41 protein-coding genes (2 of these 41 running past the window's edge) are annotated in these 57,671 nt (G+C 38.6%); 17 read left to right on the top strand and 24 right to left on the bottom strand.

Annotated features, from left to right (window positions below; all coding sequences use genetic code 11):
* A protein-coding gene (locus H6G59_RS01040; protein WP_190711320.1) for a glycosyltransferase crosses the window boundary here: on the bottom strand, positions 1-1,803 show its 5' portion. 231 nt of this gene lie to the left of the window's left edge; the window shows 1,803 of its 2,034 coding nt (coding positions 1-1,803); it begins with the start codon at positions 1,801-1,803; the stop codon falls past the left edge of the window.
* A gap of 31 nt (positions 1,804-1,834) precedes the next feature.
* Complete coding sequence (locus tag H6G59_RS01035; RefSeq protein WP_199331877.1) at positions 1,835-3,259, bottom strand: DUF3131 domain-containing protein; 1,425 nt, start codon at positions 3,257-3,259, stop codon at positions 1,835-1,837.
* Positions 3,260-3,892: 633 nt separating this feature from the next.
* Here H6G59_RS01035 and H6G59_RS01030 point away from each other — a divergent pair.
* From H6G59_RS01030 to H6G59_RS01020, 3 genes are all read left to right on the top strand, one after another.
* A complete protein-coding gene (locus H6G59_RS01030) occupies positions 3,893-5,110 on the top strand; it encodes a hypothetical protein (RefSeq protein WP_190711319.1) in 1,218 nt (405 codons plus the stop codon).
* 81 nt (positions 5,111-5,191) lie between these two features.
* Positions 5,192-6,640: a DUF3131 domain-containing protein gene (locus tag H6G59_RS01025; RefSeq protein ID WP_190711318.1), complete on the top strand. Its 1,449-nt coding sequence runs from the start codon at positions 5,192-5,194 to the stop codon at positions 6,638-6,640.
* Positions 6,616-9,501 carry a DUF3131 domain-containing protein gene (locus tag H6G59_RS01020; protein WP_242038748.1) on the top strand — a complete coding sequence of 962 codons (2,886 nt, stop codon included), beginning with the start codon at positions 6,616-6,618 and terminating at the stop codon, positions 9,499-9,501. Before H6G59_RS01025 ends, H6G59_RS01020 begins: the two co-directional genes overlap by 25 nt.
* Before the next feature lie 154 nt (positions 9,502-9,655).
* Here the strand turns inward: H6G59_RS01020 and pgmB are convergent, their stop codons facing one another.
* Both pgmB and H6G59_RS01010 read right to left on the bottom strand, forming a co-directional pair.
* Complete coding sequence (pgmB, locus tag H6G59_RS01015) at positions 9,656-12,517, bottom strand: beta-phosphoglucomutase (protein WP_422601601.1); 2,862 nt, start codon at positions 12,515-12,517, stop codon at positions 9,656-9,658.
* Between the two features lie 112 nt (positions 12,518-12,629).
* A complete protein-coding gene (locus tag H6G59_RS01010; protein ID WP_190711316.1) occupies positions 12,630-15,059 on the bottom strand; it encodes a sucrose synthase in 2,430 nt (809 codons plus the stop codon).
* Between the two features lie 1,217 nt (positions 15,060-16,276).
* On the opposite strand from H6G59_RS01010, the gene H6G59_RS01005 reads away from it, so the two are divergent.
* Positions 16,277-16,582: a HetP family heterocyst commitment protein gene (locus tag H6G59_RS01005; protein WP_190711315.1), complete on the top strand. Its 306-nt coding sequence runs from the start codon at positions 16,277-16,279 to the stop codon at positions 16,580-16,582.
* A gap of 305 nt (positions 16,583-16,887) precedes the next feature.
* Here H6G59_RS01005 and H6G59_RS01000 read toward each other — a convergent pair whose 3' ends face one another.
* Both H6G59_RS01000 and H6G59_RS00995 read right to left on the bottom strand, forming a co-directional pair.
* Positions 16,888-17,277 (bottom strand): protein tyrosine phosphatase family protein, encoded by a 390-nt coding sequence (locus H6G59_RS01000; RefSeq protein WP_190711314.1) that lies wholly within the window; start codon positions 17,275-17,277, stop codon positions 16,888-16,890.
* A gap of 663 nt (positions 17,278-17,940) precedes the next feature.
* A complete protein-coding gene (locus H6G59_RS00995; protein WP_199331876.1) occupies positions 17,941-19,170 on the bottom strand; it encodes an aspartate aminotransferase family protein in 1,230 nt (409 codons plus the stop codon).
* Between the two features lie 241 nt (positions 19,171-19,411).
* Here H6G59_RS00995 and H6G59_RS00990 point away from each other — a divergent pair, with 241 nt between their 5' ends.
* Both H6G59_RS00990 and H6G59_RS00985 read left to right on the top strand, forming a co-directional pair.
* Positions 19,412-20,476 carry a potassium channel family protein gene (locus H6G59_RS00990; protein WP_339327909.1) on the top strand — a complete coding sequence of 355 codons (1,065 nt, stop codon included), beginning with the start codon at positions 19,412-19,414 and terminating at the stop codon, positions 20,474-20,476.
* A gap of 392 nt (positions 20,477-20,868) precedes the next feature.
* Complete coding sequence (locus tag H6G59_RS00985; protein WP_190711312.1) at positions 20,869-26,151, top strand: AAA family ATPase; 5,283 nt, start codon at positions 20,869-20,871, stop codon at positions 26,149-26,151.
* A gap of 92 nt (positions 26,152-26,243) precedes the next feature.
* Here H6G59_RS00985 and H6G59_RS00980 read toward each other — a convergent pair whose 3' ends face one another.
* From H6G59_RS00980 to H6G59_RS00970, 3 genes are all read right to left on the bottom strand, one after another.
* Entirely contained in the window at positions 26,244-26,807 is a 564-nt protein-coding gene (locus tag H6G59_RS00980) for a methylmalonic aciduria and homocystinuria type D protein (RefSeq protein ID WP_190711311.1), read from the bottom strand.
* A 668-nt stretch (positions 26,808-27,475) separates the two neighbouring features.
* On the bottom strand, positions 27,476-27,682 hold the full coding sequence (locus H6G59_RS00975; RefSeq protein WP_190711310.1) for a glycogen debranching protein: 207 nt from the start codon (positions 27,680-27,682) through the stop codon (positions 27,476-27,478).
* Positions 27,683-27,800: 118 nt separating this feature from the next.
* Positions 27,801-28,436 (bottom strand): MotA/TolQ/ExbB proton channel family protein, encoded by a 636-nt coding sequence (locus H6G59_RS00970; RefSeq protein ID WP_190711309.1) that lies wholly within the window; start codon positions 28,434-28,436, stop codon positions 27,801-27,803.
* Positions 28,437-28,711: 275 nt separating this feature from the next.
* Here H6G59_RS00970 and H6G59_RS00965 point away from each other — a divergent pair, with 275 nt between their 5' ends.
* Positions 28,712-29,149, top strand: a complete 438-nt coding sequence (locus H6G59_RS00965; RefSeq protein ID WP_190711308.1) for a helix-turn-helix transcriptional regulator — start codon at positions 28,712-28,714, stop codon at positions 29,147-29,149.
* Positions 29,150-29,156: 7 nt separating this feature from the next.
* On the opposite strand, the gene H6G59_RS00960 is transcribed toward H6G59_RS00965, so the two are convergent.
* The 5 genes from H6G59_RS00960 to H6G59_RS00940 form a co-directional block, all read right to left on the bottom strand.
* Positions 29,157-29,894: a DevA family ABC transporter ATP-binding protein gene (locus H6G59_RS00960; RefSeq protein WP_190711307.1), complete on the bottom strand. Its 738-nt coding sequence runs from the start codon at positions 29,892-29,894 to the stop codon at positions 29,157-29,159.
* Between the two features lie 78 nt (positions 29,895-29,972).
* Positions 29,973-31,154, bottom strand: coding sequence for an ABC transporter permease DevC (gene devC, locus H6G59_RS00955; RefSeq protein WP_190711306.1), 1,182 nt, complete (start codon positions 31,152-31,154; stop codon positions 29,973-29,975).
* A gap of 26 nt (positions 31,155-31,180) precedes the next feature.
* Positions 31,181-31,504 (bottom strand): DUF2834 domain-containing protein, encoded by a 324-nt coding sequence (locus tag H6G59_RS00950; protein WP_190711305.1) that lies wholly within the window; start codon positions 31,502-31,504, stop codon positions 31,181-31,183.
* Between the two features lie 96 nt (positions 31,505-31,600).
* Complete coding sequence (locus H6G59_RS00945) at positions 31,601-32,890, bottom strand: ABC exporter membrane fusion protein (protein ID WP_190711304.1); 1,290 nt, start codon at positions 32,888-32,890, stop codon at positions 31,601-31,603.
* A 37-nt stretch (positions 32,891-32,927) separates the two neighbouring features.
* Positions 32,928-33,527, bottom strand: a complete 600-nt coding sequence (locus H6G59_RS00940; protein WP_190711303.1) for a TetR/AcrR family transcriptional regulator — start codon at positions 33,525-33,527, stop codon at positions 32,928-32,930.
* 401 nt (positions 33,528-33,928) lie between these two features.
* Between H6G59_RS00940 and H6G59_RS00935 the strand changes: the two genes are divergently transcribed.
* Positions 33,929-35,194, top strand: a complete 1,266-nt coding sequence (locus H6G59_RS00935) for an HhoA/HhoB/HtrA family serine endopeptidase (RefSeq protein ID WP_190711302.1) — start codon at positions 33,929-33,931, stop codon at positions 35,192-35,194.
* A 1,786-nt stretch (positions 35,195-36,980) separates the two neighbouring features.
* On the opposite strand, the gene H6G59_RS00930 is transcribed toward H6G59_RS00935, so the two are convergent.
* Positions 36,981-37,667, bottom strand: a complete 687-nt coding sequence (locus H6G59_RS00930) for a LabA-like NYN domain-containing protein (RefSeq protein ID WP_190711301.1) — start codon at positions 37,665-37,667, stop codon at positions 36,981-36,983.
* A gap of 168 nt (positions 37,668-37,835) precedes the next feature.
* Positions 37,836-38,363, bottom strand: a complete 528-nt coding sequence (locus tag H6G59_RS00925; protein WP_190711300.1) for a universal stress protein — start codon at positions 38,361-38,363, stop codon at positions 37,836-37,838.
* Positions 38,364-38,694: 331 nt separating this feature from the next.
* Here H6G59_RS00925 and H6G59_RS00920 point away from each other — a divergent pair, with 331 nt between their 5' ends.
* Positions 38,695-39,372 (top strand): phosphoribosyltransferase, encoded by a 678-nt coding sequence (locus H6G59_RS00920; protein WP_190711299.1) that lies wholly within the window; start codon positions 38,695-38,697, stop codon positions 39,370-39,372.
* A 6-nt stretch (positions 39,373-39,378) separates the two neighbouring features.
* Here the strand turns inward: H6G59_RS00920 and H6G59_RS00915 are convergent, their stop codons facing one another.
* The 3 genes from H6G59_RS00915 to H6G59_RS00905 all read right to left on the bottom strand — a co-directional run bounded on the left by H6G59_RS00915 (position 39,379) and on the right by H6G59_RS00905 (position 44,391).
* A complete protein-coding gene (locus tag H6G59_RS00915; RefSeq protein ID WP_190711298.1) occupies positions 39,379-39,924 on the bottom strand; it encodes a DUF1622 domain-containing protein in 546 nt (181 codons plus the stop codon).
* Positions 39,925-40,311: a response regulator gene (locus H6G59_RS00910; protein ID WP_127055328.1), complete on the bottom strand. Its 387-nt coding sequence runs from the start codon at positions 40,309-40,311 to the stop codon at positions 39,925-39,927.
* A gap of 216 nt (positions 40,312-40,527) precedes the next feature.
* Complete coding sequence (locus H6G59_RS00905) at positions 40,528-44,391, bottom strand: response regulator (RefSeq protein WP_190711297.1); 3,864 nt, start codon at positions 44,389-44,391, stop codon at positions 40,528-40,530.
* Positions 44,392-44,824: 433 nt separating this feature from the next.
* Between H6G59_RS00905 and H6G59_RS00900 the strand changes: the two genes are divergently transcribed.
* A complete protein-coding gene (locus tag H6G59_RS00900; RefSeq protein ID WP_190711296.1) occupies positions 44,825-45,355 on the top strand; it encodes a universal stress protein in 531 nt (176 codons plus the stop codon).
* A gap of 254 nt (positions 45,356-45,609) precedes the next feature.
* Here H6G59_RS00900 and H6G59_RS00895 read toward each other — a convergent pair whose 3' ends face one another.
* From H6G59_RS00895 to H6G59_RS00885, 3 genes are all read right to left on the bottom strand, one after another.
* Complete coding sequence (locus H6G59_RS00895; protein WP_190711295.1) at positions 45,610-46,176, bottom strand: hypothetical protein; 567 nt, start codon at positions 46,174-46,176, stop codon at positions 45,610-45,612.
* An 84-nt stretch (positions 46,177-46,260) separates the two neighbouring features.
* On the bottom strand, positions 46,261-46,920 hold the full coding sequence (tsaB, locus tag H6G59_RS00890) for a tRNA (adenosine(37)-N6)-threonylcarbamoyltransferase complex dimerization subunit type 1 TsaB (protein ID WP_190711294.1): 660 nt from the start codon (positions 46,918-46,920) through the stop codon (positions 46,261-46,263).
* Between the two features lie 306 nt (positions 46,921-47,226).
* Positions 47,227-47,475 (bottom strand): Ycf34 family protein, encoded by a 249-nt coding sequence (locus H6G59_RS00885; protein WP_016952413.1) that lies wholly within the window; start codon positions 47,473-47,475, stop codon positions 47,227-47,229.
* 86 nt (positions 47,476-47,561) lie between these two features.
* Here H6G59_RS00885 and H6G59_RS00880 point away from each other — a divergent pair, with 86 nt between their 5' ends.
* The 3 genes from H6G59_RS00880 to H6G59_RS00870 all read left to right on the top strand — a co-directional run bounded on the left by H6G59_RS00880 (position 47,562) and on the right by H6G59_RS00870 (position 52,469).
* Positions 47,562-48,833: a tRNA nucleotidyltransferase/poly(A) polymerase-related protein gene (locus H6G59_RS00880; RefSeq protein ID WP_190711293.1), complete on the top strand. Its 1,272-nt coding sequence runs from the start codon at positions 47,562-47,564 to the stop codon at positions 48,831-48,833.
* A 595-nt stretch (positions 48,834-49,428) separates the two neighbouring features.
* Positions 49,429-52,044, top strand: a complete 2,616-nt coding sequence (locus H6G59_RS00875; RefSeq protein ID WP_190711292.1) for a PAS domain S-box protein — start codon at positions 49,429-49,431, stop codon at positions 52,042-52,044.
* A gap of 143 nt (positions 52,045-52,187) precedes the next feature.
* Positions 52,188-52,469, top strand: a complete 282-nt coding sequence (locus tag H6G59_RS00870; protein WP_190711291.1) for a hypothetical protein — start codon at positions 52,188-52,190, stop codon at positions 52,467-52,469.
* Between the two features lie 88 nt (positions 52,470-52,557).
* Here the strand turns inward: H6G59_RS00870 and H6G59_RS00865 are convergent, their stop codons facing one another.
* A complete protein-coding gene (locus H6G59_RS00865; protein ID WP_277924611.1) occupies positions 52,558-53,085 on the bottom strand; it encodes a cytochrome b in 528 nt (175 codons plus the stop codon).
* Positions 53,086-53,279: 194 nt separating this feature from the next.
* Here H6G59_RS00865 and H6G59_RS00860 point away from each other — a divergent pair, with 194 nt between their 5' ends.
* The 4 genes from H6G59_RS00860 to H6G59_RS00845 all read left to right on the top strand — a co-directional run bounded on the left by H6G59_RS00860 (position 53,280) and on the right by H6G59_RS00845 (position 55,748).
* Positions 53,280-53,903 (top strand): hypothetical protein, encoded by a 624-nt coding sequence (locus H6G59_RS00860; RefSeq protein ID WP_190711289.1) that lies wholly within the window; start codon positions 53,280-53,282, stop codon positions 53,901-53,903.
* Positions 53,881-54,291 carry a type II toxin-antitoxin system death-on-curing family toxin gene (locus tag H6G59_RS00855; RefSeq protein WP_190711288.1) on the top strand — a complete coding sequence of 137 codons (411 nt, stop codon included), beginning with the start codon at positions 53,881-53,883 and terminating at the stop codon, positions 54,289-54,291. The genes H6G59_RS00860 and H6G59_RS00855 overlap by 23 nt, the downstream gene beginning before the upstream one ends.
* A 217-nt stretch (positions 54,292-54,508) precedes the next feature.
* Positions 54,509-55,252 (top strand): hypothetical protein, encoded by a 744-nt coding sequence (locus H6G59_RS00850; RefSeq protein ID WP_190711287.1) that lies wholly within the window; start codon positions 54,509-54,511, stop codon positions 55,250-55,252.
* A 7-nt stretch (positions 55,253-55,259) separates the two neighbouring features.
* The gene (locus H6G59_RS00845) at positions 55,260-55,748 is read left to right on the top strand and encodes a PIN domain-containing protein (RefSeq protein ID WP_190711286.1); all 489 of its coding nucleotides are present in this window, start codon (positions 55,260-55,262) and stop codon (positions 55,746-55,748) included.
* 101 nt (positions 55,749-55,849) lie between these two features.
* Here H6G59_RS00845 and bchH read toward each other — a convergent pair whose 3' ends face one another.
* A protein-coding gene (bchH, locus tag H6G59_RS00840) for a magnesium chelatase subunit H (RefSeq protein WP_190711285.1) crosses the window boundary here: on the bottom strand, positions 55,850-57,671 show its final stretch. 1,916 nt of this gene lie beyond the right edge of the window; only the last 1,822 of its 3,738 coding nucleotides appear in the window; its start codon lies off the right edge, out of view; it ends in the stop codon at positions 55,850-55,852.

The raw sequence follows: 57,671 nt of genomic DNA, 5'->3' as shown, positions 1-57,671 counted from the left end.
GCGCTGCTTAGGGGTGACTTGAAATTTGATTGATTGTCCAGTAAATACACTCCATACAGCTTGAATTAACAAAGGGAATAAAGCGATCGCATATTGTTCTGAACGCCATAACTCTCTAGCTGGAATTCCCCAACCAGCAGCGAGGAAAGTTAAGCGATTAATTATAAAAGCTGGGAAAAAATGTAAAGCGAACTCAAATCCATCTGTTTTCACTGGGATAATGCCTGTGAAAAAATAGATAATTGGGCAAGAGATAAATATCAAAGTCGCAAAACCAGAAAAATAACTATATATTGTCTTAAAGTAATGCAGACGTTGCCAAAAACTTAGTCCTACTTTCGTAATCGGGTTTTCTCTCACTAAGACTTGAATTGTCCCTTGCGCCCAGCGTAATCGCTGTTTTAGTGTTGAACTCAAATCATCAGGAGCCAAGCCTTCTGCCAAAAGTTCATGATGATAGACAGATTTCCAGCCTGCACTATGCAGACGCATGGCAGTGTTCATATCTTCTGTAATACTATTACTGGATACACCACCAATTAATTCAAATTCATCTAATCGTTTTTCATCTTTAATAAATTCATCGGCAAAATATTGCAGTCCTACACTAATCAATGCTTCTCTTCTGAGGACAGCATTTGTCCCTGTGTAAAAAGCTGCATTCATTCCATCTTTACCCTGTTGGAGAGGCCCATAAAACAAACTGGCTCGATGTCCAAAGGGATCTCCAGGGGGAATGTTGTAAAAATCTTGAGGAGTTTGCACAAAAGCAATTCGGTTTGGTTCGTACTTTCCTGAGAATAAATTATAGGTATAAAAATATGGCAAAACTCGCTTCAGAAATTGAGGTTTGGGAATGTGGTCTGCATCTAGAGTCAGAATAAATTCTCCGACAGTTTCTCCCGAAAAAATTGCATAATTGAGGTTGCCGGCTTTAGCATGGTGAGCTACACCAGGTTGTTTAGGACGAGCAATATAGCGCAACCGAGCGAGTTCAACCAGTTCTAATTCTTTTTTGCTAATCGCTACTTCTAATTTTTGGCGTTCGTTAATTAAACGTTCGTGTAGAGTTGGTGTGGAGGCAGAACTACTATTTTCAGTTTGAGGATTTAACCAAAAAATGAACTGTCGCAAACTCTGCACAAATTTACCAGAAATATCTGCCAAATTATTGACGTTTGTAGAGGATGAGTTTTGCAGCCATTCTTCAGCAGCTTCTAAATCAAGTGCTAAACTTTCTAATTGCTGAAGTCGTTCGATCAGAGTAGATCGCTCTGCCTCAATCCGATTCGCTTCTTGTTGTAATACTGGCGATTGTAAGTCTTCAATACCCAGGCTTTCCGACATAGCTCGCATCTGCTCGGAATTACCATCATCTAGTATATATACACGCAGCTTTGTCGTTGGGTAATCTATTGCTAAAGCTGCTCTGGCAGTTTCTTCTACAATTTCTGGTGGCTCGTTGTAGCAAGTTACAAATACATCCACATCTGGCCAATCAGAGGTAGGTAGAGGTGGATTAAGTTGGTTGAGGGACTTAACCTGTCGGATTATAGGCCGCCACAGTCCAATCACAAACATGACTCCACCGAAATAGCTGTAAATTTCTGCCAATAATAATGGAATAGACAACCACAGCGCATCAAAGTTGACGGAATGGAAAATCCGCCATTGCAAATACCAAAGGCCGAAAATTAAATTTATTTCTGCCAGATAGCGAAACAGCAGTGTTCTTTTTTTCAGCCTTGAGCGGCTGTTACCAGAAAAGGTTGATGAACTATCAATAACGGAAACTGAAGTCATATTAGTACCAAAAGTGAAATCAAAAAATTAGCTAAAAAATTAATGGTTGTTTATTTCTTGCTTTGTAAAGCAAACTTTCTAAAATTACAGCATTAGTATTAACGTCAACTGAGGTATTAATACCCAGTTTTTGATTTTCATATTTTCCAGAAAAGTAGCCGCGATTTTTATCAGCTAAATTCTGAACAGAGTTATGCAGCATTTGAGCATAAGGTTGATCGGGTAATAAAGCCAACCAAGAAAATGCTGCTTTGGTGCTAAGAAATCGGAGTTGAGGATAGGTTTTACCGTTGACATTCTCAGCTTGCCAAGGTTGACCATTGGAGTAGACACTGTAATAAAGAAAATAAGGCGGACGATCTAATGAATCTTCGTTGACGGCTGTTAAAATACCAGTCCGTTGAAATCTTTGTGCTTGTACTTTGAAGAGATTTTGAACTTGGGGTAGCAGCGAATCTGGCCAGCCTATTTCTAAGCCCCAAAGTAGGTAAGGATCATTTGTCAGGTAGTTAGTAGCGCCAGAATTTTTGAGATTGCGTTTGTCTGCTTGCAATGTTATGCCATCTACTTCAACTGTTTGTACAGGTGGTGTAGAAAGAGCATTGGGAGCGTGGATATTCCACAGCTTTAAACTATGGGCTGCGTATTGCTCATAACCCAAACGCCCTTCTTGGACTTCTTGAATTTTTCCGGTGCTTGTAGAAATTCCACCATTTAACCAACCATTTTTTACCAGTCTGGATAAATTCCAGCGAGCTACAATTCGGTTAATGCGATCGCTATACTCTGGATAATGCGATCGCATTACATCCAACGCCAACAAAAACCTCGCTAAATCTAATACTGACCAACCACTCTTGCCTTGTGGATCTGGGCTATCATTGAGCGATCGCATTTGAGCAGTATGGGTGCTATAAGCTTTATTCGGTAAACCTGTAGCTGGTAGTGGCAGAGTTTCTAAAGTCCGCAGCAAAGTATTCATGCGCTGTTGAAACAAGTCAGATGGCAATAAACCTAATTGCCGAGCCGCATGAATTCCTAATAAAGCACTACCTTGATCCCACCAAGTTGTCCACTTGAGGTTATCTACGGAATTCACCAAACCTGTTTGCAGATTCCAATTACGTTCAAAATACTTCCAAGCTGTTTGAGCAGCAATCAAATCTGCTTCTTGAGTCAATCTCAATGGCAAGATATTCCTAGAAGCTGGAACTGGTTTTTTTGGCGTGGTTGTCGGCTTGGGTATGACTAGCAATGGACTAGCAGCAGGGGGAGAAATTTTGGGTATTTCCTCTTTAGGTATAATAGGTACAGTAGGTTCGGAAAACTGAGGTTCAGGATAAAAGTTATCAGGGGCAGCAATAATCTGAGCAGGAATACACGACGGCCATACCTGTTCATTACAGACTAAGGGTTGACCATTAGTTATTGCGTATGATACAAATTCCAGAATCACGCGTATTACCCTTGTTATACTTGTAGATATAGTGTTCCGATTTGATTTATGAATTTTTCGTAGAGGCAGGGAACAGGGAACAGGGAACAGGTAAGAAAAATTTCCGTGTGTACTGAGTCTTGTAAGCGCAAAGCGCAGGCTGCGCCAACATAAACCAAATAGGATTCCTATATCTTACATTATTGAGGTAATGAAACCATTACCTTGCACTAAGTAAAGTTGTTCAGTAAATGTTTATAACTTTATCATGTATAGCAATCCTAATTTTATAAGAGGTAGGTTGAAAACCCCGGAGTAACAGCAACGCAGTTGCGTATTACGTGCTGTCTTACCGGGGATGAAAACCACGCTTGATGGCTTTAGCCTTCAGTGACCTTGTGGGTTTTAGGTTCTGGTAAAGAGTCAATGTGTGTATCCAAAATTTATGTTTAAATAGTGACAGGTTTTATAAAAAAATTCCATTTCTCTACTTAACCATTTTGTAAAGTGTTACTCTCACTGAACACAATACGTAAAATAATATATCTAATATTAGGTATAATTGGCATTTTCAATATTGGCTGTGTATCCGCAGATGCTAACCAACCAGATGAGAACTCGAACTCAGACTCACAATTGATAGAACCAGTCAATATGGTGAAAAATTTGGCAACCTCACGCCAAAATAAAGGAGATATTACAGAAGACTCCGTTTCTGTTTTTCCCAAATTAGATGAGCTTACCCTGAACTCAGTTCCAGAATTGACGGAACAAATTAGAGAACAAATTACAAGTGTTGCAACTCTAGAAAATTTCAACACATTTGCTGACAGCAACTTTCTTCCCCAAAAATTACAATCAACACCAATATTGCTGGCTGCACCCGAAAACTTCAATCCGGCGCTACGGGTAACTCCGAAACCAATATCACCACCACCCCAAAAATTACCACCAACAACTAATAAACCTGAGCAGCCACCATTAGTTTTGGAAAGTATTCAAACAGGTTTTCGTAGCGAGCTAAGTAATTCCGAGCAGCAAAATCAAATTATTGAACCGGTGTTTCAATTTCGGTTGCTTAATGGACAAAAAATCAGGTTAAAAACGGGATTGAATACTTTTAATCAACCTGGATTTGAGTCTATTACAAATATTCCATTTCAGGTGGGATGGGAAGGAAAAACAGGTAAATATACTATACAGGCAAATGCAGGAATTGACGTATTTAATCGGCTACCAACTGCTCTGAATTTCAATGCTCAGATAGATAGACAAATTTTTGTTAACTTCACCCCGACTTATCAATTAAAATCAGGTTTATTCTTATCAGCTTTAGTAGAACAAAGTCCTTATAAGTTTAATGCTAAAACATTAGAAAATCAAATTACAGCTTTACGTTCTGGTCTCAATGTTTATTGGCAAATTGACCCTAATACTAGCTTCTTTTCACTGTATCGTATTGGCTTATATAATGATGATAACTTTGAACAACAGTCTTTTAGCAGGCTAGAACATAAATGGGGTAAATTTTGGTTAGCAGCTAATTTGTTTACTTGGAAATATGCCAATGATAGACAAGATATGAGTGGCTATTTTTCTCCCCACGATTTCCTAGTTTATAATGGCGAAATTGGGTGGGGAGGAGATATTTTCTCTTTTTTGAATTGTCGGTTAAATACTACTTTGGGACAACAACAACTTAATGGAAAAACCACTGGTGTAAATAGTTATCAAACTCGTTGTACAGCTAAAATATCACCAAATATAGATTTAGATTTGGGCTATGGTTTTAGTAATGTTCGTAATTTAGATACGGGGGATAGTTCTTACAATAATAAGACTTTTACTGGTCAATTACAGGTAAAATTTTAACCTAACTAATAGATAATTTTCTATATGTGTTAATGCTTCTGTAAAAATGTTGTTTAAAAAATCACAAGGAGACTAAAAACAATGAATTCTGATTTTGAACCACCACCAAAAAATCTATCTATTTTGGCTACAGTTGGCGGAGTTGTAACTGCTGTAATAGCGATCGCTCTTTTAAATTATTTGTCAAAGCATCTTGCTACTACCAGTGTTGTCCAAAAACCAGAAATATCCGCATCTCCAAATCCTACTCCTGGAAATCAAACTGAAGATATTGCCCAACTTGATGCTAAATCAATGGTTCTAGCAGGTCAACCGATTAGTCCTGATGAACTGAAAACAGCCAAAATTCCCTATATTGCATCAGGAACTGGGACATTGACCGCAGATGAAACAGCGATCGCTCGTCAGGCTTGGTTATACTTCCAGCGCAACTGGAATAATGAAACTGGTTTGGTTAACTCCGTTGATGGTTTTGCTTCTGTCACCATGTGGGATCAAGCAGCAGCGATCGCAGCTTTGGTGAGTGCTAGAGAACTGAAAATTATTACACCAGCAGAATTTGATACCAAGATGAGTAAGGTGCTGAAAACTCTAGCATCCATGCCTTTGTATAAAGGAGAATTACCTAATAAAGTCTATAATTCTCAAACTCTTATACCAGTAAATTATGGTCAATTAGATAAAAAAGAAGAAATTGGTTGGTCAGCTATAGATTTAGGACGTTTGGCTATTTGGCTGAAGATTGTCGGCGCAAAATATCCCCAAATGCGATCGCAAACAGAAGCCGTTTGGAAACATTGGCAAGTCAAGCGTCTGGTCAAAAACGGGCAAATGTACGGTACTTCCGTTGTTTCTGGTAAAGAACAGTACAACCAAGAAGGGCGCTTAGGTTATGAAAACTATGCCGCCTATGGTCTAAAACTGTGGGGATTGGATGTTAAGCAAGCCTTGGATTATCAATCCAAAACAGCCTTTGTCAATCTTTATGGACAGGGAGTTCCCTACGATAAACGCGACTATAAAAACTCTGGCGCGAATAATTACGTCCTCAGCGAGCCTTATATTTTAGATGGGATTGAAACTGGTTTTCAAGCTTTACCTAAAGCATACTCCGACCGAATTTTAGCTGCTCAAGAAGCCCGCTATCAAAAAACAAAAATTTTAACTGCTGTTACAGAAGATAACTTAGATCGCGCTCCCTACTTTGTTTACAGCAGCTTATTTGTTAACGGAGAACCTTGGGCAACCATCACTGATACGGGGACTAAATATAACAATTTACGATTCCTCAGTGCTAAAGCAGCTATCGGCTGGAACGTACTTTACAATACAGATTACACACGCCAGTTATCTCAATTTGTGCAAACCAATCTCAAATCTGATAAGGGCTGGTATAACGGATTTTACGAATCTTTAAAAGAGCCAAACAAAGCATTAACAGCTAATAATAATGGTGTTATTTTAGAAAGTTTACTGTATAAAAAAGTAGGTAAACCCCTTACAGTTTGGTCAGGAATAACTGCGAAGTAGGAGAAGTAGGAGAAGTAGGAGAGGTAGGGGAGATAAAAATAACCCAATCACCAATCACCAATCACCAATCACCAATCATGCAACAACAACGCCATAAAGACAAGCTATTGAGAGGGATTGCATTATTCCTCAGTGGGGTATTTCTGCAATTTTTGTTTCATATACCAACAGTATCTTTAGCCCAAAATTCTGCTGCTAATGCTAATAGCTGTAGTCAAATTACAGCGCCTCTAACACCAGAAGAGCAAACTTATGCTCGTGCAGCTTGGCAGTATTTTGTTAATAACTATCAGGCAAATACTGGATTTACTAATTCTACAGGTGGTTATCCCTCTGGTACTCTTTGGGATATTGGTAATTACCTGATGGCTTTGAATGCAGCTAGATGGATTAACCTCATTGACCAATCTGAATTTGATTCGCGCTTAAACAAGTTCCTTGCTTCTTTAAGTAATCTGAAGCTATTTGAAAATGCGTTGCCAAATAAAGTCTATAACGCAGCTACGGGAGAGATGACTGATTACGGCAACAAACCCCAAGAAAGAGGTATTGGCTGGTCTGCTTTAGATGTTGGGCGCATTCTAGCTGCATTTCACGTTATTCGCACCTGTCATCCTCAATACAATGATTGGCTTAAGGGGATTCTAGCCAAATGGCAGTTGGCGCGATCGCTCAAAGATGACCAACTCTACGGAGCAGTTGTTTTACCTGATGGTAAGACTTTGTTGGTGCAAGAAGGACGACTAGGGTATGAAGAATATGCTGCCAGAGGTTATGAACTGTGGGGTTTTAAAGCTGCCAAAGCTTTAGCGTTAGAGCCTTTTAAGTTTGTAGAGGTGAACGGTGTGGAAATTCCCGTTGATACCCGTGACTATCAAAGCACTAATGCTAACAATTATGTAGTCAGTGAATCTTACATTCTTGATGGTATCGAATTTGGTTTAGAAGGGTATTTAAAAGAATACGCTGCCAACGTTTTGGAGGCGCAAAAACGCCGCTTTGAGTCTACGGGACAGTTGACCGCTGTTTCCGAAGACAACATTGATCAACCTCCTTATTTTATTTACAACACTGTTTATTCTAATGGCGTTGCCTGGGCAGCAATTACAGAAAATAATCAACCTTACCCCCAATTTCGGAATGTTAGCACTAAGGCTGCATTCGGCTGGCGCTATCTTTACCCAGATAATGCTTACGCGCAAAAAGTTTTTGACGCGGTGAAGGATTTACGTGACCCTAATGGTGGTGGTTTCTACGCTGGGCTATATGAGGAAACAAAGAAACCCAACAAATCTCTGACAGGCAATACCAATGGTCTAATTATGGAGATTTTATATTACAAAGCCAGAGGAAACCGCCCATTGATTGGTAGTAGTGGGGTGAGTTTTGCACAGATGCCGTCTGGTAATTCTACACCAACGGCATCAACTCCACCTCAAAATCCCGTACCTATAGCGGTTGCACCGACCAAGGCCGATACAGCTTCTAGCCCAGCATTGCTCATAGTTAAACCTATTCCACCGCTGGCTAATCCCAAACCACCCTCACCATTATCTCAACCTTTAACACTCACCCAAAAACGTTATGCTCAAGCGGCCTGGAATTATTTCCAAGCTAATTATCAGTCTACAACTGGACTGGTGAGCGATCGCTCTGATGTCAAAGGATCAACCCTCTGGGGTTTGGGAGATTATCTAACAGCCCTCAATGCAGCATGGGCATTAGATATAATTTCTCCCAAAGAATTTGACCAGCGTACGCGCCAGTTGTTAGGTGCTTTAGCTCAAATTCCCTTGTTTGCGGGAGAATTACCAAGTCGAGGCTATGATCCGCGCACATTGCAACCAGTAGATTATGGTGGTAATTCAGTTCCTGAAGGTACTGGTTGGTCGTCTTTAGATGTAGGCAGGATATTGGCAGCCCTTTATAATTTGAAGACTGATCATCCTGAATATACAGGAGTTGTGGATCAAATTGTTTTGGATTGGTCATACTTGCGGGTTGTGCGGGATGGGATGCTTTCGAGTGCTAATGTCACCAAAGATAAAAATGGGCGATCGCTTCCCCGAATTACTCCTGAAACCCGTTTAGGCTATGAGGAATATGCAGCGCGGGCTTTTCAATTATGGGGTTTTGATGTGAATAAATCTGCTGTCGGAGGTGAATATAAAACCGCCTCGGTGGAGGGAGTAGCAGTCCCAGTTGAACGTATCCGCACAGATACAAAATCAAAAGTTAATCAATACACCGTTAGTAATCCATTCTTGCTGTATGCTTTGGAGTTTGGTTTAGATCCACAAATGCGATCGCTCTTTACAGCCATTTATAAGGCTCAAGCTGAACGCTACCGCAACACTGGGACTCTTACTGCCTCAGCTACCACTTTAATTGAGCGTCAACCCTACACCGTCCACAGTTCAATTATCGGTCAAAATCAGCCTTGGGTGGCGTTAGGAGATGATGGCAAACCTCTACCAGAGGGAAGATTAGTAAGTTCGGCTGTGGCATTTGCCTATTATGCCTTACTGCCAGAAGATAGCTACACTCAGGAGTTAATTAAGGCCACAACTGACTTATATAACCCTTTGCTGGGTTTTTATGAAGGTTTTTATGAAAAAACAGGCAAAACTGCTGTTGGTTTCACTAGCAGCACTAACAGTATGATTCTGCAATCTTTGCTGTATACGGCAACAAAGCAGCAGCCTCTCATCCGTCCCAATACCGCTATGAATTCACCTTGGTGGCAAGCGATCGCTAAGGGTGATTCTGGTCGTGGTTTACCTAATACTGCTACTCAACAATCCCAGTTCGTCACTAACGATTCTGAAAATTATTGGGTTACAACAAAATATAGCAGGTGACTCTTGACAGTCTGAAGAGTCTTTTGGTGTCTAGGTTTTATAATCAGTAGGTGTCCTAACCGCCCTGTGCGTTGCTATAACTTCCGTTGGCAATACCTTAGCCAAATTACGAAGTGTGACTTGCACCATAACCGATCAAGAGATTTATCAAAACTCAGCACACAGCACTCCTGAACAAATTTTCCCACTTGACACCTGCTAGGCTAGATAAAACAATATCAGCAGCCCCCACTCTCTCAACAGGCCCTAGTCCTACCGCCCACATTCCCGCTGCTTTAGCTGCCTGAATACCTGCCGCTGCATCTTCAAAAACTACACATTGACTAGGTGGGATTCCTAACTGTTTGGCGGCATAAAGAAATAAATCCGGGGCTGGTTTGGGTTCTTGGACACTATAACCATCAGCCACAGCATCAAATTTATCAGCAATTCCTAATCGTTCAATGACCACACGAGCATTTTTACTCGCTGAACCAAGAGCTATTTTGATTCCAGCTTGGCGCAATTCATCCAACAGAGGAACCACCCCAGGTAACAAATCCTTAGATGTGATGTTGTGAATCAATTTCACATAATAGTCGTTTTTGCGTTCCATCATTTCCTGAATTTGCACTTCTGAATATCGTCTATCACCAATAATCAACATCAGAGAAGCGCGACGAGAAACACCCCGCAACGCTTCATTGGCTTGACGGTTAAAAGGTATACCCTCTTCATCTGCTAACTTTTGCCAAGCTTGGTAGTGATAGTCTGCGGTATCTGTCAACACACCATCTAAATCAAAGATAATTCCTCGGATGTTGGGAACTTGGGGAGATAGAGTGGAGGGACGTAAATCAAAATCGTGCCATTTACCGTGCCAGTGTAACTTAAATTGGAGACGTGTCCAACCTGCTGGTAAGTGGGGATTAGCTACAGGGACATTTTCCTGAAATTGGATACCACCAAATCCGAAAACTATAACCTGCCAAATTCCCCCAGCACTAGCACCGTGAATCCCATCTTGAGTGTTACCGCGTTTATCTTGCAAATCCACCATAGCCGCTTGCATAAACAGATTATATGCTTCCTGTGATTTGCCTAAATCGGCGGCTAAAATCGCGTGAATTGCCGGCCCGAGAGAAGAACCATAGGTGATATCTGTGCGGGGTGCGTAGTAGTCCCAATTTGCTTGTAATGTTTTCTGATTGTAGGGAAATTCAGCAGATTCTCGCATGAGATAAAGTAGCATTAACACATCTGGCTGCTTGAGAACTTGGCGTTTGTTGGCTCCTTCAATTCCCAAAATGACTTGCATTGACTTTTGCCGTGGTTCGTAGTCGGCTAAATTGATATCTTCTAATTGGAAAAATCCCTCACATTGCTCAATTAATTTTGTTTCTGGGTTGTAGGAAATCCAAATTTTGTTAATGATTTCTTGCCAATGAGTTCTGATTTTAGTTGTAAGTTGCAATTTTTCTGCTAATTCCGCTGCTTTTTCTGGGAACTGACGACGTAACCAATCATCAACTAGACAAGCTTTTTCTAAATGCCATTGCACCATGCGGTTAGTGAAGCTATTGTTATGTACTAACTCGTGATATTCATCTGCACCTATCACCCCGCGAATTTCATACCGTTGAGCTTGAGAATTAAACTCAACGCGGCTACTCCAGAAAATAGCGGTATCCAAGATCATCTCTGCACCATAATCTCGCATCCACTCATCATCCCCAGTTACCTGCCAGTAGTTCCAAGCCCCATAGGTAATATCTGCACTAATATGAATTTCCCGATCCCGACACCAAATCCGCACATCTTCAGCATAAAAATCATTCGGTAGTGACCATCTAGGTGTGACTTCATCTCCTGTCACAGCACTTTCCCAAGCAAACATCGCCCCTTGATATCCATAATGAAGCGCCTTGCGTCGCGCTCCATTTAAAGTGTGATAGCGGTAACTGAGCAGATTTCGAGCTATGGCTGGTTGGGTGAAAGTAAAAAATGGCAGGATAAAGATTTCTGTATCCCAAAAAACATGACCATGATAGCCAAATCCAGACAGAGTTTTAGCGGGAATACTCACCTTTTCATCATCACGGGGAGCAGCAATTAGTAATTGAAATATGTTGTAGCGAACTGCAAAAGCGGCGGTAATATCACCCTCAATCACAACATCACTTTGTTGCCAAACCTCAGCCCAAGCTTTTTCATTGGCATTGCGGAGGGTGATATAGTCTGGTAGTTGGGCGAGTTTTGCTGGTGCTGTTGTCACGGGTTCCTCAACATCCCGCGAGGTAAAAACTGTCACAATTTTCTCTAACGTCACAGTCTGTTCTGGTTCAGCGAAGAAAGTAGCGCTGACGGTAGGATAGCCCGGTGCAGTATTAACTTGCAGCGCCGCTTCAGTTCCTGATATGATCATCCGCGCCGCCATGCCGATATCTATCTGTGTGTTGCGGGTGCGACTGTGTAACCAGAACCCTTTGTCAATCTTACCTTGGTCTAGTCCTTCCCAATGATTGAAACCTTGATTTTCAGGGTAGCCATTAATACTAGCTTCTATTTCGATTAACCCATGAAAATCTACTGGTGTTAACTGGCAGCGTTGCCCTAATACATGGTGATCTGCTAGGCTGGCAAAGCGTTCAAAATTGATATCTATGTTCTTTCCTTTGGGACTACGCCAACGCACAGAACGGCTGAGAACTCCCTGACGCAGGTCAAGTTGTCTTTCATATGCTAGTATTTGACCTTGGTCAAGGCGGAAGCGTTCCCCATCAATTATTACTACCAATGGTAGCCAATCTGGACAATTAGCGAGTTCGGTATAAACTACCGGCACATCATCATAAACACCATGAATAAAAGTCGCTGATAAAGCGCGAGGATAGCCTTCTTCAAAACTTCCTCTTGTCCCTAAGTAGCCATTACCGATGGTGAAAATTGTTTCTCTAGGGTGCAATAGCTCAGGGTTAAACTGGTTTTCAATTAATATCCAGTCTGTGTAGATAAAATCGTGAAAAATACCTGTCATATTCATATTTGGGATAATTAAATTCTCATCTTAGTGAGGGCTTTAAACCTGAAATTCGGGCTTTAGCCCTGACTACTAACTTTTAATTATTTACGTTACTCTACTTGATTTGTTAATGTTTAATGAGAGTATGGCGATCCATATGTTGAGCCAGAATTTTTTCGGTTCTGGGTTTATAGATGAGATGGAATAAAGTTTCCATATATCGATCTCTGGCTTCGTGATCTTCTGGTGCGACAAAATTCCAAAAACTAAACATTTTCGCTAGTAAAAGCAATTGTTCGGTGTGTAAATTCCAGTTGTATTTATGACGAATTCTTTGAATCATCCATTGGGAAGTTGTCTGCCAATATTCGGGGTTTTTATCACATTGATCTAGAAAGTTTAAAATTGTTGTTGCTGTTCCTGCTAAATCTGTTGGGTTAAGATGAAATTTTCCGTCCTGATTATCAATAATTTCTAAGGCTCCACCAAATTTAGTTGCAAAGGTTGGTAAGCCAGAAATCATCGCTTCTAAAATGCTCCGCCCGAAAGATTCATAAAGAGCAAAGTGGACATAAATACCTTGATGGTCGGCAATTATGCGGTAAGCTTCACCCATGTTACGACTAGGGAAGCGCATTCCTATCCAACGGACTTTACCTTGGATATTATATTGATTAATAATTTCATGGAGTTTTTCTATTTCTCTTGCATCTTCTGAGTTAGTCGATTGATCAGGATGTACTTTACTAGTTAATAAAATTAGGTTACAGCGTTCTTGTAATTCCTGACTTTGACCAAAACATTCAGCTAATCCAGTGAGATTTTTAATTGATGTGACGGGAGTAACCGCAAAGATTGGTCTTTTTTTGAGGTCATCTAAGTGACCAATAATTTTGTCATCCTCACGGACAAAAAGCAGGTCTTGAATATCTTGGCGCTGGAGTGGATTTCGGTTTTCTGTTTGGCTGTATGGAAAAAAGAAAGTTTCACTGACTCCCGGTGCTACCATGTTGAATTTAGGACTAAATAAATCAATCCCATTAATTACATGATATAACTGGGGCATGGTAAAACAATTGTAAGATTCGTACTGCCCTATTGTGTCTGGTGTACCGAGAATTTCTTGATAGGATGATGCTATAATAAAATCCGCTGAATTCATGCTGATTAAGTCGGCAGTGAATTGGGCAGAGAAATGATATTTTTCTTCTAAGTCTTGCCAATATAAGTTACTAAATAGATATTTGGGTTTTTCTAGAGAATGAGCAATGTTGCATTGGGTGACTTTCAGTCGTCGGGAGAGGAGAAAGGCGACTAAGTTACCATCACTGTAGTTGCCGATAATTAGATTGGGTTTACCTTTAAATTGGGCTAATAGTTCTTTTTCGGCATCGTGGGCAAATGTTTCTAGATAAGGCCAAATTTCAAATTTAGAAATCCAGTTATTGGTCACTTCTGGATTAAATTCTGCAAAGGGAATTCGCAAAATCCAGGCGTTTTCTGTATTGTGAACTTTTTCTAAACGCAAGTCACAAAATGTCTCTTCGCAATTGGGGATGAGGCGGGTGAGAATAATTACATGAGGTTTAATACCTAATATGTCAAGACCTGCAAGTTTGATTTCCTCTCGCAGTTTGTTTTCTAAGCTGCGTGCTTGTTCGAGGACATAGATAACTTGACCTAATGTTTCATCTCTTCCTAAAACATCTTCTTGCGCTACCCAGCCATGTATGGAAATAAGAACAACACGAAAAACGGCGGGGATACGCGCCACAAAGGCTTCCAGGATTGAGGGTTGGGGGGTGTCGATGAGTCTTTGTAGAAGTTCTAGGGTTTCTCGAATTCGCCCTGCATTGTTACCCCAGCCAGCTTCTAAACCGAGTTCTTGGAGGTGAAGGCGGAATTCTGCGTAGGGTTCGTCAGGGGGTCTTGCACTCAAAAAAGCGATCGCTGGCTTAATTTGTTTGGCTAGTTCGATTCCTGAGTGAATGCGTGGGCTAATTAGGAGCCGTATGCCATTGTATTGCAATCTTTGTAATGCTTGAAACAAAAGCTCTAACCAATATTCAGGGTCATTGACAACTTGATTGCAGAGGTAATGGTTGAGGAAGGCTAGACCTTGACCAATGTTTCTGGAGTCGCTGATGCTGGGGGATGTTTGGTAAAAGGGGTGGAGGTCAATTTCTAAAAGGTCGGGTTGGTAGCGGTTGACTAAGCGATCGCGCACATCTAATAATTCTTTGGGTGTCATCAGATCAAACCCACTGCAATCTGCGGTTAGTCGCCACACTTCTTGGCTTGCTATCCTCGGTCTGACCACAAACCAAGTACTTTGGTGGTCAAGAATTATTTCATGGGTGTAGTGTATGAGTGTGCCGACTGAGGAAGAGTGATAAAAATAAGTAGGTTTTTGGGATTGATGACAGTAATTTGCAAAAGCTTGCAAAATTTCATTTCTCAGAAAGTAAGATTTCTCTGTAGTACCTAAAGTCAAGATAAACTGCTGAAGTGCGGTTTTTTCCTCACTATTTAAAACAGTTTTCACTAATTCATACATAGCAAATTCCTAAATTCTAGCTAGGCTACACCCTCATTTTTTTTCTCCTCAAAAACTGTAGTTCTAGATGATGGTTTTTGTGAGGTGCATTTTCTCTTTGAAGATAAACAATTGGTAATATTTATCGCATCTGGCTCAAGTATGAAACCCTATTTCATTCCCCAGATATAGCCGTGGACAGGGTGGTCAGGACATCAATTGATAATGAAACTCTCACTACAAGAGGGTTTTACTCCTGAATCGATAGCGCAGCGTGGCGTAAGCCATAGGTCTGCGAAGCGTCTCCTGACTCCTGCTATATATAGCAATCCGGTTTCCTATATCTACCTCTCCTATTCCCTGCCCACACAAGTAAATTTAGTAATCAAACTGGATTCCTATAGTTGATGTGGCATTATATGTCCGGTTATTCACTTCAGCATATCCTTAGAGATAGATTTATGATTAGGGCTGACGGGTCGAGTTTTTTGATCAGTTATTAGCCGGACTTGATATTAGTCATACGCCCCCGTAAGGAAGACATAAAAATCAAATGGAAGTCTTATCACATCACTAATTAATGACACTTTCGGAGGTTCATATATGCTGAACACAGTTTTGTCAACTACTGTACACTATAATTTTTTTAGAGAAAAATTTGCCAATTTGGCTAAATAGACTACAAAAAAATAGTATCCTGCATATCATGTGAGTGTCTGTGTTCCCTATTTTCTAATCACAAGATTGACTTGGGCGCTAAAGTCAGGGCATAGGTTTAGAATTTGCGTACAGGTAAGGGAAAATGGGTAAGTTAAGTAGTGCTAAGTCCTGAGTAAACTCCTAAGTAGGTGGGCGTTAAAAATATAAGTTAGACCTAATCCCCCACCTTCCCTACCAGGGAAGTGGGAGTCAAAGCCTCTCCAGCAATAAAAGCTGCTCCTCTCCTTGTAGGGAGGGGTAGGTGAGAGGTTTGGAGAGAGGTTTTATATTTAATTGCGCCAAGCTATTTATAACTAAAGTTAGGTGATGAGAATAAGGATGCTTTTTTGTCAGTAATTGCTAGGAACACGATCAGTTTATACGGTAAAATCACTGATAATTCTTGAGATCATGACAAGCGATCGCCAAATCTTTATGACTCGGTTTTTTTGGGGTTTTGGACATCTGTAACAGACAACAATATCCCGCACATATGCAACGCTAAACCTCCATTGATACAAAAAACATCAGGGTTAGTTATGAACTACCAAGTTTCTTCTTCTCAGACAAGTTTTCAGACTGCTATTACTCCTGAAGAATTAAATCAGATCATTGAAACCATTGCTGATGGTAAATATTCCTGGGCTTGTGTACTGATTTTACGTTTTATTGGCTACAATCCACTTCATTACATCCCCCAGCGTACTTACAGTCGTTTAATGAAAGAAAACAGCCAATTTGAGACAACATCAATCACCAAATCACAGAAAATCTCAGCAAATATGACATCTTCTATAAATAGCCCTCATTGTGTGGCTTCATCTCAAATTTTCAGTACAAATTAGTACGGCTGCGCGGAAGTCAAAATTCAAACATCGAAAAGCTTATTAAGTACTCTTGCAAAATAAATTATATAGTTGAGCAAAGGAACAGGGAAATCTTAACTGGCAACAGTAAAGGAATACAGAGATTTCTGTTTTTTTGAAAAATGTATAAATATTTTTGCATAAGTACTTATATAGAAATAAAGTTTGATTTTGGAAATATACGTAGGGTGGGCATTGCCCACCTTAGCAAGGGTTTGATATCAAATTCGGATAATTAGTGATAATTCCCCCCATCTGAGGAAAAACGTAAAAATCCTTCTACATTATTTTTGTGGTAAACATAATTTGATAGTTTGTTGCCATGCTTGTTCAAAATCAATTCCTTGTTTAGTGGCAATATATAACAATACTATAGCTGCTGAACGGATAGAAATATCACAATGTATCAGTATTGGTTTAGGCAATTCTTTAATAATTTGAAATACCCGGAGTGCAGCTTGATGATTGAGATTTTCAAGTTTTGTGGGTACATTCACATAGCACAATCCTATAAATTCAGTATTTTTCTGTTCATCTTCCCACCAACATTTTTCATCAGCAAAACATAAATTAAGGACAGATTTGTAACCCTCTTCAGCAATTTGGTTTAACTGATATTGGCTAATTTGCCCACTGATGGCTAATTCCTGATTAATCTTTCTAACAATATTCATGTGTCGGCACATTTTTAATCCTGGCTAATGTGTTCAATCTTTGGAGGTGTGACAACAAGGCTAAAAAGAAGTTTAAGTGTAGGGAAAATATAAATTAATCAATTTTTAATCAATTTTTAATTTATACCAATTTCATCTGAGGTATCACATACTCATAGAATCCATGAATTCATCTGGTATTTATCTGTAAGTAGGTAAGCACAATAAAATCAAACTGTGTAAAGAAAAGTAAACAAGGCTAAAACCCTTTCTCCCCCTGCCTGATCCCAACGACAATTTTTAACGCCAACCTACTTATACTCTTCTCTTCTCCTGTCGGAGACACTACGTGAACGAGACGCTGCGCCTTGGCGTTAGCCATAGCCTAGCTTTTGGCGATACGAGAAGCAACTCAACGCGAGTCTATATCTGCGGTAGTTGTCCTGGAAATTTTATTCTATGCAGTTTCATCTGAAAAAAAGGTATGAGAATTTATTACCTAGTTGTAGGCGTAGTTTTACTTTAGGCTAACTGTTAGCTCTGCTCTTAAGTTACAGCAGCAATTTGAGGAAGTTGTGAGGAAATAATTTTTGTGGAAGAATTTTAAAATAATTCGTAATTCGTATTATGAATTACGAATTACGAATTACGTTGGCGGTAGCCTGCCGTAGGCACTATTACGAATTATGCTGTGACTTTAGCTAATGTCTTTTCTACAGCTTGCAATGCTTGATTGATTTCTGCTTCTGTGACAATGAGAGGCGGTACAAATCGGATGACTTTGGGGCCTGCGGGGACGAGTAATAAACCCTCATTAATGGCAGCGTTGACAACTTCAGCTGCTGTTAAGGGAATATCGGCTTTGAGTTCCAAACCGTTGATTAAACCCCAACCGCGCACTTCTGAGATATGGTGAGGATATTTGAGAGCGATCGCTCTTAAACCTTCTCGCAAATGTGCGCCCTGTTCCTCAACATTCTGCAAAATATTCTCTTTTTCCAAAGTCTGACACACACTCAGCGCCACACCACAGACAAAAGGATTACCGCCAAATGTACTAGCGTGTTCTCCTGGTTGGAAAATATCGCAGAATTTCTTACTCATCATTGCACCGATGGGAATACCACCGCCCAAACCTTTCGCACTGGTGAAAATATCAGGTTCTACGCCCAGATGTTCATAACCCCATAATTTACCACTGCGTCCCATTCCCACTTGCACTTCGTCGAAAATTAACAAAATGCCAGTTTCATCACAAATCTGCCGCAGCCTTTTAAAATATGCCACATCACCAGGACGAACACCACCTTCACCTTGCAAAGGTTCAATTAAAATCGCCCCGACGCGATAATTACCTTCATCTAACTCAGTAACAGCGGCTTCCACTGATCTAATGTCGTTGTAATTTATATAGTGAAAACCAGGAACTAAAGGATCAAAATACTTTTGATACTTGGGTTGGGCTGTAGCGGTAATAGTGGCTAAAGTCCGCCCGTGGAAACTGGCATGGGCAGTTAAAATTATGGGGTGGGCAATGTCTAGGACAGTGTGGGCATATTTCCGCGCTAGTTTAATTGCTGCTTCGTTGGCTTCAGCACCAGAGTTACAGAAAAATACCCGATCTGCACAGGAATGATCAACAATCCATTTGGCTAATTCACCCTGTTCGGGAATATAGTACAAATTAGAGACATGATGCAATTTCTGGATTTGGCGTGTCACTGCCTCTACCATTGCTGGGTGGGCGTGTCCTAGAGTACAAGTTGCAATACCCGCAACAAAATCTAGATATTCCTTGCCTTGGGTATCCCAAACACGACAACCAGCCCCCCGTTCTAAGGCCAAGGGAAACCGTCCATAAGTGGACATAACCGCCTGGTTGAAACTATCTGCATCAAAGGGTGTGGATGACATAAAATCTGACTCTTGAAGGATCGTGGCTTGTTCAACTAGACTTGGGAATTTCACTACCGCACCTCCTGAAAATCCTTTATCGTAATACTTTACTAGGTTCTTGGAAATCTTTCAAAATTTATTTTTATTGAGGGAGTGAAATAGACAGAAGTAGAAGTTTTGTAATTTTGAATTTTGAATTTGTAATTTTTGATTTTTCATTCTTGATTTTTCATTCTTGATTTTTAATTTTTAATTGCCTGTGTACTCTACCCTTGAGCAAAAATATAAACTTATTCAAAAAGAGTTAATGGCTGGGGCGTTCGCTCTGGGTTTTGTGTTTCTAATTGGTACTTTATGGTACTGGCTAGTGGAGGGTTGGTCATGGGAAGATGCAGCTTACATGACCGTGATTACCTTAGCTACTGTGGGTTATGGAGAAACCAACCCACTTGGTAGTCGAGGAAGATTGTTTACCATTGCCCTGATTTTGATGGGTGTAATCAATATCGGTTACATAGTCAATAGATTTACAGCAGCAGTGATTGAAGGCTATTTTCAAGAAGGAATTAGACTACGACAACAAAGGCGTTTAATGGAATCCTTATCTGGTCATTATATCATTTGTGGATTTAGCCGGACTGGGCGGCAAATAGCTAGGGAATTTCGGGCTGAAGGGGTGACTTTTGTCGTGATTGATGCGGAGGTTGAATCTGTACAAAAGGCGCAGATTGAGGGTTACACGGGATATCAGGGTGATGCGACTTTAGATGATACGCTGTTGAAGGTTGGCATTGAAAGAGCGACTTGTATTGTGGCGGCTTTGCCTTCTGATGCGGAAAATTTATATATAGTTTTATCAGCAAAAACTCTGAATCCAGAAATTCGCGCGATCGCACGAGCAAGTACAGAAGAAGCTTTACAGAAGCTACAACGAGGCGGTGCAGATGCTGTGATTTCCCCTTATATTACGGGGGGTAAGCGGATGGCAGCAGCAGCCCTCAGACCGCAAGTTTTGGACTTTGTGGATGGGATTCTGACTGGTGCAGACCGCCAGTTATATATGGAAGAATTTTTACTTGATTCGTCCCAGTGTCCTTTTGTTGGTCAAAGTTTACATAAAGCTAAATTGCGATCGCAATCTGGAGCATTAGTTCTGGCAATTCGGCGTACTGAAGGCAATTTGATCGGTGGACCAACCGGAGATACAGTTTTAATGTCAGGAGATACGCTGATTTGTATGGGGACAGCCGAACAATTACGGAGTTTAAACCAAATTCTCGGACCCATTAATTCTCAACAACTGCGACGACCGAAAAACAGTTAATTTGTGATCTGCAATATGGCAGCAAACTTAAATAATTCTATCTCCTGACTCCTGAATTCAATAATACACCCGCGATCACTTGCTGGGAGATAAATTGTTTTTGCGTAAGTATTCAGGATAGAGAATACTCCAAGTCAGGAGAATAAAGGCTTTTTTAGTCAACTTTGATGATTTTGATAAAATCTTACTTCTCTCTATTCTTCATTTCATAAGCATTCTGACTCCTGAACCGGAGGTCTGCGAAGCGTCTCCTGACTCCTGACTCCTGAATTCTTACGTTTTTCCTATCCCTATTAGGGCTGGTAAATAGCAATTATAAACTGTGTTAAATTTATTAGGATTTAGATATTTTATAAGTTATACTTCAATAGTTTTCTCTGTGCAATCTCCATATGTTTACCGTTCCTGGCATTTCTATTCAAACTCAAATCTATGAAAGTAACAACTCCCTAGTTTATCGAGGAAAAACAGAAAAAGACAACCAACCTATCATCTTGAAAGTTCTGAAAGATAACTATCCCACACCGCAGGAACTTGCCCGCTATCACACCGAATATGAAATTACTAAATCTTTAAATTTAACAGGGGTTGTTAAAGTCTATAATTTACAAAAATATCAAAATACTCTCGTCATGTCAATCGAAGATTTTGGCGGAGAATCATTAAGAATTTGGATGCAACAGAAATCCTTTACATTAGAGGAATTTCTGAAAATTGCTATTACTACTACTGAAACCTTGGGACAAATTCATGCAGCTAATATTATTCACAAAGATATTAACCCATCAAATATTGTTTTAAATCCAGAAACTGGTGAGATAAAAATTATTGATTTTAGCATTTCTACTAAACTGAATAGAGAAAATCCAACTATTAAAAATCCTCACGTTTTAGAAGGTACTCTTGCCTATATGTCTCCCGAACAAACGGGCAGAATGAACCGCAGTTTAGATTATCGTACCGATTTTTATTCTCTTGGTGTTACCTTTTATGAATTGTTAACAAACAAACTACCCTTTGCAACAAATGATGCCCTAGAACTAGTGCATTGTCATATCGCAAAAAAGCCTGTACATATCAGTGAAATAAATCCAGATATCCCTCCAGTTATTGCCAATATTGTGATGAAATTAATGGCAAAAACAGCAGAGGAAAGATATCAAAGTGCTTTAGGAATAAAAACAGACCTAGAAGAATGTTTAAAGCAATTACAAAGTCATGGCAGAATCTCAAATTTTGTCATAGCGAATCAAGATATTTCTGACAAATTTCAATTACCACAAAAACTTTATGGTAGAGAGCGAGAAATTGATAGTTTAATATCAGCTTTTGAGCGAGTGACATTTCAAAATGAAATGATTTTAATTGCCGGATATTCTGGTATTGGTAAAACTGCTTTAGTACAGGAAATATATAAACCAATTACTCAAAAACGTGGTTATTTTATTTCCGGTAAATTTGATCAATATCAACGGAATATCCCCTACAGTGCTGTTGTGATAGCCTTTCAAGCATTAGTCAAACAACTGTTAACAGAAAAGGAAGAAAAGCTGAAGGAATGGCGAGAAAAACTCTTAGCGGCTTTAGGCATAAATGGGCAAATTATTATAGAAGTAATTCCTGAAGTAGAATTAATTATTGGTAAGCAACCCACAGTAATAGAACTCGGACTTACTGAAACTCAAAATCGGTTTAATTTAGTATTTCAGAACTTTATCAAAGTTTTTACTAAACCTGAACATCCTCTAGCTATATTTTTAGATGATTTACAATGGGCAGATGGAGCATCTTTAAAATTAATGCAATTGCTAATGAGTGCAGGTTCACCGGGATTATTTTTAATTGGTGCTTATCGAGATAATGAAGTTTCTGCCGTGCATCCATTAATGTTAACTTTAGAAGAAATTGGTAAAACAGGAGTCATTATTAATCGAATTTTTCTATCACCTTTAAACTTAGATACCGTTACAGAAATTATTGCTGATACTCTGAAAAATCAACCAGACAATGTCAGGGATTTAGCTAAACTAGTACAAATAAAAACAGAAGGAAATCCATTTTTTATTAATGAGTTTTTGAAATCTTTAGCCACAGAAGAATTATTAAAATTTGACATAAAATCTTTAAGTTGGCAATGGGATTTAAAACAAATTCAACAAAGAAATTTTACTGATAACGTAGTAGAATTAATGGCAGGTAAAATTAAAAACTTACCAGAAAATACTCAAGAATTATTAAAATTTTCTGCTTGTATTGGTAATCAGTTTGATGTTATTAACTTGGCGTTACTTACCAAACAATCTTTTAGAGAAATAGTTGATAATTTACAACCTGCAATTAATTACAATTTAATTGTATCTTTTGATAGTAATGAAGAAATAGAATTAGCACTTCTGAATACTGAATCTAACAAATATCCATTACCAGAATATAAATTTACTCATGATAGAATCCAACAAGCCACTTATTCATTAATTTCTGAAGCAGAAAAACCAATTATTCATCAAAAAATTGGTAAAATTCTTTTACAGAATAGTTTCAATGAACAACAGGAAGAAAAAATTTTTGATATTGTTAATCAATTAAACTTTACTTTATCGTTGTTAGTTAATCAATCCGAAAAAAATGAATTAGTTAAATTAAATTTAAAAGCAGGTAAAAAAGCCAAAGCATCAGTAGCTTATCAATCTGCTTTAACTTATTTACAAATAGGAATACAGCTTTTAGGAGATGATAGGTGGCAAAAACAATATGAACTAAGTTTATCACTTTATCAAGAAGCAGTGGAATCTGCTTATTTTAATAGCAATTTTATCTTAATGGATCAGTTAATAAACGAAGCATTTTTACAAGTGACAAATGTATTAGATCAAGTAAAATTTTATGAGATAAAAATCCTCGCTTATATTGCACAATATAACTTAAATGAAGCAAATAATCAAGGTTTGGCAGTCATTAAACTTTTAGGAATAAAATTACCAAAACAACTAAATAAACTAAATCTTTTCTGGGAATTTTTACAAACAAAACTCATTACAGCCAATAAATCTATTTCTAGTTTAGAAAATTTACCACAGATGAGTGATATCCATGCTCAAACAGTTATGGGTATTAGTAGTACAATTATTTCTACTTCTTATTCAACTGACTTGTTAGTATTTTTACTCATGGTTTTCCAACAAGTTAGACTATCTATTAAATTGGGAAATACGGCTCAATCTGCTTTTGCTTATAGTTGCTATGGATTATTTCTTTGTGGACTAATCGAAGATATTGAAGGCGGTTTTCAGTTTGGACAACTTGCTCTTAAATTACTTTCTCACATTCAATATCAGAAAGTAACAGCTAGAACAAAAATGATTGTCGAACTTTTCATTAGACCTTGGAAAGATTCTATCAAAGAAATTTTGCCATCTATCAAAGAGGTTTATTATATTGGATTAGAAAATGGAGATATAGAATATGCTGTTTATTCGGCTTACTTTTATTGTTCTTATGCTTTTTTTGGTGGTTTATCTTTAACAGTATTAGCCGAAGAAATGAATTTTTATACTCAGCAAATGATAAAAATGAAACAAGAAAGAGTGATCGATGGACAAAAACTATATCATCAAATAGTTCTTAATTTGCTTGACAAACAAAAAAATCCTTGTACCCTGATTGGTAGTGTTTATAATGAGGAGTTAACTCTTCCTATTATTAAAAACCAAAATGATCATCATGCTCTAGCTAACTATTATGTTAATAAATTAATGCTTTTTTACTTATTTGGTGAGATTGAAAAAGCATTGACTAATGGACAATTGGCTCAAGAGCATTTAGAAGGAATAACAAGTTCTTATACTATTACTTATTTTTATTTTTATGATGCCCTAGCTTGTTTAGCTTACCTGACTTACTCTCCTTTATCTGAACATAAAAAGTTAATCAATAAAGTACTAGCTTATCATAAAAAAATGAAAAAATGGGCGCATTATGCCCCGATTAATTATTTACACAAATATTTACTGGTAGAAGCTGAACTTTGCCGAATTCAAGGCAAAAATTCTCAAGCTATAGATTATTATGACCAAGCTATATCACTTGCTAAAGAAAATGAGTATATTCACGAAGCTGCTCTTGCTTATGAATTAGCTGCTAAATTTTATCTATCTCAAGGAAAAAAATTAACAGCAAAAGCCTATATGCAGGAAGCTCGTTATTGTTATCAAATATGGGGAGCCGAAGCTAAAGTTAAACATTTAGAGAAAAATTATTCTCAGTTATTAACTACAATTACAGGTAGAATTAAAGACATTAAAACTGCTACGAATATAACTACTACTGACTCAGCAGCAACCCTGGATATTGCTACAGTGATGAAAGCTACTCAAGCTATTTCTGGTGAAATAATGCTAGATAAATTACTATCTAGTTTGATGAAAATTCTTATTGAAAATGTGGGCGCACAAACAGGTTATCTAATTTTATTTTATCAAGAAAAGCTGCTAATTGAGGCAGAAGGAAGTATTAACTCTGAGGATGTTACTTTCTTGCAGTCACTACCTGTAAATAATTGTAAAATCCTTTCAGAAGCAATTGTTAATTATGTTGCTCGCACAAAAGAAACTGTGGTTTTAAATGATGCGACTTGCAGCGGAAATTTTACTAGTGATCACTATATCCAAACCGTTAAACCTAAATCGATTTTGTGTGTACCCTTAATTAATCAAAGCAAACTAATTAGTATTGTTTATCTAGAAAATAATCTGACTACAGGAGCTTTCACAGCCGAAAGAGTAGAAGTTTTAAATTTACTCTCAGCGCAAGCAGCTATTTCTATAGAGAATGCTAGACTCTACAATGAAATGGCAAAACTCAACCAAGCTTACGAACGGTTTGTACCACGTCAATTTCTTCAGTTTTTAAATAAGTCCAGCATAGTTGAGGTTAAATTAGGTGATCAAGTACAGTTAGAAATGTCGGTATTATTTTCTGATATCCGCGACTTCACTCAACTTTCAGAAAGTATGACACCAGAAGATAATTTCAAGTTTATCAATTCCTATCTTTCGCGTATGGAGCCTATAATTACTGAAAATAATGGCTTTATTGATAAATATATTGGTGATGCAATTATGGCTTTATTTAGTGGAGAAGCTGATAATGCAGTTAAAGCAGGTATTGCAATGTTGCAATTACTGATGGAATATAATACTATCAGGGATAGACCTAACCGTCCTGAATTAAAAATTGGTATTGGCATTAATACAGGTTCTTTAATGTTAGGAACTGTGGGCGGACAAAATCGTATGGATGGTACAGTAATTAGTGATGCAGTGAATTTAGCTTCTCGTGTGGAGAATTTAACCAAAAATTATGGAGTATCCCTATTAATTACCGAACAAACTTATTCAAGATTAAAAAATCCCAGTAACTATGACATGAGAATTATTGATACAGTCAAAGTAAAAGGTAAATCTCAAGCAGTAACAGTTTATGAAGTATTCGATGCCGACTTAGCAGAAATCAAAAACCAAAAATTAGCTACTTTGCCCATATTTACAGAGGCTTTATCACTTTATAATCAAAGCAAATTAGAAGATGCAGCCCGTTTATTTGCATATTGTTTGCAGAAAAATCCAGGCGATCGCGTGGCACATATCTATTGTCAGCGATGTCTGCGGCAAACTTAAAACTCGGTCTTTGTTGTTAGGTTTTTTCTCATCTCATAATTGTGCATTCACGATTATTGTCTAGAGGATATGTTTTGATTTGGAAATCCCTTCTACGAAGGTGGTAACTCAGTCCAACCATGTAAAGGAGCGATCGCTCTCGTTACCAATTCAATCATCTCCGGGGGTGCTTCGGAAAGCAAAACGCTAGGATAAACAGCAGTACCCCATTGAGGATGAACTAGCACACGGCATTTATTTTTGATCACAGGATAATTGAGTAAAGCTGTAGCCACAGCTGTGTCATCGTGGGGAACCTCACCAGGATGGGAAAGTAAAGGATAGCCAGTACGAGGATCGATGAGATCTGTCAAATAACCGCGATCGCGCAAATTAAAAGACAAATCGCAACCAAACCGCATAAACTTTTCTCGCAATCGTTCTTTCTCTGTCTCTACTTGCGCTGTTTTTTCCACCAATGGATATCGTGATTGCTGCAAGACAACCACAACCCATAAAAACTGCTGCTGTTTCCAATCTGGCAATATCTGTTCGCAGTTGGCACAGATATATTGGCTAGGATTATGAATGGAAATTTGAACCGCTTGTCCCGTTTTGCCAACTAAATTAATGGGACAGCCTTGCTCCGAAGTAAAAACGCTGGAATAGTTCACCACATTTATTCGGGTTTTGCAAGTTTGTTATTTCCCAGATCATAACTCTGAAAAGTTCCAAAAAATCAGCAATTTTTTCTGATATTTAAGGTTTCTCAAAACTGTGTGTGTAAATCTTGTGCATTTTCCATCATAAATCTAAAAAATCTCAAATCCTCATCATAAACAATACCTTGTCCAAATCGAAAAAAGTCTTGATTTGTAGGTTGGGTTGAGGGACGAAACCCAACAAATGCGTCGGGTTGCGCTGTCGCTTAACCCAACCTACACAAAATGGACAAGCAAGGTATTGATAAATTCAAGAGGTTGAGACCCATACCTCTACAGGTAGTCTCAGTTGAGTTGGGGTAAGTGTCCCCTACTCCAACTGTTTTTAAATTTTAATTTTTAATTTTGAACACCAAGATTACTTGCTAATGGGATTGATCCAAAATCCTTCGACTTGGTAAATGTAGTGGTGACAGGTGTGTAAAAAAAGATGGTTCTTCAGTACCTAATATGCAAAATCAATCTCAAAAAACTTCGGAAGATTTAATATACATAAGACATAAGCCACAGATATTGGATATTATGACAAAAATTGCCTCTTTACCCTGTTAAGAGTTCCCTGTTAAGAGTTCCCTCTTTCAGACTGGTAAGTTAGCATAACAAGTACGGTAGAACCAAAAAGATTAATTGAGTTTTAAAGCATTGACTGGGACTTGATCCCAAGAATCGACTAACCTTAATTGTGCCACCCAACCATCAGATTTTTGCTTCTCAGTTAAACCTTTCTTAAAGGACTCATGACAATCTTGAGCCTGAGATTCATTGCAACAGGCAATGCAGGCATAAATCATACCCGATGGATCAATTTGCTCATTTACCCAAATATTCATCAGACATCTCCTCAAAATCAAGCAGCCAAAACAGTTATTGATAATTTCAGAATACTATCTAATATCAAGTCTGGCTAATTGCTGATCAAAAAAATCTCCGCATCATAGCGTCAGAGCGTTATTTATCCCCTCTTTCATAGCTACGGCGGTAAAGTAATTCTAACTGTCCGCCATATTCTTGAATCCAAGCAATCTGCCTTATATAGAGTCCCCGAAAGGTATTGGCAAAGAAAAGAGTAATAATAGCAACAACTAAACCTGAAGCTGTGGATACCAAGGCTTCACTAATCCCAGACGTGACACCAGCGGTTTGTGTACCACCAACATCGCCAATATTTAAAGATGCAAAAGAAGCAATTAACCCCAAAACTGTGCCAAGAAGTCCCAACAAAGGAGCAAGACCAATAATTGTATCAAAAATGTTTTGGAACCTTTTGAGTAAAGGAATTTCTCCCTGTGCTTCACTTTCTAAAGCCAAGCGGAATTCCTCTGGGGTTGGTTCTTCTAATTCTAAAGCTGCTAAAAAAATCCGAGCGATGGGTAAATCAGCATTGTTGTGCAAATGATCTAAAGCACTAACTACATTACCTTGACGATAAAACTTTAGCACCTCCCGCACTACTCGATTTTGACGACCACTTAGCCTTACCCAAAAGGTGATACGTTCGATAATTAGCGCCACTGCTAATACTGAAAAAAACAGCAGTGGCCACATCACCACCCCACCTGATTTAAACAGATTATTAATTTCCATTTACTATTTTGCCAATTCTCAACAATGCTAGATTAACAGATTGTTGCTGAGAAACAAGTATCAGTAAAGGATATCTGGGAGTTGGAGTACGTTATTTTACAATCCTGTCTGTATTTCTGGGTTAATGGCTGCGAGTTTTTTGGTAGAGATGAATTTTGGATTTATGGTTAGATTATATTCAAAATCAGCAATAAAAAAATGAATTGGCATTACCTAATTAATTTTAATTGTTAGGTAATGCCATTCTTGAACAAATGAGTTATGGGTTAAACACTATGATTTTCAATGAATGGCAGTACAGTATTACTAAGGCACAAATGAAAAAATTTGAGTTAGCAATGGCTCAATATGCTAGTAAACCAGTTCCAGAAGATGAAAACCAAAAGCTACGCCACCAGGCTCGTATTGATTCACTCCAAAGTCAAATTGATGAGTTTATTCAAGAGATAGAAGAGTACGAAAATCTCAAAAATAATCAAGGGAAAATTGAGAAATTGCAATATGATAGTTTAGAAAAATTACCAGAAGCATTAATCAAGGCGCGGATTATTCGCGGACACACTCAAGAGAGTTTCGCCAAACTTTTAGGAGTTAAACCTCAACAGGTACAACGTGATGAAGCAAACGGATATGCTAGTGCTAGTTTGACAAAACTTTTGAAAATTCAAAACACTCTTAATCTGGAAATTCGGGAGGAAATTATCTTTAAATAAAAGAGTATTAATTTACTTTGACTCCAATATCTACACCATCACTTTTCAATTGTCCATCTTCCATGTAAACGATGCGATCAGCTATATCGAGAATTCGGTTATCGTGGGTAACTAGCAAAATGGTGCAATTTTGTTCTTTAGCTAATTTTTGCATTAATTCCACCACATCACGTCCAGATTTTTTATCAAGTGCCGCCGTGGGTTCATCTGCTAATACTATTTGAGGATGACTAACTAAAGCGCGGGCAATGGCAACCCGTTGCTTTTGTCCCCCTGATAAACTCTCTGGATAGTAATCCACACGATTTCCCAAACCAACAGTTTCCAACATTGCTATAGCTTTGGCGTTAATATCTCCTTGCAAATAATCTTCATGCAACTCTAAAGACATCCGTACATTTTCCTTGGCGGTTAAAAAAGTCATCAGGTTATGCGCTTGGAAAATATAACCAATTTGGCGACGCAACTTAGTTAATTGTCCTTTACTCGCACTGCACATTTCTTGTCCTAAAATTTGCAAACTCCCTTCTTGAGCAGAACGCAAGCCCCCCATCAGTGATAACAGGGTAGTTTTACCTGAACCTGAAGGCCCCGTCATAATCACAATTTCGCCAGCTTTAATCTCCAAATTAATATCAAATAAGGCTTGTTTACGCAGCCCTCCATCACCAAAATAATGATTGAGGTTAGAAACATTAATTACCGTTTCTGAAGCAATATGGGATTGAGCAGAGACTTGTAACATAGAATTTTTATTGATTTCAACTAATCAAGATTGCTCTTTTTAACTCCCCCGAAACAGCGGGGGGTGGGCTGATAAAGCTTAAAAAACATCAGCCGGATCAGCAGAACTGAGCTTTCTAATAGCAATTGCCCCCGAAACACTACACATAATCACCGTTAAAATAAAAACATTAATCGCTCGATCTGTTTTCATAAAAATCGGCAGCAATGTGGCAGAATAAGTGAGTTGATATAGCCCAAAAGATAGAAAGAATGCAGGTAAATAACCCAAGACAGCTAAAAACAATGCCTCTTGCAGCAAAACTACCAAAAAATAACTATCGCTGTAACCCATTGCTTTGAGAGTGGCGTATTCTGGTAAATGATCGGCAACATCAGAATAAAGAATTTGATAAACAATCACGATACCGACAATAAACCCAACTCCTACACCCAAACCGAAAATAAAACCAATTCCAGTCCCATTAGCCCAGTAACTTTTTTCTTTTTGAGCAAATCCTTCAGGAGTATCAACTTGAACAAAGGGATTTTTTTGATCTGGGTTTAATCCTATTTTCAGTTGTGCTTTGACTTTTTCGATATCAGCACCCGGTTGGAGAGTAATTAACCCAACTTCAATTTGATCAGCTTTGCGGGTAGGAAATAATTGTAAAAACGTGGAATCACTAGCGATAACATTACCATCAGCCGCAAAGGAAGCACCATTACTAAATAAACCTTTGACACTAACAAATTTACTATTTAGTTCTGTTTGAAAATTACCTGTGTTTTTAAAGATCTCACCCACAGCACCATATTCAGGACGACCGGCTTGATCAAACATAACTTGATGCAGTTGCTTTAGATAATCTTTATTTTGTTGGACTTCAGGAAATCTCAACCCAGGTTGAGCAGGATCTATACCCCAAACTAAAATCGCTCGATCAATTCGTGTTTGTGGATTTCGCCATTGTCCGGTACTAATATAAATCGAACTTACAGACTTGACACCATCATAACTCAATGCTTGATATAGTTTTTCTCTAGAAAAGCTTTTAACTGAAAATAGAGTTTCAAATTGGGGGTTAATTAAAACTAAATCTGCTTGTAAATTTCGATGTGGTTGAATAGCTGCATCAAATAATGCACTTTCAAAACCCATCTGAATAAACATCAGCATATCTGCAAAAGTAATCCCAGCGACTGCAATAGCCAGCCGCGTTTTTTCTTTCATTAACTGTCGCCAAGCTAGAGGCGTTTTGCGAAATAGTTGAAATAACATTTTGTCACCGCCTCTTAATAACTAAGTTAGTCACTCTTTTGTTCTATCTGTCGTTGTCGCATCAACAAAAATAAGGGCAGACCAAAGGAAACACCAACGGTAAGATTACAAGCAATGTAAATCCACAACTTTTGCATTTTTAACCTTGTTCCTTCACTAAATACAAATACCCAAAATACTAGAGAAGAAACAATTACATCCATTCCAAAAAAACCAGATATTTTGTTAGCAAAAAGTTGTTCAAAAAACAGTTTTATATCAAATCCATGCTCTAATATAAAGGGAATAAACTGAGAATAGGGAAAAACTAAGCCGAGAATAGCAAGCGATATGTATATAGGTGTCAGCATGATTTAATTCACCACGAAGTAGTTTTTAGGTTGCAATTTCAACTAATTGATTATAATTGATAACGAACATTCGTTATGTTTAACAACCAACAAACTTTACAATTCAATTGCTGTTTGTACTTGCAAGTTAGTTAAACCTCCAACTCGCTTGCTATCTTCTGGGTTGAGGCGAATTTTAACTTCCACCACCCGGCTATCTAAATTTTCACCTGGCTGCTTGCTAAAAACGTTTTGGCGGTTGACTTGTAAGCCAATTTGTGATACTTTTCCCTGCAATTCACCTGTAAATGCTTGACCAGTAACTACGGCTTTTTGTCCGAGTTTGATTTTTTTAATATCAGTTTGATAAACTTCTGCAATTGCCAACATTTGGTCTGTTTGGGCGAAGTCTGCAATACCAGAGTTATCAATTTTTTCCCCTGCACGGGTATGAATTTTCAGAATTTGTCCCGTCATGGGGGCGCGAATATAAACCGCTTCTAGGTCAATTTGGGCGCGTTTGAGGATAGCGATCGCACTTTCGACTTCTGTTTGTGCTAATTTCACATCTACGGGACGAACTTCGGCAATACTGTTGAGTGTGGCTTTCGCTTCGGTAACTTGTTTATTTCCAGTGGTATTAATTCGGTTTAGTGCAACTCTAGCTTCTGATAGTTGCTTTTTAGCAGTAGCGTTAATTCGGTTCAGAACTGCTTTGGCTTCATCTAATTGCTGTTTAGCAGTTTCAAAATTTAGGCGTTTGCTATCAATCACAGAATTAGAAATAGCTCCTTCAGAATATAATTGTTGATAACGTTGAGATTCGGCTTCGGCGTTGTTAAGTTCTGCGGCTAATTTATTAATAGTTGCTTCTTGAGCAATTCTATCACCTTGCCATTGTGCTTCTATCCGAGCAATATTTTCTTGTTGCTGTTTTTTGTCTCCTTGGGATTGGGCTGTGATCCGTTCAACACTCGCAAACTGTGCTTGAATATCTCCTGATTTTGCTCCAGCTTTGATTTGCTCAAGTTTAGCTTGGGAAACTCTAACTTGTTTCTCAGCTTGGAGAACAGCATTTTGTAACTTAGCGCGTGAATCTAAAACTGCAACTACTTGTTTGGCTTTTACTCTATCCCCTTCTTTAACTAACACTTGTGCCACGCGATCGCCATCCAAAGCCAAAGGTGCAGATAAGCTAATGACTTCCGTTTCTGGTTCTAGTCTTCCCAAAGCCGTCACTTTTTGCGAAATAGAAGCAGTTTCTCCTAATTCCGGTGCAGGCTGTTTCCCAACTTGTCCAAAATTAGAAATTCCATAGATAGCAATCCCGGCTGTAATAGCAGTAGCACCTATTACTAAAGAAATTACACCTGGATTTCTCGCTTTAAATAATAGCTTTTGAGTCATCTCAGTCTCCCAAATAAAATAAAAACTTTATCTGTTGTTAGCGGCAGTTAATTATTTCAAGTTGGGGTTTTTGCTGTAAATATGCCGTCAACATTATGCCCAAAATCTCACATTGTTGTGGAAAATCAATATTTTCATTACCCCATAATTTTTCTAAAATTACACCATTGATAAAACTCAAAACAAAGGATGCTAAGACCACATCTTGAATACCTAATACATCACAGGCTACTTGCTGACATCGTTGAGTAGCGTGTTTAAAAACAGTACTATTAGTTAGCATTGTTTTTGAGTCTTGATGTTGACAAAAATCAATCCAGACATAAGTCCACTTAATTAAGTATTCCTCATTTTTAACGAGGTATTGACCCAAGGCTTTCATCAACTCAGATATGTTATTCTTTCCTCTAAATTCTGTTAAAGCTGTAATTATATCTTGCTGAGTAATTTCTTCCACCAATTGCTCAAACAAGGCTTGTTTGTTGGGAAAGTAATGATACAGCGTACCTGTAGAAACCTTTAACCTCTCAGCAATTTGCCGCATGGTGATGGAACCATAACCTTTTTCGGCAAATAAATCGAAACACTTACCGAGTAATTCTTTGCGGTATTGTTCATGATCAACAATTTTCGGCATAACTCGGCTTATCTATATCGAACGCTCGTTATTTAAACGATAAACTGTATTCACAAATCTGTCAATAGATAATTTGTGGCTAATTAGTGATCATATCCAGTCAAAGATAATCACCTGTCACAAGTGATATCATATTCGTTTAATATAGTAACAAAGCAACGCTCCGCGTCTGTGCGTGGTTCCCTAAGGACGAGTATTTAACCGGACACATATTCTTTGTGAGGAACTTAAACGGCTAAACCCAGTCATGAGAGTCATGAGATTGATAACCTATAATTGTTAATACTGATGTGCAAAGAGGCTATGTCTCTATTGTCACAATTCTCCTGTAAGTCTGCAACAAAATCTTCAAAAAAAATATCTACATTAGTAATAACCCTCAATATCCTTCCAGACAGCAAATGCAAAACCAGCCACAAGACAGAGATAACCTATCCAACAGCGTTTCCTCAAACACTGCTAATACCACAAGCCATCATGATGCACCCTGGAAAAAAGCAGCGGCTTCTCTATCTTTGGTGCTGCTGGGATCGGGTATGACCCTAGGAGGTGGCTATCTAGCTAGTCACCAGCAGGATGTAACTAAAACAGCATCTAACCTAGCCGTAAGTCCAGTTAATGCTGCACCTCCAATATCAGGGGCTACAGATCCTAATTTTATTACTCAAGTTGTGCAGAAAGTAGGGCCTGCGGTAGTGCGAATTAACTCTTCCCGTACTGTCCAAAGTCGGCTACCTGAGGAATTTAATGATCCATTGTTCCGTCGCTTCTTTGGCTCACAACTGCCAACACAGGGAGGCAGGCGTGTAGAAAGGGGTACCGGTTCAGGATTTATCCTCAGTGCGGATGGTCGCATTCTCACCAATGCTCATGTAGTTGATGGTGCTGATACAGTGACTGTCACCCTTAAAGATGGGCGCAACTTTAAAGGTAAAGTAGTAGGGAAAGATGAATTAACAGATGTTGCAGTGGTAAAGATTCAAGCAGATAATTTGCCAACAGTCACCATAGGTAATTCTGACCAACTACAACCGGGACAATGGGCGATCGCAATTGGCAATCCCCTTGGTTTAGATAATAGCGTTACTACAGGCATTGTTAGCGCCACCGGACGATCAAGCAATCAAGTTGGCGTTCCCGATAAGCGAGTTGAATTTATTCAAACCGATGCCGCAATTAACCCCGGTAACTCTGGTGGCCCCTTGCTTAATGCTCGTGGCGAAGTAATTGGCATGAATACAGCTATCATTCAGGGAGCGCAGGGATTAGGATTTTCCATTCCCATCAAAACAGCACAACGTATTTCTAATCAACTCATAGCTACAGGTAAAGCACAACATCCTTATCTGGGAATTCAGATGGTAGGTTTAACACCTGAAGTAAAACAAAGCATCAACTCAGACCCCAACAGTGGGTTAAGTGTGAATGAAGATAAAGGCGTGTTAGTCGTAAAGGTGATGGTTAATTCACCCGCAGCTAAAGCCGGAATACGTGCTGGTGATGTTATCCAAAAACTCAATGGTCAATCAGTAACAGATGCATCTGGTGTACAAAAGGCAGTAGATAATAGCCAAGTTGGCGGAAATTTGCAGCTAGAGTTGCGTCGCAATGGCCAGAGTCTGAACATAGCTGTCACACCAGGTACATTCCCCACCCCAGTTCAGTAAATGTGTGGGGTAGGTAAGTTATATCATGTCCGGTTGTTCGCGTAGCGTCTCGTCAGAGATATACTTATCATCTAGACTGACACCGAGACGCTCTTACGCGGATATTTTTTTGATAAGTGATTAGGCGGACATGATATTATCCCAATTTGGAATTTTAGATTTGGAATTCAACCTCCTCACTAAGAGGTTATTCCACAAATCTGTTTGGAATTACCTATCCCTTTTTTGGCGTTGCTGATTAAGAGTATGATTTTGTTTCACGCTCCAGGCGACTGGTGTATCCCTTACGAGAGCCGGAGGCATCACCCAAAGGGAGTCACAGAGAGTAAGAGTTTGAAATCTTTGATTTTTCAATTTCATACTTCAATATGGCTATCGCCACGCAGGCTATCAGCAACGCCCCTTTTTTAAATTGCACTTAAGGAGAAATTATCAAATTCAAACTATCCCCAGATTTAATCTCCTTAAAGTTATGCAAATATTTTTGATTTTTGGTTTTTTGGTAAAATTACAAAACCTAATCTAAATTACTAGATTAAGATAGTTTAAATTCACCTAAAATTCACCTAATTATGAAGAATAGGGGCATAATAAATCATAATAGCAAAACCAATGCCCATGAACAGAACTGAGATAATAGGATATACTAAAAGCAAACATTGTTAAAAGAACTGGAATTACATTGCTAAATTCCAATTTGCCATTTTTAAGGATTCTTGAGCAAGAAATAGGAATAATTAGAGGCCAGAAAATAGTAGTTATCAGAAACATGACAAAAGATAAAAATTTATCTTCTGGAGAAGATGCAGGTTGACGCAAGGAAAACTTTAACCAATTTGTAAAAAAATAGCAAGTCATTAGCACGTAACTAATTAATAAAGTCAATTGGATCTGATTCACTTCTGGCACTCCTTCAATTATGTGAAATCTAGCAACATTGTCTGTATTAAAGGTATTAGTATATTTGGTGTAACCGAAATGTATCTGTTGGCAAAGATGCTTTCATATTTAATAACTTTGATGCTAACTATACATTTCCCCATAAAATGAATGTTAATCGAATACTAAAAACTCCTTAATCAGTACTCCCACTGAATTTACAACTCAGATGAATAGGACAGCAATTATACATATCAATGTTAATTAGCTTTTCTCACCCCGGTATAGCACACATCTAAAAAAAGTTGCAAATAAAATGAAACATTTGCTACCTAGTAAATCGATTTAGTATCACTTAAGTATCACTTAGTAGTTTGAAAAGACCAAATCCAGGGGAAATTACTTTTTTTAACTAGACCAGGCAGGATTCCCACACCATAATTTTTGATTTGGTGTTGGGAGGAATGCCCGGTTTAAGGGACTTCCAATTAAAAAAATCCCCAATTTGTAGGGTGGGTAAAGCCCTTGCGGGCATGGCTAAGTGCAAAGCACACGCTGTGCGAACGCTAGAGCGCAGCGTAACCCACTATTACTATCCCCTAAATTTATGGTGGGTTACGGACTACCTATGACCCACCCTACTATTTTTGGGTAATTTATTTTTTGGTGTTCCCTAATTTGTTGCATCCTCTGACAAATTCTCCGCTCAGAGCTACGGTTTACACAGAAGGGGATCTCAGAGGGAGGTAATTTACAAGCCCCTTCGGGGCGGGAAGAGGGAAGAGGGAACAGAAAAGAGAATTCGCCACGAAGCAAGGTTTAAAGCCGAAGTTCGTTCCGCTGCGAAGTTCGCCCCTTGTGGGCGGCTTAGTTTTCCTGTTGCCCGTTGCCTGTTCCCTATTCCCTTTCATAGGTGAGCATTGGACGAAGATCGGTAACTATAGCCGATATGAGAATCCTTTTGAATGTGTTGTTTAATACTATCAAAATCAGTGAAGCAATCAGCTACATCAATCAGGCTATCGCTAGTCATTGTTTGCAGACCGATGACTTCTACCCTAGATCCCAAGCTGCTAACAGTACTGACAGCATAGGCTAAATCTCCATCCCCACTGACTAACACAGCAGTATCATAGTACGGGGCTAAAGTAATCATATCGACAGCAATTTCTACATTCAAATTGGGTTTTTTGCAATTTTCTGCTACTGCAACTATGTCTTTAGTGACTACACGATAACCATTACGGCGCATCCACAACAGAAACCCCTGTTGCTTTTCTTTGCTACTATCAATTCCTGTATAAAAGAAAGCACGTAGTAATCGAGAACTTTTAGTTAAACGACAAAGCAATTTAACATAGTCAATTTCAATGCCCAGTTGCAAAGCGGCATGAAATAGGTTTAAGCCATCAATAAAAATCGCCACTCGACCACGATTGAGGTCATCACTGTCAGTGATGTCAATAACAGTTTCTTGTGCTTTGATTTCTCGACCTTTGACACCAGGTTTCATCGGTGGTGGCCCTTGCCAATGAGGTTTTTCCTTAAGTTCTTTATATTCGTTTGTTTTTTTGCTAAGATTAGTAAAACTCATTGATACCTCTAGATGTTAAATTGAGGATGATATTTGATAAATTGCTAATACTAGTATAGTCTGTGCTAACTTAATAACTTAATCACAGTAGTAGTAAACGTAGCAAGAAATTGTCTTCAGACACTAGTTGCAAATAAACTTAACGCAGTGAAAAAAATTGTCACAATTTTAGGTGGAAGCTAGTTCAGTGGTGGCTGTATTTGTGGCAATGCTGGGGATTAAGCCTTGCATGGTCATAACAGAGCAAGGCGCATGATGCAGCACGTAATTGCTCACACTTCCTAAGAAAAGCTCAGTTATTCCACTATGCCCCCGACGGCCGACAATAATTAAATCAGCTTGCCAACTGCTGGCTAATTCACAAATGAGACGACCTGCGCTACCTATACTTTGGGTAAACTCAGTTTTGACTCCGGCATTAATTGCGGTTTGAGTGAGAGATTGCATCCAAGTAAGTCTCTCTTGCTTCAATTCATCCCAGGCTTGCATATATCTCTTGATAGCTTCGGTTTGCAAAGAGGGATAGATAGTCTCTGGCTGCAAAAATATAGGATTGAGGTAAGGATCTTCTAAAGGTGAGAGAACATGAAGCAACATCATTGCTGCATTACTGGCTTTAGCTATAAATAAGGCTTGCTCAAAGATGTACTCGCTAGTTTCTGATTTGTCTAGGGCAACTAAAATTTTGTGAAACATAATTTAATAGTCCTTAATTTATACTTGTACTGATTTGTAAATAGCAAAGCTTGACCTATATTTGCCATTTTAGTCAAATCTTGCCTCAGTTTCACAGCTACATAGATATTGTGTGAGAGCTATCATATAAGTAAAGTCGGGTGTTTGGGAAAATCTGAAAAATTCAAAGTTTACACTGACTCTAATAGCCTTCTTAACTCTGATTTCTGATTTTTGAACTCTGTATTCTGAATATTTACGCATCTATCCCCTAATTATTTTGTGCGAATCATCACCCAAAAACCTGCAAGCATTGTTCATTTTCAGAAATGGAACACAGGAGATGAGAGTAATGATCAAAAGATTCCGTAACCGCACTGAAGCAGGACAGATGTTAGCATCACATCTAAGAACATATGCTAACAGCAAAGACCTGTTGGTTTTAGGTTTAGCTCGTGGGGGTGTGCCGGTGGCTTTTGAAGTAGCCAAAGCCTTGAATGCACCTTTAGATGTGTGTATAGTCAGAAAACTCGGTGTACCCGGCCATCATGAATTGGCGATGGGTGCTTTGGCTGCTGGAGGAATTAAGGTACTGAATTACGATGTCATTAATAGTTTGGGAATAGACTGGGAAGCAATTAGGGCAGTGGCTGCTGAAGAATTGCAAGAATTACAGCGGCGCGATCGCACTTATCGGGGTAATATTCCACCTATAAATGTTAAAAATAAAACAGTTATTTTGATAGATGACGGTATTGCTACTGGTTCTAGCATTCGTGCTGCCATTGCCATTATCAAACAACAGCAGCCTGCAAAAATTGTTGTTGCAGTCCCAGTTGCACCGCCAAGCACTTATGAAGATTTACGCGTGGAAGTAGACGAAATCGTTTGTTTACAAATTCCAGCGGACTTGTCTGCAATTGGTATTTGGTATGAAGATTTCACCCAAACTACTGATGAAGAAGTACGCGAACTTTTAGCAAAGCAGTCAGCCTCTTCTCTAGGAGACGTTCCGCAAAGGGGGAATTAGTATTTACTAATTTATCCGTCTGTGATCATTAGAATCATGGTCTGTTGCTATGTAGGAATTCTCAACAGGTTCTCTCTGTTGTAAACGACTTTGCTCTGCTTGTTTAATCTCAGCTTCTAAAAAATAATTGAGTAGAGTTCTTAAAAGCACGATCGCTCCCAAGTTTAAAATATCCTGACGAGTGGGCGCAACTGCTGTTCTGAGTATGTCACTAGCAACAGAAAATTCTAATCCTAAAACTAATACCCTTCCCAATTTGAGGCGAATTGATTCAGTGGCATCAAAACTCTGTCGAGAACGGGAAAATAAGTGGCGGACATAAGCAAAAATACTCTGAATCACGGCACTACCAATCACTACTGCGGCCGAAATTTCTGTACCTGCTGCTAAATAGCCGACAATCAGCTTCAGCCATGATTCCAACGGACTCCTCGATATTGCTTCTGTGTGACTTGGTTCGACATTGAGGCTTAACAACAGAACCAGACCGAGAATCAATGCCAGAGGTAGGATAATATTCACTGAAGCATTGCTGAAAGGCTCTCGTTTCATCTACTTCTCCAAACTCCAGCCCAAAGCCGCTGCTACTTGCCCTGCTAATTCTAGCGGATTAAACGGTTTAGCGATCGCACTCTTGATTCCCAATTGAGCATAGCGACGACGATCAGTAGCTTGGATTTTCGCCGTTAACAAAATTACTGGAATCTGCTTTGTGGCTGGATTTGCTTGTAAATTTTCAAAAGCAGCCAGTCCATCCATATCTGGCATCATCACATCTAGTAAAATTGCATCTGGTTGGTAAACCTCAGCTTGTATTATTCCCTCTTTCCCAGAACTTGCAGTTACCACTTCCCAAGCTGCGACTGTTTCCAAACAAATCTTCGCAACTTCTTGAATGTATAGCTCATTATCAACGACTAGAATTCTCTTTGTTGTCATTTTCTTCTTAGAGGATGTTTGAATAGTTATCATATCTGTTTGGGCAGGGAACAGGGAACAGGGAACAGGGAATAGGAAATAGGAAATAGGAAATAGGAAATAGGAAATAGGAAATAGGAAATAGGAAATAGGGAATAGGAAATAGGAAATAGGAAGTAGGAAAAGTTTATTATCAGTAATTAGCCGGACATAATATTACGAATTACGAATTACGAATTATTCTGTCATTCTTTGCAACAAATACATCACCCGTTGTTCAAATTCATGAGTTGTAACTCGTCCTTTAGTCAAAAATTCTGTATGTCCTAATTTGAGTCGATGACGTTCAGACTCATCCAAATCCTTAGCTGAATAAACAACAACTGGAATCTGACAAAGTTGATTGTGCTGCTTGAGCCAATCTACTACTGTAAATCCATCTATTTCCGGCAAAATTAAATCCAGAATTAGTAAATCAGGCTTAACTTCTTGGCTGAGATGAATAGCTTCTCTACCAGTTTTAGCGAGAAAAGTTTCAATATCATGTCTTTCAAATAAAGTTGCTAACAAATCTGCCAGATCCTTATCGTCCTCAACAATTAAAATTCTGACTTTTCGGGCAGGTTCAGATACTACTTGTCTCAAAGAATGTAACAGAGATATTTCTTCTACTGGCTTACTTAACCAATCCACAAAATCAGCATTGGGATTACTTTTATTAGGTTTGTAGACACTACAAATCACAATCGGTATATCGTGAGTATCTGAGCGTTCTTTCAATACTGCCATTGTTTCCCAACCATTCATCCCTGGCATCAGCAAATCTAGTAAAATCACATCAGGGTGTTCGACGACTGCTAGAGCGATCGCATCCTCACCCGTAGCAGCTGTAATCACCCGATATCCTCCTTGTACTAACAAGGTTTGTAACTCTGCCCGAATCACAGCATCGTCGTCACAAACCAAGACGAGAGGATAGTGTTGATCGATCATCATTGGTTCTGAGGTAGCAGACTGTTCTGATTCTCCACTGTAGGGAGTTACTAAAATCGGCAGCGTCACGTAAAAACTACTACCTTCATTTAAGACACTTTCCACCCAAATACTGCCACCATGTTGCTGGACAATACTTTTGCAAATTGCCAAACCTAAACCAGTCCCCTCATGGTTGCGTGAATCCGAAGAATCAACCTGTTGAAAGCGCTCAAAAATGCTGTCGAGTTTGTCGCTGGGTATTCCCCTTCCCTGATCCTTAATTGTCAACAGCACTTGATCTTCCTGTTGTTGAGCTATTAACCAAACCGTAGCACCAGCAGGAGAAAATTTAATCGCATTACTCAACAAATTCGTCAAAGTTTGGACAATGCGATCTGAATCAGCCCAGACTTGAACAGATAAGCTGGAAATGGATAAACTCACCTCAGCTTTAGCCGCTAGAGGCTGCATAACATTCACCGCTGAAGCAATTAACTCTTCCAGATTGCAGGTTTCTTGCTCCATCTTCACTTTACCCGACTCAATTCGCTCAATGTCGAGGATATCGTTAATTAGCCTCACCAATCGCTCAGTACTATCAGTAGCAATTTGTAACAAGCGTTTACCTTGCTCTGAGTCTGTTGGTAGCAAACCACTGGTTAACATTCCTAAAGAACCGTGAATCGAAGTCAGAGGAGTACGAAGTTCATGACTCACCACAGACACAAACTCATCTTTCATTCGTTCCACTTGCTTGCGCTCAGTTATATCACGCAAAATTACTGTATATACACATTTTTCATCGACATCTAGTTTAGAGATAGAAGCCTCCGCCGGAAACTCAGTCCCATCTTTGCGGCGACCAAATAGTTCGCGCCTTTCGCCCATTCTGCGGGCAGGATTGGGAGATTTACCAAAGTCCACCACATGATGACGATGTTTTTCAGCAAAGCGCATTGGTAATAGTAAATCCAGCTTTTTGCCTAAAACTTCTGGAGACAAATAACCAAAAATCTTTTCTGCACCTTGGTTAAATAAAGTAATTTCCTGATTGCCATCAATAGAAATAATCGCATCATCAGCAATACCCAAAATTCCTTCAAAGCGAGTTTGGGAAATCCGCAGAGCTTCCTGTGTGCGTAGTCGCTCATCTAGTTCCGTCCGTAAATAGTGATTGACAGCCATTAACTCCGCTGTGCGCTCTGCTACTCTTAATTCCAGTTCGTTATTAGCTTTGTGGAGAGCTAAATCTGCCTGCTTGCGTTGAGTAATGTCACGAGCTAAAAATTGTAATGCCGATTTGCCCTGATAACTAACAGTAGCTGCAACAAGTTCTAAATCAATCACTTTGCCATCAAACCGTAAAAACTGTTTTTCCTGTAAGGGAATTGATTTTTTAATTGTTCTCAGATGTTTGATGTATTCACCAATCTCAACTTGGGAATTTGGATGTACAAAGTCAAGTAATGATTTGCCTAATAATTCCGTCGATTTTGTTGCACCAAATAGCTTCAGGGCGGCACTGTTGAAAAAGACTAAATTATCTTCACTTTCAATAAAAATCGCTTCTGGACAAAGTTCTACTAACTGTTCGTAGTTTTCCTGACTCTGCTGTAGAGCAGTGTGGTGGGTTTGCGCCATGCGCCGCAGGAGTTTTACCCGTTCTAAGCGGTTGATAATTCTAGTTACCAGTTCTGGTCCAATGATGGGTTTGCTGACAAAGTCATCAGCACCCGCGCTAAACACCTGATTCACCATTTCTGCATCGTTATGAACGGTGAGAAAGAGGATAGGTAACTCACTCCATTGGGGATGACTGCGTACTCTTTGGCAAAGTTCAATCCCGTTTGTATAGGGCATTTCCACATCTAGAATCAACATATCTGGCTTTTCAGTTTCTAGAGTTTCCCAGCACTGACGGGGGTCACTCAGAGGAATAACTCTAAGACCCCAGGGAGTGAGTAAGGTTTGTAATAATGCTAGAATTTGCGGGTCGTCGTCTACAACCACGATATTTGCTTTAGCTGCTTCTGGGGCTAATTCTTCCTGCACAACTACGGACTTTTTATTACTCTTCGCTGTTGGTGGTGATAGGTTTTGCTGATCTTTACTTTGGATTTCTTGACGCAGTAGCTTGACCAAATTTTGTAGGTTGGTCGTATCAGTTGCATTTAAGTTTTTAGCAGATTTCAGTAACTTCTCAATTTTTCTGGCTAACTCTGAACCGAAGGGTAGACCAAAAGTTCCTAAAGAACCTGCTAAGGTGTGTGCTTCTTGGGCAGCGCTTGAACGTAATTCTGGCTTTAAACCGGGCTGTGCTGCTTGTTCTATGATGCTCACCTGTTCATCAACCCGCCCCCGAAAACGCTGCCAAATATCTGCAATGGCTGTAAAAGTTCGCTGGGATTTGAAATTAGCATCTTCCTCTCCTGGTTTCTGCACCCCTTCTTCTTCAAGTGCTTTCAGGCGATAGCCAATTCCATATACTGTTTCTATTAAATCACTGTTAGCGCCTACGCTTCTTAGTTTCATTCGCAGTCCTTTGATATGGGTGCGAACGGCTTCTTCTCCTGGTGTGTCTTCATAGGACCAAAGATGCTCCAAAATCATGCCACAGCTAAACACCCGGCGATGATTTCGCAAAAATAATTCTAATAGAGCATATTCTTTAGGAGTGAGTGAGAGTAAGTTTTGGCCATAGGTGACTTCACAGCTACTCGGATCTAGTTTTAAATTGCCCCACTCTAGTACGGGCTGTGAGGTTATACTACCTCGGCGCAATAATGCCCGTACACGGGCTACTAATTCTTCTTGGTCAAATGGTTTCACTACATAGTCATCTGCACCTGCATCTAAACCGATGGCTTTTTCGTGAGAGCGATCGCATCCGGTTAATAATAAAATTGGTACTGTCCGACCACTAGACCTAATTTTCCGACACAGACTAATACCATCTAGCTTGGGCAGCATTACATCTAAAAGAATTAAATCATAATCGTAAGTTGTGATTAAATCCCAAGCCGCATCACCATCTGTCGCTACTTCAACTGCATAATTTTGGTCTGTGAGAACGGCTGTGAGTGCATAAGCATTTAACTCATCATCTTCCACAATTAAAATTTTCATCTTAAATGCTTTCCTGATCTGATGTAATGGTTTTAAAAGTTGGATATAAGGCAACGGTTTTATATGAGAATATCTTATGATTAACTTGGTCAGAACTCAAATAATTTTAAGAGTATATCTTAAGTATTAATTTAAGTTAATTTTTCTAAAAAAATATCAAGCTTAAGATATGGATTAATCCCGGTAATTTTGAGAAATAATAGAAATTAGGGACTTCCAAATAGAAACATCCCCTAATTTTATGGTGGGTTACGGACTACCGTCCTAACCTACGATTTTTGGGTAATTTATTTTTTGGTGTTGCCTAAAATGAAATGGTATGAGATGGTGATCTTTAATTTGTGCCTTTTTAATGAGGAGAAAAATCCATCCTCACAAGTTCCTCAAATTTTTGATTTATAAACAAATTAAGTAAGCAGGAATGGAGGCATCTATGTTCAAGAAGATTATAGCTGCATTAGATCGCTCAGAAATTGGACAATCTGTTTTTGAGCAATCCTTGGCATTAGCAAAGCTAACATCGGCTAACTTAATGCTACTGCACGTCCTATCTCCAGAAGAAGAGGGCAGTCCTGATTTGATGATAGCTCCCAACATCGACTATTATCCGGGCTGGAATGAGCAAAGTTTTAAATTATATCAACAACAATGGGAAACCTTTAAAAACGAAAGTTTGCAGATGTTACAGTCTTTATGCGCCCAAGCAAACACAGCCGGGATAAATGCGGAATTTACTCAAAATACTGGCAATCCTGGTCGCATGATTTGTCGATTAGCTACAGTGTGGAATGCTGATTTGATTATAATGGGGCGGCGGGGTCGTTCTGGACTGACGGAACTAGTACTGGGTAGCGTGAGTAACTACGTTTTACACCATGCTCCTTGTTCAGTGCATATTATACATTTTCCTGTCAGTGTCAAACTAACAGAAGTGAAACCAGAAATCACAAGCGTTATCCGCTAAAACGGTAATTGTTAGTTGGTGATTTGGCCATAAAATCCGTAAGAATTCAGGAGTCAGGAGACGCTTCGCAGACCTTGGGTTCAGAATGCTTAGGAAATGAAGAATAGAGAGAAGTAAGATTTTATCAAAATCATTAAATCTGACTCGAAAAGTCTTTATTCTTTTGACTTGGAGTATTCTCTATCCTGAATACTTACTAGAATCCTAATTATAGCGTTTCCTAGTCTTTTGAATAGTAATTGCTATATCTGCGACTAATATTGCTCATCCCAAAGTTTTTCTAACTGACTTCTCCAAGCGGTTAAAACTTCTTCTCTTGCTGCTGCATTTTGGTCTATTTCTCCTAATAATCCTTCTGCATAAAAACGGTCTAAATTTTGCATTGTTGCTTGCAGAGATTGTCCTTGTTGTTTTGCTGCTTGAACAATTTGCCGGATACGAGTTTCTATCAGTTGATTGAAGACATCATTGACACCTGCTTGATATAAAGATTTAAGTCGAGCGATCGCACTAGCAAAGTCTGCACTAGTTAAAGTCCCGCTATTGTGCTGAAATACTCCCCACACTACCCCATCATACACAGCGTAGCGTGTTTCTTGAGTATCATCAAAGTTGGCTTCGAGGAACTGTGTTAAAAATGGTTCGGCTTCTTGTAGAGGCATAATTGGCAACAACACCCGCAGCCAAGTATTATCTTCTGAAAGTAGCACCAATAAACGAAATGCGGAAGTTTCAATTTGCCAAGAACCAGGGGCTATATTTTGCACGACTTCCGCACCAAATAACCCTATCAATGTAGCTGCAATTTCTTCCAGTGTCATAGTTTTTTGTAAAAAAATTTTCAGATAACAGTAATGGATGATATTGTTTATTGTAGCTTACTTGATAAAACTTACTTGTGTTGCTCACATATCCACAGGATGCTGCCCATAATATGGTAAAGCCTCTGACCAATCAGGACGTTTACCTTGTTGCCAATCTAAATAAGCTAATTCTAAAATACTCGTCACAGTTGCAGCTAATCCAGATGTGGCTTTAATTAATTGATATTCTGTATGCCAATTAGTTAAAGTTTCCTGCCATGTTTCTGGTGTAAATACTGTATCTGCTAATAATGTGATGATGCCAGAATTATCAGCGGCTATTTGATAAATAGCGCCAAAAACTTGCCCTCTTTGTGCTGGCATTTCTACGGCAATAATTGGTTGTGATTTTAGGTTTTTGCTGTTTTCATGCCAAGCAAAAGCGGCTAAAGTGGAAATGGCAAATACTGGAATTTCTAACTGTTGTCCTAAAGTCCGGGCTGTGACTAGACCAATCCGACTGCCTGTAAACCCACCGGGACCTTTAGCAACGGCAATAAAAGCCAAGTCTTGCCAATTTTGGGGTGCAATTAAATCAATTATATATTGATGGATGAGACTGGATAAATCACGCCCTAAATTCCAAACATGGGCGCGAGTATTTTCTGCACAATTACTAATTACCAGACCCAATTCTGGTGTAGTTGTATGCAGTCCTAAAGCGTATTTTGTGATTGGGAGATGTTCTAGTTGAGTTGTCAAAGTAAATATAGATTTTGAGAATATGAAAAAGTTAACTTTGGCGAAATTAACAATTTATAATTGTAGCAGGATGAGATAGATAAAATACAGAAAATTTAAAATAATATTTTCAATATAATTTTAAATATAGCAGATTGCAGATCAATGAGGTACAGAATCAAAATTTAAACCTATACACATTCGCCAGTTTTACTCCTGACTCCTGACTTCTGCTGTATATTGTAGAGACATTTTTATAAAACATCTCTACAAAGTTGCCAGCTGCCCAAATTCAAAATCCAAAATTCAAAATCCAAAATCTAAAATTCAAGTTGGGACTAATTCACCGGGACGTAATTTAGCCCATTTACCCATTTCTTTCTTAAAGCTGAGACAACCGACCACATCCCATTCCATTTCAATTATTTCGTCTTTTGTGCGAATATTGACATTGATAGAAGGTTCATTTGGGTCAAAATCGGGGGTTTCAGTCAAGTGAGGCTGTTGGTGCTGTGCTTCTACTGCGTTGTAGGTTACACAACGGTCTACATAGTGGCAATTTACGCAAATACACATAATAGAACCAACTCCAGAAACCTTTATAGTTAATGTAGCTTAAGCCAAACTATTCAGCATGAGTTAGTAGGTTGATTTTTATGACAATGAGTAACTCAGTTATTTCTCGTCTAGCTGCCGAAAATTGGCCTTTTAGCCTGGAATGGTTGCCACAAGAAGCTTACATGGTTGGTGGGGCGGTACGAGATGCGATTTTGGGTAGAAGTCGGGAATATTTAGATTTAGATTTTATTATCCCAGATAATGCTGTAAAAGTAGCGAGTGCGATCGCTCATCATTATCAAGCTGGTTTTGTTTTACTGGACGCAGAAAGAAAAATAGCCCGTGTGGTGTTTCCCCATGCTACAGTCGATTTTGCCCAACAGGAGGGAGATAGTTTAATCACGGATTTGCATAGAAGAGATTTTACAATTAATGCGATCGCTTATAATCCCCATACTCAAGAAATTATTGACCCTCTCCTAGGCTGTGCAGACATAGAAGCTGGTATCTTACGGATGATATCACCCCAAAATCTCCAAGACGATCCTTTGCGGTTAATGCGGGCTTATCGTCAAGCTGCCCAACTTGGTTTTACAATTGAACAGGCTACCCAAACTACTATTCGCACCTTAGCAGCAGATATTAGTAAAGTTGCCGCTGAACGAGTCAGAGTGGAAATTGCTTATCTTTTAGCCAGTTCTCAGGGTACACCTTGGCTAACCGCTGCGTGGGAAGATGGTTTATTAGCTACTTTATTTACCAACACTACCCGTGAAAGTTTAATTAAATTAGCCGCAGTTGACAAAGCCGCAACTTTAATTTCTCAAACCTGGCCACAATTAGGAGAAGAACTACAAAATTATGTCCGTGATACCGTCAAAACTACTTGGTTAGGTATTGCTAAACTAGCTTGTCTGGTTCACAAAAATCCAGAAGTTGCAGAAATAGAACTACAGAAACTAACCTATAGCCGCGCAGAAATACGGGCTGTAATTATCGCCCTGAGACTGTTCCCACAGTTCAAAGTAGTTAATCTGTCCCTACGAGAACAGTATTTTTTATTTCAGGACGTGGGGGCTGTATTTACAGCTACAACCACCTTAGCCTTAGCAGATGGTATGCGAGTAGAGGCGATGTCTGGCGATAATCCGCTATGGGTCTATGCACCCTTAATCAACCGTTACCTGAACCCTGATGATTTGGTAGCTCACCCCTCACCGTTAGTGAGTGGTAAGGAGGTGATCATAGCACTAAATGTTCCAGCTTCACCACTTGTGGGAAAAATATTGAATGAAATTGCTGTAGCCCAAGCTGAGGGGAAAGTTGCTACTGTAGAAGCAGCAATAGAGTTTGCAAAGCAGTTTGTTGAGGGTTAATTTGTGTATGCTTAATTGTCTTTCCGTCATGAAGATTTTCAAATCAAAAGAAAAAAGAAATGGCTATTAACTATGATAGTGATATAACAGAGAGTTAAAAGTCTATGACCTGAATAAAAAATGATCAAATCACGTACTTTGATAACTATAGGAATAATATTTGATTTTTGAAATATATAGCAACAGACAGGGCGGTTAGGACACCTGTCACCTGTTAAGAGTCACCTGCTCTACGTAGGGTGGGAATTGCCTACCGGACAAGACTGAAAATTGGTCAGATATTATTTATCGAACAGAATACATCCGTCAGAATTCAGAATTCAGTTGGGTATGCTGTGCGAGTGGCGGATGAATAACCGGGTTTAAGACCCCCACTAAATCGTAGATTTGGTGGTGCAACAATTCATTTGCGGATCTGAATCCCCGACTGATTGATTCTGACCGGAGGCGGAGCGTCTCCGGCTCCGCTCCTGGCTCCTGACTCCTTTTCAAGATTTCTATAGCAAATTGGATTAAATAGGATTTAGGGTGGGCAATTTATATAAAAAATCCTTATTTTGCGAAAAAGCTCATTTAAAAACTGGAAAATTACAAAATGCCAAAAAAACATAATTACCCAGAGCAAATTGATGTCAAATTGTCAGTATTAACCCAACAAGAACAGGAAATTAATTCTACTGAAGAAGGTATGATTTTTCAGCTGGCTAATACCACTATACAGGCGTGTAATGCTGCTGCCGAGAGAATACTTGGATACACAACTGAGCAAATGCTGGGAACGACTCCCTTTAAACCTCCTTGGCAAACTATTCATGAAGATGGGTCAGTTTTTACAGATGAAACTTATCCATATCAAGTTAGTTTACAAACAGGTAAACCATGCAAAAACATTGTCATGGGACTTTATCAACCAACTGGTGAGCTAGTTTGGTTATTGCTCAACTCCCAACCTTTATTTCAAGCTAATAAAACTACTCCCTACGCAGTTGTTACTACATTTACTGATATTACAGAAATTCAAAACCGACAATCTCATAGTGATGTTTATATTAAAAGCAATAAAAAACTATTAACAACTCCTAATCAAAATCTAATTGATCAGCAAAAGCCAGAGCAGCGAGTTGCAGAAACTATATCTGACAATCGCACCCAAGCCTTCTTATCCATGCAAAATTATATTTTGGAACTGATTGCTACTGGTACTTCTCTTGCCGAAGTGTTAACAACCTTAGCTCAGTCCATAGAGATGCAGTTAGCTGAAGTTTTTTGTTCGATTATGCTATTAGATGATGCGGGAACAAAGTTATATCCTGCCGTGAGTTCTAGCCTACCAGAAAAATATACTCAAGCAATAATAGATGGTGTTCCCGTAGGTGAAGAAGTAGGCAGTTGTGGCACATCTGCCTATACCAAAAAAACAGTAATTGTCTCAGACATCGCCAACGATATAAAATGGGTAGAATACCGCGATTTGGCACTGGCTCATCACCTGAAAGCTTGTTGGTCTACGCCTATTTTGGACAGTCAAGGCGAGGTATTGGGAACCTTTGCGCTGTATTATCCCACAGTTCGCTCTCCTGAAGAATCAGAACAGCAACTGATTGAGAGAGCATCTCATTTAGCGGGTGTAGCAATTGAGCGTCAGCGATCGCAACAGGCTCTGCAACAAAGTGAAGATCAATTGAGATTGATGACAGAAACGATTCCCCAACAGGTATGGACAGCCCTACCTAATGGTCAGGTTGATTATTATAACGAGCGGTGGTGCGATTTCACAGGCAAAACGGTGGAACAACTTAAAACTGAGAGTTGGCAGCAAATTATTCACCCAGAAGACTTACCAAAGGTAAGAGAAATGTGGGCTAAAGCGCTGCAAAATGGCAGCGAATATGAGGTAGAGACTCGGATGCTGTCTGGAAGTGGGGAGTATCGGTGGATTTTGGGACAGGCACGTCCTTTGCGAGATCAACAAGGACAAATTGTTAAATGGTACGGTACCAACACTGATATTACAGACCATATCCAAGCCAGGGAAGCTTTGCAAAATGCCCTACAACAACAGCAAGCAGCTTGCGAAGCAGCTGAAAAAGCAAATCTGATTAAAGATGAATTTCTGGCAGTCCTCTCCCACGAACTGCGTACCCCACTTAATCCGATCTTAGGTTGGGCTAGGCTTTTGAAAACTGGCCGACTTAACAAAGCTAACACTGATGAAGCCTTGAACAGTATTGAGCGTAATGCCAAATTACAAGTTGACTTGATTGAAGATTTACTAGATGTCTCCCGCATTCTCCGAGGTAAACTCACTTTGAATGTTTCTACAGTTAATCTGGCAACTCTAATTTCCGCTGCATTAGATACTGTGAGGTTAGCTGCCTCTGCTAAAGAAATTGTTATTCAATCCCAACTTGAAGCGAATATAGGGCAAGTAGCAGGTGATCCGGCACGCTTGCAACAAATTGTCTGGAATCTCTTATCCAATGCTGTTAAGTTTACACCCCAGGGCGGGCGAGTGGAAGTCCGGCTGGATCAATTTGGTTCAATGGCACAAATCACAGTCAGTGATATGGGTAAAGGTATTAACCCAGACTTTTTACCACATATTTTTGATCATTTCCGTCAAGAAGATAGTTCAATCACCAGAAAATTTGGTGGACTAGGGTTGGGACTAGCAATTGTCCGGCAGTTAGTAGAGTTACACGGTGGAACTGTTGAGGCTAATAGTCCAGGTGAAGGACAGGGAGCAACCTTTATTGTCAGAATTCCATTAATATCTTCTGGATCAGAGATGCTAACAGAAAAAAAGCCACAAGATGTATCTTGTAATTTAAGTGGGATTAAAGTTTTAGTCGTGGATGATGATGCTGATTCACGGGATTTTATTACCTTTGTGTTGAAACTGTATGGGGCTGAAGTTACTACAGTTGCATCAGGATTGGAAGCGCTGGAAGTTTTTATACAGTCTCAAGCAGATGTTTTGGTTAGTGATATTGGAATGCCGAAAATGGATGGTTATGAATTGGTAAGACAAATTAGGGCTTGTTCCTCAAATACAGGTAGACAAATTCCAGGAATCGCCCTCACAGCATTTGCGGGAGAATTTGACCAACAACAGGCAATGGCCGCAGGTTTTCAAATGCACATATCTAAACCAGTAGAACCAGATGCTTTAGCAGCGGCTGTTGCCCAAGTGGTGTCAATAAATGTTTAGTCTAGTACAGGATGGCAAAAGTTTCTAACTAGTAGTAACTAAAGTATTAAAACAAACTTTTTTATTTCGTATATTTACTATTGTATGATTCTTTAATAGCAGCATAATATGTAGCCCAATAACTTTTCATTATCTAAGCTATTATGAAATCTATTCTACAATCCTACGTAGAGCAAGAAATATGGTTACTAATCAGAGATAAGTGGTATTTCGGTACAATTATCGGGGTTTCTGATGAATTGTTGTGGTTTAAGCATAGAACTCACAACAAAGAAACAGAAGAAGATACTTTGTGGGAAAGGGTTGTCAAAATCAGTGAAGTAGTTGCTATTGATAAAGTTATATCTGTGATGAGTAGAAAACCAGATGTGTTTATGTCCCGGTTAGTGGAAACCGAGAACAACACAAATAATCATCAACAATAAATTGTCAGGAGTCAGGAGTCAGAATTCAGGAGTCAGGATATCCTGAATTCCTAATACTTACATTCATAAATTTTGATTTTCTTCTCCTTTAGTCATTGGATAAATTGTTTTGAAAATTGATAAGCTTTGTGAATTTGCGCCATAGAGATCGCACCACTTTTATTTGTTGAATTGTGTGCAGAATAATAAAAGCCAAAAATGTATAGGCTAACCAAAAATGCAAACTTCTCCCGATATCAACCATTGCTGAATTTTGCGGGAAAATATCCGGTAAAAGAATGCCAAAAAAGCTGACATTATTACTTTTATAAGAGTTGGAAAGTAAGAAACCAGCGATAGGAACAGCCCACATAAATATATATAAACTGGTATGTAGGGCAACAGTTTGAAACCATTCGGAAGTAAATTTAGGAAATTTTTTTGTATATTTGCGCCACCAAACACGCAACAATACTAAAATCCGCCAAGTGAGTACAGCCATTAATAAAATAGCCATTGATTTATGAAAATCATAAAGAGAGGAACGAATAAAAACCTCTCTTGGTAATCTGGACATAAATGTTCCAGTCACAAATAGTATTAAATAACCAATTGACATCCACCAATGGATAGACATTAGGTGCTTAAATGCAGAATTTTGTCTAGGTTTAGGGGGTGTATTGACTGAAAACATAGATGATGATTGATGAAACTCTATGATTATGAACAATTGTAAATTTAGTTTAGCGAAGATTTAAGTTATACGCCTGTGTTTTTGGGTTAAGGTAGATTTAAGGAAGTGGATAATCTTAGAAACTAGGTACATAAAATATGCTATACAGCTTTATACTCCAAGAAGAGACAATTCACAGCTTTCAGGAAAGGATAGAATTTCTGGAAAGATGCCTGAATAATGCTAACCCGCAAGATGAAATATTTGCAGAAATAATTGAGTTAGAGAATAGTAGGCTTATATCTCTTAATAAACTTATAGAGGAAGTGAAAAAGCTACAGTACAAACTTAATAAAGTTCTTCAACTTGTTAAGGTCTTGAAAGAAAAAGTACAAATGGATCAATTATCACTTTTACTTGTTGTTAGATACAATTTTCTGCTTAAAGAAATTTTAGAACAATGTTGTGAGTTTAGTTTTATCGAACATAGTAAAGGAGTTTTTATGGACATGATTGTGTCTACTCTAGTGGTATATCAGAAAATTAAGAAGGAAGCTTCTTCTGTAACCTATTCGCAGCATGAAAAATACATTCTTACAGAAACAAGAAAACACGTAATACAATCAATCATTAAAGCTAGTGTACAATTTAACGTATTTAGTGAAGATTTTTTTAAATCACTAGAATTGGAAGATGATATCACACCTAAAGAATCGGAAGCTATGCTGATTTCTTTAGCATCTACAAAGAAATGGGATTATGTGTACAGAAAACTGGCCTAGTCCTAAATTTATTAATAAAGAAGATGTATTAAGTATACATAATAAGCAGATTAACTTATATGATGGCTCATTTGGTATCCGCGATGAGGGTTTATTAGAATCTGCGATTTACCAACCTCAAGCAAGTTTTGGAGGAGAGTTTTTACATCCTACTATTGTTGAACAAGCAGCAGCATATTTATTTCATATCTGTAAAAATCATGCTTTTATAGATGGAAATAAACGCACGGCTTTTGATGTCATGGTAACGTTTTTGAACATGAATGATTATGAATTGAACATGACACCAGAGGAAGCATATCAATTAACTATGCAGGTTTCTGATGATAAAGTGAGTAAGGATGAGTTGATAGAAATATTGAGAGATTGTATTGTAGAAATGTTTTAACCTTTGTAAATTTTGTTTCATATTTTTCTGTATATAGTCCATAATTTAAGTGTATCAGCGTTATTAGTATTTTTTCATACTAAATGTTTTTTGCGAAATTTCCCACTTGTAACCCTCAAACATATAAAATATAGAAATTTTGGAGTGTATACGCACTAAGGTCTAAGTTAGTGTAAAATAAGATAATAACCTTAAAATAAACAAGGTGGTGATTATTATGTCTTTTTTACTAGAAGATATGATGTTAATAGAAACTAATGAAAATGAAATTAAGGAACAAGAAGAAAATTTACAAGAGATTGCCAAACAGCTAGAAGAAATTTTTAGAACTGAAAATGCTGCAATTCCAAAAGAAGATTTTAGAAAATATTTTTCTAAAATAGAAAATGCATTGAGAAAATTAGAAAAGGCAAAAACAAACAAACTAAATTCAAAGGCTAAGTCCAGAATATATGAAGAAGTTTACAAAAATGTAAAAAATTTAAAAGAAAAGTATAGTGATTTTCTTACGAATGAATTAATAGAGAAGTTTGCAGAGATAGAAGTATATTTTGGATGGAAGAAAGAAATATATAAGTTAATATTTTTTTCAGAAGAAATTGTGGAAATTAATAAACATGATATAAAAAAAGGAAGTGAAAAATTATACAATATAATATATACTATGCTTCAAGCAATAGAAAAATATACTGTAGGTGCAACACAAAAAGAAATTGATATAATACAACATTTAGCAGAGAATTTAATTCTATATATAGAAAATAAGCGATTGAACACCATTCCAGTTTTTAGGAAGACACTTAACTCAGCTAAAGCCATTTTATGGGAAATTGATAGACAAAAAAATCAGTCAAAAAATACTGTAGAATCGTTATTAGATTTCCTGAAAACATCTCCAGAATGGGTAGGGGATGATTTTGAGGAATGCTTAGAATATGTAAATGAAGTGAGAAGAGAGTGAGGTTAGGGTGTATCTGCTAGACACGAATCATTGTAGTTTTATTATTATCCAAAAAGACCTAACCTGCATAACAAAATTGACCTCACTACCAAAAGGAACTGAAATATTTATCAATGCCATTATATATGGTGAATTGATATTAATGGCAGAAAAGTCAAACAAAAGAGAAGAGAATCTAGTAATATTCAATTCATTTGCTCAAAGTTTAACAAAAATATATCCGATAGATGAAGAAATATCTAAAATTTATGGTCAGTTCCATGCAGAAATAATTAACAAATTTGCACCTAAAGAGAAAGAAAAAAGAAGAAAATTTAAAATTAAAGATGCGGGAATACATCCCAATGATTTATGGATAGCTTGTACAGCAATACAATATGATTTAACTATCATTTCTCAAGATAGTGATTTTAAGCAAATGAGTAAAGTAAGACCTCTAAAGCTAGAATGTTGGAAATCTCAAATAGTTTCAGAAGTAAAAACTGAAATTATTTAGCAGATGTTTTTTTGCTTCTTTAGAAAATTTTACTTTAGATGTGGTGGGTTACGCTGTTGCTCTAGCGAAGCCATGCCCGCAGGGCTATACCCACCCTACGATTAAACTGTGACTCCTTCCAATTCTTCATCAGTCAAATCATACAATTTCCGCAGTTTATCTAACTTATCTCCATCAGCTTGCCATAAACCGCGTCCTGATGCTTCCAACATTCTCCCCACGATATTTCTAAAAGCTTCTGGGTTTGCTTTACGTAATTTTTCCGCCATTTCTGGATCTAAAGCGTAAGTTTCTGCGGCTTGATCATAAACCCAATCATCTTGAAAATCAGCAGTACCACCCCAACCAATTAACGCCGTCATGCGTTGAGAAATTTCAAAAGCACCACCAGAACCTTGATTAGCCATTGCGTCAGCCCATTTAGGATTTAACAACTTGGTTCTGTATTCCATTCGCAATAAATCATCTAAATTGCGAGGTGTAGTATCCTTAGAAAAACTTTCCACAAAACTCGCTTGTACTTTCCTCCCGCTTTGTTTTTCTGCTGCTTTCTTCAAACCGCCTGTATTTGCATAGTATTCCTGAATATCAGTTAAACCATATTCTACCGAATCTATTTCCTGAACAATGCGATCGCTAGTTTTTAATAAAGTCTGCAATACTTCCGGTCTCGCTTGTCCTTTATCATTTCTACCATAACTAAACACATTGCGACTTTCCCAAGTATTCCCCAACTCTTCCCCAGATTCCCAATTACCATCTACCACCCTATCATTAACCAAAGAACCAAAATCACCAGATGGATTAGAAAACAATCTCGCTGAAGAATTTTCCACACCTTGGGCTTTTAAAATCAAAGCGTGCTTTCTAATAAAATTCATTTCTTCAGGTTCATCAATTTCCGCAGCCCGTTGAAATAAATCATCTAATAATTCAATGATATTCACAAAACTATCTCGGAAAATACCCGATAGATTTGCTAACACATCAATACGCGGATGTCCAACTTGATCAAGAGGTTTTAAATCATATCTAACTATGCGTCCCGTTCCCTCCTTCACAGGTTCAGCACCCACCAATTCCAAGAGAATACCAAGAGATTCACCCTTAGTTTTAATAGCATCCAAACCCCATAACAAAACCGCCACAGTTTCCGGATATTTTTTATTTTCCTCCAAAGACTGAGAAATGATTTTCTTAGCAATTTCCCTACCCCGTTCAAAAGCAGCAGGAGAAGGCATACGATAAGGATCTAAAGCATGAATATTCCTCCCAGTTGGTAACACACCCGCACCATCTCTTAATAAATCTCCACCAGGTGCAGGAGGAATAAATTCACCATTTAAACCTCGCAAAAGATTCGTCAACTCATCAGTAGACTGATTTAATAACCTTGTAATTTCCCCTTCCTCCTCCTCTCTGCGTTCTCTGCGTCTCTGCGGTATGCGCTGCACGCACGCTTCGCGAACGTTCTCTTCTCCAAAATAAGCATCCAAATAACCCGTTAACTCCTCCTGATTCGGCGCTTCACCTAAAACGTGTAACCCAGAAGAAAAAAGACGATTTTCGAGAACTTGCAGATACTCATACAACTTGACCAAATAATGATCAAAAGCATGACCACTAAACATTCTCACATTTTCCGGTGTGAAGGGAATACCCAACCTTTTCGCATCATCAAAAGGACAATCTACCTCCAAACCAGTATCAACAATCTTCTTACAAATCCCTTCCTTTAACAGATAATTCTTTTCTGGATCTTCCCGATATTCAGAAATTAAATCTCGTAAATTCACCAACTCCTTATATAAACCAGCGCGTCCATAAGGAGGGACATTGTGAGAAATTAACACCCCATAACCGCGACGTTTAGCTAAAATTGATTCTGAGGGATTATTAGCAGCATAGATATAAAGATTCGGC

It is taken from the genome of Anabaena lutea FACHB-196 (assembly GCF_014698305.1).
GTDB lineage: Bacteria > Cyanobacteriota > Cyanobacteriia > Cyanobacteriales > Nostocaceae > Anabaena > Anabaena lutea.
The sequence above is the reverse complement of the archived record's forward strand: the minus strand, read 5'-3'. Positions and strand labels throughout refer to the sequence as shown.

Excerpts from the sequence above, each read along its gene's own strand:
- H6G59_RS00925 (WP_190711300.1), bottom strand. The coding sequence starts at position 38,363 with ATGTTTCACAAAATTTTAGTTGCCCTAGACAAATCAGAAACTAGCGAG.
- H6G59_RS00970 (WP_190711309.1), bottom strand. The coding sequence starts at position 28,436 with ATGGAAATTAATAATCTGTTTAAATCAGGTGGGGTGGTGATGTGGCCA.
- H6G59_RS00985 (WP_190711312.1), top strand. The coding sequence starts at position 20,869 with ATGTTTACCGTTCCTGGCATTTCTATTCAAACTCAAATCTATGAAAGT.
- H6G59_RS00945 (WP_190711304.1), bottom strand. The coding sequence starts at position 32,890 with ATGACTCAAAAGCTATTATTTAAAGCGAGAAATCCAGGTGTAATTTCT.
- H6G59_RS00880 (WP_190711293.1), top strand. The coding sequence starts at position 47,562 with ATGAGTAACTCAGTTATTTCTCGTCTAGCTGCCGAAAATTGGCCTTTT.
- H6G59_RS00935 (WP_190711302.1), top strand. The coding sequence starts at position 33,929 with ATGCAAAACCAGCCACAAGACAGAGATAACCTATCCAACAGCGTTTCC.
- H6G59_RS01030 (WP_190711319.1), top strand. The coding sequence starts at position 3,893 with ATGGTGAAAAATTTGGCAACCTCACGCCAAAATAAAGGAGATATTACA.
- H6G59_RS00915 (WP_190711298.1), bottom strand. The coding sequence starts at position 39,924 with ATGAAACGAGAGCCTTTCAGCAATGCTTCAGTGAATATTATCCTACCT.
- devC (WP_190711306.1), bottom strand. The coding sequence starts at position 31,154 with ATGTTATTTCAACTATTTCGCAAAACGCCTCTAGCTTGGCGACAGTTA.
- H6G59_RS00940 (WP_190711303.1), bottom strand. The coding sequence starts at position 33,527 with ATGCCGAAAATTGTTGATCATGAACAATACCGCAAAGAATTACTCGGT.
- pgmB (WP_422601601.1), bottom strand. The coding sequence starts at position 12,517 with ATGACAGGTATTTTTCACGATTTTATCTACACAGACTGGATATTAATT.
- H6G59_RS00895 (WP_190711295.1), bottom strand. The coding sequence starts at position 46,176 with ATGACACTGGAAGAAATTGCAGCTACATTGATAGGGTTATTTGGTGCG.
- H6G59_RS00965 (WP_190711308.1), top strand. The coding sequence starts at position 28,712 with ATGATTTTCAATGAATGGCAGTACAGTATTACTAAGGCACAAATGAAA.
- H6G59_RS00855 (WP_190711288.1), top strand. The coding sequence starts at position 53,881 with ATGTGTACAGAAAACTGGCCTAGTCCTAAATTTATTAATAAAGAAGAT.
- H6G59_RS00910 (WP_127055328.1), bottom strand. The coding sequence starts at position 40,311 with ATGACAACAAAGAGAATTCTAGTCGTTGATAATGAGCTATACATTCAA.
- H6G59_RS00975 (WP_190711310.1), bottom strand. The coding sequence starts at position 27,682 with ATGAATATTTGGGTAAATGAGCAAATTGATCCATCGGGTATGATTTAT.
- H6G59_RS00920 (WP_190711299.1), top strand. The coding sequence starts at position 38,695 with ATGATCAAAAGATTCCGTAACCGCACTGAAGCAGGACAGATGTTAGCA.
- H6G59_RS00885 (WP_016952413.1), bottom strand. The coding sequence starts at position 47,475 with ATGTGTATTTGCGTAAATTGCCACTATGTAGACCGTTGTGTAACCTAC.
- H6G59_RS00995 (WP_199331876.1), bottom strand. The coding sequence starts at position 19,170 with ATGTCATCCACACCCTTTGATGCAGATAGTTTCAACCAGGCGGTTATG.
- H6G59_RS01000 (WP_190711314.1), bottom strand. The coding sequence starts at position 17,277 with ATGAATATTGTTAGAAAGATTAATCAGGAATTAGCCATCAGTGGGCAA.
- H6G59_RS00865 (WP_277924611.1), bottom strand. The coding sequence starts at position 53,085 with ATGTCTATCCATTGGTGGATGTCAATTGGTTATTTAATACTATTTGTG.
- H6G59_RS00950 (WP_190711305.1), bottom strand. The coding sequence starts at position 31,504 with ATGCTGACACCTATATACATATCGCTTGCTATTCTCGGCTTAGTTTTT.
- H6G59_RS00960 (WP_190711307.1), bottom strand. The coding sequence starts at position 29,894 with ATGTTACAAGTCTCTGCTCAATCCCATATTGCTTCAGAAACGGTAATT.
- H6G59_RS01005 (WP_190711315.1), top strand. The coding sequence starts at position 16,277 with ATGAACTACCAAGTTTCTTCTTCTCAGACAAGTTTTCAGACTGCTATT.
- H6G59_RS00905 (WP_190711297.1), bottom strand. The coding sequence starts at position 44,391 with ATGAAAATTTTAATTGTGGAAGATGATGAGTTAAATGCTTATGCACTC.
- H6G59_RS00850 (WP_190711287.1), top strand. The coding sequence starts at position 54,509 with ATGTCTTTTTTACTAGAAGATATGATGTTAATAGAAACTAATGAAAAT.
- H6G59_RS00900 (WP_190711296.1), top strand. The coding sequence starts at position 44,825 with ATGTTCAAGAAGATTATAGCTGCATTAGATCGCTCAGAAATTGGACAA.
- H6G59_RS01010 (WP_190711316.1), bottom strand. The coding sequence starts at position 15,059 with ATGTATGAATTAGTGAAAACTGTTTTAAATAGTGAGGAAAAAACCGCA.
- H6G59_RS00870 (WP_190711291.1), top strand. The coding sequence starts at position 52,188 with ATGAAATCTATTCTACAATCCTACGTAGAGCAAGAAATATGGTTACTA.
- H6G59_RS00930 (WP_190711301.1), bottom strand. The coding sequence starts at position 37,667 with ATGAGTTTTACTAATCTTAGCAAAAAAACAAACGAATATAAAGAACTT.
- H6G59_RS00875 (WP_190711292.1), top strand. The coding sequence starts at position 49,429 with ATGCCAAAAAAACATAATTACCCAGAGCAAATTGATGTCAAATTGTCA.
- H6G59_RS01025 (WP_190711318.1), top strand. The coding sequence starts at position 5,192 with ATGAATTCTGATTTTGAACCACCACCAAAAAATCTATCTATTTTGGCT.
- H6G59_RS00860 (WP_190711289.1), top strand. The coding sequence starts at position 53,280 with ATGCTATACAGCTTTATACTCCAAGAAGAGACAATTCACAGCTTTCAG.